At 41.7% G+C, this 41033-nt stretch carries 40 protein-coding genes, 1 tRNA gene, 2 pseudogenes and 1 riboswitch (1 of these 44 cut by a window edge); of the genes and pseudogenes, 38 read left to right on the top strand and 5 right to left on the bottom strand.

The window, feature by feature from the left end; genetic code table 11:
* From V3595_RS16095 to V3595_RS16040, 12 genes are all read left to right on the top strand, one after another.
* A partial coding sequence (locus V3595_RS16095; RefSeq protein ID WP_485908283.1) for an Alp7A family actin-like protein occupies nt 1-1003 on the top strand: 1003 nt, incomplete at its 5' end.
* An 8-nt stretch (nt 1004-1011) separates the two neighbouring features.
* The gene (locus tag V3595_RS16090; RefSeq protein WP_350300763.1) at nt 1012-1554 is read left to right on the top strand and encodes a hypothetical protein; all 543 of its coding nucleotides are present in this window, start codon (nt 1012-1014) and stop codon (nt 1552-1554) included.
* Nucleotides 1555-2027: 473 nt separating this feature from the next.
* Nucleotides 2028-3716 carry a right-handed parallel beta-helix repeat-containing protein gene (locus tag V3595_RS16085; protein WP_485908282.1) on the top strand — a complete coding sequence of 563 codons (1689 nt, stop codon included), beginning with the start codon at nt 2028-2030 and terminating at the stop codon, nt 3714-3716.
* A gap of 174 nt (nt 3717-3890) precedes the next feature.
* A complete protein-coding gene (locus tag V3595_RS16080; protein ID WP_485908280.1) occupies nt 3891-5063 on the top strand; it encodes a glycosyltransferase family 4 protein in 1173 nt (390 codons plus the stop codon).
* Nucleotides 5064-5162: 99 nt separating this feature from the next.
* On the top strand, nt 5163-6287 hold the full coding sequence (locus V3595_RS16075; protein WP_485908278.1) for a DegT/DnrJ/EryC1/StrS family aminotransferase: 1125 nt from the start codon (nt 5163-5165) through the stop codon (nt 6285-6287).
* Entirely contained in the window at nt 6277-7254 is a 978-nt protein-coding gene (locus V3595_RS16070; RefSeq protein WP_485908277.1) for a Gfo/Idh/MocA family protein, read from the top strand. The genes V3595_RS16075 and V3595_RS16070 overlap by 11 nt, the downstream gene beginning before the upstream one ends.
* On the top strand, nt 7254-7880 hold the full coding sequence (locus V3595_RS16065; protein ID WP_485908275.1) for a PIG-L deacetylase family protein: 627 nt from the start codon (nt 7254-7256) through the stop codon (nt 7878-7880). The genes V3595_RS16070 and V3595_RS16065 overlap by 1 nt, the downstream gene beginning before the upstream one ends.
* The gene (locus V3595_RS16060; RefSeq protein WP_485908273.1) at nt 7881-8600 is read left to right on the top strand and encodes a WbqC family protein; all 720 of its coding nucleotides are present in this window, start codon (nt 7881-7883) and stop codon (nt 8598-8600) included. It begins immediately after the preceding gene.
* A gap of 46 nt (nt 8601-8646) precedes the next feature.
* Nucleotides 8647-9924, top strand: a complete 1278-nt coding sequence (locus V3595_RS16055) for an oligosaccharide flippase family protein (protein WP_485908271.1) — start codon at nt 8647-8649, stop codon at nt 9922-9924.
* Nucleotides 9921-11204: a hypothetical protein gene (locus V3595_RS16050; protein WP_485908269.1), complete on the top strand. Its 1284-nt coding sequence runs from the start codon at nt 9921-9923 to the stop codon at nt 11202-11204. The genes V3595_RS16055 and V3595_RS16050 overlap by 4 nt, the downstream gene beginning before the upstream one ends.
* Complete coding sequence (locus V3595_RS16045) at nt 11201-12322, top strand: glycosyltransferase (RefSeq protein WP_485908268.1); 1122 nt, start codon at nt 11201-11203, stop codon at nt 12320-12322. The genes V3595_RS16050 and V3595_RS16045 overlap by 4 nt, the downstream gene beginning before the upstream one ends.
* Nucleotides 12323-12332: 10 nt before the next feature.
* A complete protein-coding gene (locus tag V3595_RS16040) occupies nt 12333-12869 on the top strand; it encodes a serine O-acetyltransferase (RefSeq protein WP_485908266.1) in 537 nt (178 codons plus the stop codon).
* Between the two features lie 84 nt (nt 12870-12953).
* On the opposite strand, the gene V3595_RS16035 is transcribed toward V3595_RS16040, so the two are convergent.
* Nucleotides 12954-14246 (bottom strand): NCS2 family permease, encoded by a 1293-nt coding sequence (locus V3595_RS16035; protein ID WP_101223911.1) that lies wholly within the window; start codon nt 14244-14246, stop codon nt 12954-12956.
* 296 nt (nt 14247-14542) lie between these two features.
* On the opposite strand from V3595_RS16035, the gene V3595_RS16030 reads away from it, so the two are divergent.
* The 3 genes from V3595_RS16030 to V3595_RS16020 are packed head-to-tail and all read left to right on the top strand — an operon-like array spanning nt 14543 to nt 18289.
* A complete protein-coding gene (locus V3595_RS16030; RefSeq protein WP_485908264.1) occupies nt 14543-16144 on the top strand; it encodes a DEAD/DEAH box helicase in 1602 nt (533 codons plus the stop codon).
* A gap of 15 nt (nt 16145-16159) precedes the next feature.
* Nucleotides 16160-17068, top strand: a complete 909-nt coding sequence (locus V3595_RS16025) for a phosphotransferase (RefSeq protein ID WP_485908262.1) — start codon at nt 16160-16162, stop codon at nt 17066-17068.
* A 33-nt stretch (nt 17069-17101) separates the two neighbouring features.
* On the top strand, nt 17102-18289 hold the full coding sequence (locus tag V3595_RS16020) for a class I SAM-dependent methyltransferase (protein WP_485908260.1): 1188 nt from the start codon (nt 17102-17104) through the stop codon (nt 18287-18289).
* Between the two features lie 106 nt (nt 18290-18395).
* Here the strand turns inward: V3595_RS16020 and V3595_RS16015 are convergent, their stop codons facing one another.
* The gene (locus V3595_RS16015; protein WP_034316019.1) at nt 18396-19946 is read right to left on the bottom strand and encodes an ABC-F family ATP-binding cassette domain-containing protein; all 1551 of its coding nucleotides are present in this window, start codon (nt 19944-19946) and stop codon (nt 18396-18398) included.
* 232 nt (nt 19947-20178) lie between these two features.
* On the opposite strand from V3595_RS16015, the gene V3595_RS16010 reads away from it, so the two are divergent.
* Complete coding sequence (locus V3595_RS16010; protein ID WP_485908258.1) at nt 20179-22371, top strand: DNA topoisomerase III; 2193 nt, start codon at nt 20179-20181, stop codon at nt 22369-22371.
* Nucleotides 22372-22424: 53 nt separating this feature from the next.
* Here the strand turns inward: V3595_RS16010 and V3595_RS16005 are convergent, their stop codons facing one another.
* The gene (locus V3595_RS16005; protein ID WP_485908256.1) at nt 22425-22571 is read right to left on the bottom strand and encodes a hypothetical protein; all 147 of its coding nucleotides are present in this window, start codon (nt 22569-22571) and stop codon (nt 22425-22427) included.
* Nucleotides 22572-23283: 712 nt separating this feature from the next.
* Between V3595_RS16005 and V3595_RS16000 the strand changes: the two genes are divergently transcribed.
* Complete coding sequence (locus V3595_RS16000) at nt 23284-25272, top strand: acyltransferase family protein (RefSeq protein WP_485908254.1); 1989 nt, start codon at nt 23284-23286, stop codon at nt 25270-25272.
* Nucleotides 25273-25462: 190 nt separating this feature from the next.
* On the opposite strand, the gene V3595_RS15995 is transcribed toward V3595_RS16000, so the two are convergent.
* Nucleotides 25463-25536: transfer RNA gene (locus V3595_RS15995), tRNA-Arg, on the bottom strand.
* Nucleotides 25537-25741: 205 nt separating this feature from the next.
* On the opposite strand from V3595_RS15995, the gene V3595_RS15990 reads away from it, so the two are divergent.
* The 15 genes and pseudogenes from V3595_RS15990 to V3595_RS15920 all read left to right on the top strand — a co-directional run bounded on the left by V3595_RS15990 (nt 25742) and on the right by V3595_RS15920 (nt 36848).
* Nucleotides 25742-25939: a hypothetical protein gene (locus V3595_RS15990; protein ID WP_485908252.1), complete on the top strand. Its 198-nt coding sequence runs from the start codon at nt 25742-25744 to the stop codon at nt 25937-25939.
* A pseudogene (locus tag V3595_RS15985) lies at nt 25921-26613 on the top strand (polysaccharide deacetylase family protein); the annotation flags it as partial. The gene V3595_RS15990 and the pseudogene V3595_RS15985, both read left to right, overlap by 19 nt.
* An 86-nt stretch (nt 26614-26699) precedes the next feature.
* A riboswitch (cobalamin riboswitch) is annotated at nt 26700-26874 on the top strand.
* Between the two features lie 165 nt (nt 26875-27039).
* Nucleotides 27040-28005 (top strand): ABC transporter substrate-binding protein, encoded by a 966-nt coding sequence (locus V3595_RS15980; RefSeq protein WP_485908250.1) that lies wholly within the window; start codon nt 27040-27042, stop codon nt 28003-28005.
* Entirely contained in the window at nt 27968-29023 is a 1056-nt protein-coding gene (locus tag V3595_RS15975; RefSeq protein ID WP_485908248.1) for a FecCD family ABC transporter permease, read from the top strand. The genes V3595_RS15980 and V3595_RS15975 overlap by 38 nt, the downstream gene beginning before the upstream one ends.
* Before the next feature lie 6 nt (nt 29024-29029).
* Nucleotides 29030-30502 (top strand): heme ABC transporter ATP-binding protein, encoded by a 1473-nt coding sequence (locus V3595_RS15970; protein ID WP_485908246.1) that lies wholly within the window; start codon nt 29030-29032, stop codon nt 30500-30502.
* On the top strand, nt 30499-31464 hold the full coding sequence (cbiB, locus tag V3595_RS15965) for an adenosylcobinamide-phosphate synthase CbiB (RefSeq protein ID WP_485908245.1): 966 nt from the start codon (nt 30499-30501) through the stop codon (nt 31462-31464). The genes V3595_RS15970 and cbiB overlap by 4 nt, the downstream gene beginning before the upstream one ends.
* Nucleotides 31439-32512, top strand: a complete 1074-nt coding sequence (cobD, locus tag V3595_RS15960; protein WP_485908243.1) for a threonine-phosphate decarboxylase CobD — start codon at nt 31439-31441, stop codon at nt 32510-32512. The genes cbiB and cobD overlap by 26 nt, the downstream gene beginning before the upstream one ends.
* A complete protein-coding gene (locus V3595_RS15955; protein WP_485908241.1) occupies nt 32485-33060 on the top strand; it encodes a bifunctional adenosylcobinamide kinase/adenosylcobinamide-phosphate guanylyltransferase in 576 nt (191 codons plus the stop codon). The genes cobD and V3595_RS15955 overlap by 28 nt, the downstream gene beginning before the upstream one ends.
* Complete coding sequence (gene cobS, locus V3595_RS15950; RefSeq protein ID WP_485908239.1) at nt 33057-33848, top strand: adenosylcobinamide-GDP ribazoletransferase; 792 nt, start codon at nt 33057-33059, stop codon at nt 33846-33848. The genes V3595_RS15955 and cobS overlap by 4 nt, the downstream gene beginning before the upstream one ends.
* A complete protein-coding gene (locus V3595_RS15945) occupies nt 33806-34423 on the top strand; it encodes a histidine phosphatase family protein (protein ID WP_485908237.1) in 618 nt (205 codons plus the stop codon). Before cobS ends, V3595_RS15945 begins: the two co-directional genes overlap by 43 nt.
* The gene (locus V3595_RS15940; RefSeq protein WP_485908235.1) at nt 34339-34803 is read left to right on the top strand and encodes a bifunctional adenosylcobinamide kinase/adenosylcobinamide-phosphate guanylyltransferase; all 465 of its coding nucleotides are present in this window, start codon (nt 34339-34341) and stop codon (nt 34801-34803) included. Before V3595_RS15945 ends, V3595_RS15940 begins: the two co-directional genes overlap by 85 nt.
* Before the next feature lie 14 nt (nt 34804-34817).
* Nucleotides 34818-35402: a cob(I)yrinic acid a,c-diamide adenosyltransferase gene (locus tag V3595_RS15935; protein WP_241589569.1), complete on the top strand. Its 585-nt coding sequence runs from the start codon at nt 34818-34820 to the stop codon at nt 35400-35402.
* A 2-nt stretch (nt 35403-35404) separates the two neighbouring features.
* Nucleotides 35405-35899, top strand: a complete 495-nt coding sequence (locus V3595_RS15930) for an ECF transporter S component (RefSeq protein ID WP_485908234.1) — start codon at nt 35405-35407, stop codon at nt 35897-35899.
* Nucleotides 35896-36594, top strand: coding sequence for an ATP-binding protein (locus V3595_RS15925; protein WP_485908232.1), 699 nt, complete (start codon nt 35896-35898; stop codon nt 36592-36594). Before V3595_RS15930 ends, V3595_RS15925 begins: the two co-directional genes overlap by 4 nt.
* A 29-nt stretch (nt 36595-36623) precedes the next feature.
* Entirely contained in the window at nt 36624-36848 is a 225-nt protein-coding gene (locus V3595_RS15920; RefSeq protein WP_485908231.1) for a GntT/GntP/DsdX family permease, read from the top strand.
* Here V3595_RS15920 and V3595_RS15915 read toward each other — a convergent pair.
* The gene (locus V3595_RS15915; RefSeq protein WP_485908229.1) at nt 36845-36982 is read right to left on the bottom strand and encodes a hypothetical protein; all 138 of its coding nucleotides are present in this window, start codon (nt 36980-36982) and stop codon (nt 36845-36847) included. The two genes, V3595_RS15920 and V3595_RS15915, sit on opposite strands and share 4 nt — an antisense overlap.
* A 26-nt stretch (nt 36983-37008) precedes the next feature.
* Here V3595_RS15915 and V3595_RS15910 point away from each other — a divergent pair, with 26 nt between their 5' ends.
* The 6 genes and pseudogenes from V3595_RS15910 to V3595_RS15885 all read left to right on the top strand — a co-directional run.
* Nucleotides 37009-37314, top strand: coding sequence for a GntT/GntP/DsdX family permease (locus V3595_RS15910; RefSeq protein WP_485908227.1), 306 nt, complete (start codon nt 37009-37011; stop codon nt 37312-37314).
* Between the two features lie 15 nt (nt 37315-37329).
* A pseudogene (locus tag V3595_RS15905) lies at nt 37330-37422 on the top strand (GntT/GntP/DsdX family permease); the annotation flags it as partial.
* 22 nt (nt 37423-37444) lie between these two features.
* Complete coding sequence (gene gntK / locus V3595_RS15900) at nt 37445-38989, top strand: gluconokinase (protein ID WP_485908225.1); 1545 nt, start codon at nt 37445-37447, stop codon at nt 38987-38989.
* 98 nt (nt 38990-39087) lie between these two features.
* Nucleotides 39088-39564 (top strand): Cys-tRNA(Pro) deacylase, encoded by a 477-nt coding sequence (gene ybaK / locus V3595_RS15895; protein WP_485908223.1) that lies wholly within the window; start codon nt 39088-39090, stop codon nt 39562-39564.
* 89 nt (nt 39565-39653) lie between these two features.
* Entirely contained in the window at nt 39654-40772 is a 1119-nt protein-coding gene (locus tag V3595_RS15890; RefSeq protein ID WP_485908221.1) for a PRK06851 family protein, read from the top strand.
* Between the two features lie 165 nt (nt 40773-40937).
* Nucleotides 40938-41033, top strand: the beginning of a protein-coding gene (locus V3595_RS15885) for a Cof-type HAD-IIB family hydrolase (RefSeq protein WP_485908219.1). Its footprint extends 771 nt past the window's final position; the window shows 96 of its 867 coding nt (coding positions 1-96); the start codon lies at nt 40938-40940; its stop codon lies off the right edge, out of view.

Raw genomic sequence — 41033 nt, 5'->3', positions numbered from 1 at the left:
CTTGCAAGACAATAATGCCATTTATCGTGTCGGAAATTTAGCGACAAAAAGTGATAACCCAACAGAACTAGATTTGGGGAGCAGTAAATCAGAGGAAGACCAAACATTAGTAATGCTTTTTGCGGCTATTGCATTGGATGCTGCCAAGCAAGGGAATAATGATAAGTTCAAAAAAGTAAATAACGTTGTCGAAGCGAATTATACGCTGGGTACAGGTCTACCTCTTCGGGAAGTTAAGGAAGGGAAAGATGTTGGGTACCGTTCGAAGCTACTGGGATCCGTTCACCAAGTAGAATTTTTAATTACACCTAAATACCAAGGTATTAAGGTTAATATCAAATTTGATGAAGTGAAAGTCTATCCAGAGGGCTTCGCCGCATACATTAATTTAGTCATGGACAATGATTTGAATATCATTAACCGTGAATTAATAGATAGAAGAATTCTCATTCAAGATATTGGCGGACTATCGACAGATATCGCGGTCATTAAAAACCGTAAAGTTGACGATGATAAGGCGCAAGGATTCAATCTAGGAGTAGCTGAGGCTCTTGAATCTATTCGTGAAGAAATCAGAAAAAAACACGGTGTCGAGCTGGATAGCAGACGAGATGTCGTTGAAATCATCACGAAGAAAAACGATCGTAACCATATTATGGTTCGCGGAAGCCGGACAAGCGTCCATGATATCGTCGACCGGATTTTAGGAGAACTTGCGAAAAAGCAATATCGCCATCTGCGCAACGTATGGCAGAAAAACTCGCAAACGGAAATCTGCTATTTTGTTGGCGGAGGTTCGATTGTCTTGAAAGATTACCTGAAAACGCTCAATCAGAATTTTGATGGCTACAATATAGACTTTTTTGAAGATGAACGGGAAAGCGTTTGGATGATGGCCAACGCCTATTATAAATTGATTTCGGATTTTAATCGCCGGAATTCAAAGGAACAGCAGCAATCCCACCAAAAGAAGAAAGAACAAAGATCAGGTGCTGTTAAATAGGTGAGAGAATGAAAAAAACAGCTTCTTCTGAAATCAAAAGAGGACAAGCCATCACTTTTCGTATCCCTTCAGATGTATCAGATTATACGTTAAGGCAGCTGCAGAAATTGAAGGAAACGGAAAGAAGGAATTTTTCCAGTAAAATTGCCGAGTATGTTCTCGATGGAATCGGACAATCGACCCATCAGGAACGGGAAATGATTGCCCTGCCCATGCCGAACAAGCTTAGCAAATCTCAGCGTGACTGGCTCAAACATTCCCACTCAGAAGCTATGCTTGGAACGATTATGTACCATCTTTTATCCGATCCTTTACGCGCAACGGCCTTGCTAGCCTCATTAAACAGCAATGTAATTAATGAGGAGATTTATTTGCAGGATGAGCCCGAAGAACAGGATAATGAAGTGGTGCAGGCAGAAATATCTAAGAAAGATTTGGATGACTTTGATTGGAGTTTGGAAAAAACCACACAACAAGTGGAGGAACCAGAACCTGAAGAGGAAAATCTTGATGATCTTCTTGGTGATTTTCTCGATCAAATGAACCAGTGAGTGAATATATAGGAGGATATCCGGCGACAAGTTGGATATCCTCCTTTTTCTTTGCGGGGGTTATGAGGAATGAAACATAAAAAAGAATATATCAAGCTGCAGCCTTTTCCCGGCAAACATCGGGGAAAGGCTTTTTCTGTCGAATGACGAGTCCCCCAAGTAACACCGGACACATTCCTCCTCTTTTCAATAGTGGCGCAAGGAGGTTTGTTTTCCCATCACAATCCGGTTTACCCCTGAGCTATTGAAGGTTTTTTGTATGGGGAAATTGTCGAATGAACTATACGTTTAAGCGACTGTTCCAAGATTAAAACATCTTATGTTGATTTTGAGAAACTCACATCTCAAATCCCTTGTAACATTAGATAGGCACCACTCTTTTCTAGGTCGACTAGGGTGTCGTGTCTGGTTTCTGCCCTGGAAAATGCAAAACAACTGTAGAAAAAATGAATAAAAGACATGGGAGTATTCAGATGAAACGATTATATGAAATAACAGGAATATTTACTGTGTTTATCGTGGCGCTCTTCTCCCTTCAGTCAATTGCCGCCGGGGCAAACGAGATCTGCAGTCCCACGACGGGCACCGCGATTCAGTTATTGGACAATAAAGGGGAGTTAAAACAAACGCTGTCGCTAGACGCAAACCATTCCGCGACATCGATCCGGACGACCCTTAATAATGCCATTACAAAGGTTTCTGCCTATCCGCAAGATGTATCGAATGGGAAAAGGGGAACGGTCCGTTTGTCAAAAGGCCAGTTTACGGCGAGTGCCTTTATTGCAATGAAAGAAGGGGTCATTTTAGAAGGGACGGTTGAGAACGAACGCCCCGTCACGACAATGTGTACCCAGCCCTCAAGCAATTCTGTCACGATTAAAATCATGGTGAGCCATACTGGTGTCAAAAACCTGATGCTAGAAGGAAAACGAAGGACTGAAGACCCCCAAACTGGGAAACCGAGAAATTATTTTGAAGCAAGGAACAGGGGCATTGAGGTCACTGCAATCGATCAATCCAAATCCACGGCGGATTTGGTGTCTGTCTATTCGGCTGTGAATGATTTGCACAGGCTTCAAAATATCCTGATCGAAGATGTTCAAATTTCCGGGTATGAGGGATATGGCATTTACTTAGAACATGTGAATGGAGTCATGATTAAAGGGTCTGATTCTAGAAAAAGAAACAAAATGGTCATAAAGGATATTGGATATGCAGGCATCGGCGGTTATTCCGCGAGTAACGTGACTGTAAGGCATGCGACAGTGAGAGGTCTTGGGCCAGGGGAGACGGTGGGCAATACCAAACAAAGCTATGGCATCGCCTTTAGTCACCGGAAAGACAGTGCGGGAGATGCAATGACTCAATCAAAGTTCCAGCGAAGTGACACAATCGCAGTCGATGGGAATGTGGTGGCGAATAACCCTGGATGGGAAGGGATTGACACCCATTCAGGCCAGAATGTTTCCTTCACGAATAATGTTATATTAAACACGCGTTTTCCAATCATTGTCGGCGGAATGGATTACAAGGGAGGAGCTATCTCAGCTTACGCACCCGGCAATATTATGATTGAGGGGAATAGAATCAATTCTTTTAATGATTATGCGTATTACGATATAGGTAAAAATGCAACAGTCAGCGAACGGGGCATTACAGTCAACGGAACTCAATACCATGATCTTACTGAAACAAAGATGGGATTCCTGCAAAAGGTCGTGATTAAAGGCAATTATGTGAATAATGTCCGGGCTAATGTCGAGGAATGGGGAGGCATCAGTATTCATGTGACCAAAAATGCCCTCATTGAAAGCAATATCATTGAAAATAGCTTCAACAATGGCATCGTGATTCTTAGTTCCAACAAGTTCACCAAAATCAAAGGAAACATCATAAACCAAATTCATAAATCCGACGAAAAGTTTATTTCAGCGGGCATTGGTATCAGAGGGTCGCATAATAACGGCAGCCCTACAAATGACTATGCCATCACCTCTTTGAACATGAAAAATAACGTCATTGAAGGGGATAACATATTTACCGAAGTTGGGCATGAAATCCATGTACAAGACAAAACGGTTTATAACCGCCTGGATGACTGGATTGCCATCTCGGCCTTCCTTGACTGGAACAAACCTAATGTGATGAAAAAGCAGGAGTAAGGAATGGCTGTACAAGATGCTAGTGGGTTTCAAAGTTAAAACGCCCCATTCTAAAAAAGGGACATGCCTCACCTATATTAAGTGTTACATTTGTTTTCTGGGGTGAATGCAATAGGGAAAGCATTACTCTGTAAGTCAAATTGAATCACATTGGGTAAAAGAGGAAGTGAAAAAGTGAAGATTCTTTATTTGCATCAATATTTCAATACCGATAAAGGCAGTACCCGATCTTATGAAATAGCTAAATTTTTAGTCTCTAAAAATAATAAAGTCACCATCATCACCGGAAATTCCATAGATTCGCGTGAGGGAATAAAGATCATATCAACCAAAACTAAATATAAACAAGAATATAGTTACCTGAAAAGATTATTATCGTTTATTCATTATATGTATAAAAGTTTTTTCATTGGGGTGAAAGAGAAGGAGGTAGACGTTGTTTATGCTTCCTCGACCCCTTTGACAATTGGATTGATAGGTATGCTTCTTGCTAAGGTGAAGCGCAGCGAATTTGTTTTTGAAGTAAGGGATTTATGGCCAGATATACCTATTGAGCTTGGAATCATAAGACATGAATGGTTAAAGAGAATTTTATTGAAACTAGAAAGCATGATTTATTCTTCAGCTGATAAAATCATCGTGCTTTCGCCTGGAATGAAAGAAGATTTATTGAGAAAAGGAGTTAAACGGGAAAAAATTGCTACGGTTACTAACTTTGCGGATATAAACTATTTTTCTCGAATTCGTTCCGAAGATAAAGAAGAAGCATTGGATAAATTAGGTTTAAAAGCGAAGTTTATCTGTTTATATGCAGGCACATTAGGATTTATCAATAATATCGATTATATTTTACAGCTTGCCGAAAAGACGGATGACCCCGATATTGTCTATCTAATTGTAGGGGATGGAAAGGAAAAAGAACGCTTAATTCAAGTGAAAGAGAGCAAAAAATTAAACAACGTTATTTTCTTGGATCAGGTATCTAAAAAAGAAGCTTACTTATTAATGGCCGTATCTCATATAGGTCTGTGTTTTGTACGTGATAATGAAATATTGGATAGGAATAGTCAAAATAAACTTTTTGATTTTTGGGCAGCCGGAAAACCAACATTAATAAACTATAAAGGCTGGCAGCATGAGGTCATGACAAAATATGATGCAGGTCACGGTTTTGAATATAGAGAACGATCAAAGATGATAGAGTATGTAAAATCAATGAAAAGTGACAAACGAATGTATCTGAAAATACAAGAAAATATAGAGCGTTTAACCCTGAATTATGAGAAAACCAAATTGATTTCAAAACTGGAGAGAACACTGTCGGAATTGGTTGATAATAATCATTGAACATTCATGAACAATGGGTCATTCAGAATTTGATATATTCGTCTGCATCTCACTTAAAGTCTATTGAAAGATCTAATTTTGGAAAAAGGATGGAGTTCCATGGAGACAATCGTAAATACAAAGCCAGTGATAACAGGTTGGGTAAAACAGGAATACCTTAAGAACATTGAGCGCATTTTGGATTCTGGCAGGTTAATTTTAGGTGAGAATACTCGGAAATTTGAAGAAAGCGTCAGACAATACAGTGATTCTAAGTATGCTGTCGCACTTTCCAGTGCAACGGCAGCCATTGAAATTATTTTAAAGTATCTAGATGTTGAAGGCAAAGAAGTGATCATGCCAAGCAATACGTTTATTTCTCCAGTATATGCGGTGAAAAATGCGAAAGGAAGGGTCGTTCTTTGTGACATTAATTTAGAGGATTTCAATTTGGATTTAAATAGCCTGAAGAACGCCGTGACTCCTAAAACGAAAGTTGTCCTAATTACGTATATTGCTGGAAGGATCCCTGATAACATCTTTGAGATTAAAGAGTTTTGTGATGAGAATGATCTTTATCTAATCGAAGATGCTTCACATGCTTTTGGTGCCACTATAAATGGATATAAAGCAGGCACAATTGGATTTGCTGGGGTTTTTTCAATGTACCCCACTAAAATTGTTACAAGTGCCACAGGCGGTGTCATTACATCGGATGATATAGATTTAATCAAATACTGTGAGTTGTTAAGGCACCATGGGAATGAAAATGGTGCAGTCAATCAAGTATTATCCGGTGACATGCTTCTTAGTGAATTTAATGCATTGCTTGGTTATCTGCAAGTTCAGGAAGCTTATGGGATGATCCAGGTCAGGCAGGAAATCTTCAGTTTCTATAAAGAAAATTTGAAAGAGATTTTTCATGAACACGGTCTTTACTTCCAAGCTTCATCTGACCACAATATATCTTCATTTTATAAAATTATCGTCATGTCTAAAAGCAAAGAGCAATGCGAAACATTTAAAAAGCATTTAAACGAGTGTCATATAAGCACCGGGCATTGTTATGGGGTCCCATTACATTTACAGCCCACATTGCTAGAGGAATATCCCCTTGCATCTCTCCCGAATGCCGATAGATTTCGTGAATCTCATTTCACGTTGCCATGTCACTTGGATTTGTCAGATGAGGATCTGAAATACATTGTAGCGAAATGTAAACAGGCAGTGGAACATGGCGATTAAAAATAGGATTGGAGTGGTGGGGTCAGGTCCAATAAGCTGTGCCATGATTGATGCCATTAATGAAAGTTCAAATGGAGAGGTGATGGGAATATGGGGGAGAAGATTTCATTTTGCCAAGGAGCTTGCAAAAGAAAAAGGAGTTTCTAAAGTTTATGGATCCCTGAATGAAGTGTTTGAAGATGATGAGCTGGATACTGTTTATATAGCCACTCCAAATGCTTCCCATTATGATCAAGCGATGGCAGCCATTGAGCATGGAAAGAACGTTATTGTGGAGAAAACGGCATTCATGACAGCCGATCAGGCCAATCGGGTTTTCGATGCTGCAGAAAAACAAAATGTTTTTGTGTTTGAGGCAGTAAGATCCATTTATGAACCCAACTTTCAAATTTTAAAGAATGCTATTAAAAAGTTAGGGAAAATCCATGGGGCAACCCTAAAGTACCAAAACTATTCCAAGCAGTATTCGGCCTTATTAAAAGGGGAGAAAGCGCCACTTTTCGATGAAAATCATGGTGGCGGGACATTAAGAACGATTGGAATTTATCCTATTTATGCGGCCATTCAATTATTTGGTGTTCCCGTTAAAAGTTATTATTTTAAACAACTGATCGTAAAAAACATTGATTTAGGCGGTACGTGCATTTTTGAATATGAAGATTTTAAAATAACGATGTTGATTTCAAAAATTAACTTAACGAATGATTCAATATCGGAAATTTACGGAGAGAATGGAACCTTGCGTTTTCACTCGTTATACGATATCCGCACAATAAGTTACCGCAGTATCATTAATGACATTGAAGAAACGATAAGTGAACCTATCAGTGATAATAGTTTGCTTTATGAAATCACTGAATTTTCAGAATGTATTTTAATGAAAAATGTAAAGGCCTACATGGAACAAAAGAACATTACGCTTAAAGCGATATCTATCATTGAACAAGCTTTAAATGGAGGAACATGATGAAAAAAATATTGCTAGTAACAGCACACCCAGATGATGCGGAAATTAGTATGGGCGGTACCATTCGTAAGCTGTTGAACCAAGGACATTACATTATCAACATCATATTTTCCATCCCTTCGAATATCGAGGTCAGGAAACAAGAGGCAATAGAGTCATCAAAGAATTTCGGATATGAGGTACAGTTTTCTAAGTACTGTGAGGGTAATAACGTTGAGGATATCCCTCTTCATAAATTAATAAAAGAACTCGACGATATCATCGAAAAGATGGATCCAGACGAAGTCTACACACATTGGATGAATGACAGTCATCAAGATCATCAAAAGTTATCAAAGGTGGTAAGAAGCTGTTTCAGGAAAAAACAATTTACACTATATGAATTCGAACAAATCAACCAAAATAATAACATCGCTGCCAATCAATTTCACCCGAATATTTATAGTGATATTACAGAGTTCATGGAAGATAAAAAACGTATGATTACCATGTTCCAATCACAGCTAACCGGTTATATGGGGCATTATTTAGTGAATGCGGAGCATATCGGCAGTTGGAGGGGTTCCCAAGTGAATTGCAAATACGCGGAAACATTCCTATTAATTTTTTCAAAAGAGGTTTTGTAGGTGGAAAAAAAGAAGATAGTCACAATTCACCAGCCCAATTTCCTGCCCTGGATTGGTTTGATTCATAAGGTTTTCCAATCGGACGTTTTTATATATTTGGCCGATGTGAAATACTCTTCAAGTAATTTTCAAAATAAAGCATATATTCTAGGTGCTGATGGAAAAGAGTCAAGGCTAACTGTACCGCTTCAAAAAAAGCCTGAAATGTTACATGAAAAATTAATCAGTTATCATTCCCCAAATCAAAAATGGAAAAGGAATCATTTGAAGCAAATATCGGAAGTTTATAAAAAAACTCGGCACTTTCAAGATTTTTTCCCGCTGTTGGAAGAAGCATATCAAAAAGAACACGCTTTGTTAGTCGATTTAAATATTCATTTATTTGAATTGATTTTAAAGTATTTAAACTATGAAGGAGAAACACACCTTTCCAATGATTTTAACACTTCCTTTGGAAAAACAGAGAGATTAGTCAGCTTAGTTAAGCAAACCGGAAGTACATGCTATTTAAGCGGGAAAAGCGGAAAGGATTACTTGGAAGAAGAATTGTTTCATAAAGAAGGTATTGAAGTCGTTTATCAAAAGTTCATACATCCCGTGTATTATGTGAAAAATGAAAAAGAGTGTGTAAAAAATTTATCGATTCTAGACTGGATCATGCACTATCCGGCGGATCAAATAAAAGAAACGTTAACGAAAGATAAATTAGGCAAATCATAACAATGTAAATGAGTATATAAAATAGAGATGTGGCGTGGTTGAAAATATGAAATTTAAAAATGAATTTATGAATAAAATCCTTTTATTATTAACTGGGAATTCACTTGCACAGCTTATTCTATTCGCAAGTTCTCCCATACTGACAAGAATATATACACCAGAAGATTTTGGTGTGTTTTCAACCTATACGTCACTTTTGGCCATTCTCATGTCATTTTCATCTCTTTGTTTAGAAAAGGCGATTCCTTTAGAAAAAAAACATAGTAATACGGTTCACTTGATGTACATTAGTATGTTTACGATTGCCGTCGTTTGTATCCTGAATATAGGTTTAGGATTCCTTAATCTATCATTATTTCGATTATACGGTATAGAAGCTTCGATTATGAATGACCTTTTGCTTTCAATTGGCCTGTTTTTTGCTGGAATCTATCAAGTGATGAGTTACTGGATGTTAAAAGGAGATAAGTTTAAAGGGCTAACTCATTCTAAACTGCTTCAATCGATTAGCAATGTAATAAGTCAGTTCTCACTTATCTCCATTAATCATGTGACTCCAGGAATTGGTTTAATAGCGGGAGATATGATTGGACGGGGAATAACCCTAGTGTACATTTGGCGATATTTCTTAAAGCAAATGCATTGGCCAAAAGTGAACTATAGGAGAATCGGATATTTGCTTAAAAAATATGAGAAATTCGCCAAATACTCCACATGGTCAACCCTCGTAAGTTCCTTATCTCTGCAAATCATTTTTTTGTTATTGATGCGTCTATACGGACCTGACGTGACAGGGCATTTTTCCATGGCTACAAAAACGATCGGTTTACCCATTAGTTTGTTGGGAGCGAGTATTTCGACAGTATTCTATGCCGAAGTGGCAAAAAGCATTTCAAATGAACCGGGAAGAGTTTTACATTTGTATAAGAGCATTATTACTAAAACGGCCATGTTAGGTGTGCCGTTAATGGCAATTTTGGCATGGATAGCACCCGGTCTCTTCAGCTTTGTTTTTGGAGAAGAGTGGCGTGTTTCCGGTGAATATGTGACATTGATGTCATTTATGTTTTTAAGTCAAGTGATTGTCATGCCAGTTTCCCAAATATTGTTTTTAGTCAAAAAACAACGGACTCAGCTTTTATGGGATGTTTCAAGGATGTTACTGTCATCTTCTGGAGTACTGGTCATTTTCATTTCAGGGGGTTCGGCTGAAACAGCCATTTTATACTTTAGCATTTGTATGGGGGCCAGTTACTACTTTTTTGCTCTCCTTGGCTATAGGGCGATACATTTCATGGATCGAGAGGATAATCTAAAAAAATGAAGCTGATTCAACTGGGCCTGGTAGGATTATACGTCTGGTTAATGGATATATCCTACGTTTACTTTATTTCCCCTGAATATGCTTATATGGGGTATATATATCGGCAACATCCAAGTGCAGTCATGATAGTAATTTCCATGTTTTTTATTATATTGCCAGCCATATTAATAAAAAAGGAACTGGATAAGCCGTCGGAACTCGTTTTCTGGATTTTGTATTTTATTGTCTATATACCGGTAGTATGGGTTCCGAACTATTTATTTACGCTGCAGCCTGATTTTATATATACGAATGTTCTTTTGTTTTTTTGTTTACTTACCATTGGAAATGTAAATAGATTGCCAGCCATGAAGATTACACCTCCTAATGTTAATCTCGGTCTATTAAAAATCATTTTTGTTATAACATTATTGGTTTTTTTTCTTTACATCTTCAAAGTTTCGGGGGGAATTAGTCTAAAGCCTCCTATAAATTCTGAGGATATCTATGATAAGCGAATGACTTTTCGAACAAAACTAACCCCTCTTGCAGGCTATATTATACAGTGGCTTGCAAAAGTATGTAATCCATTAATCGTTACCATTGGCTTATGCAAAAAAAAATATACCTATGTGGTTATCGGACTAGGGCTGCAATACCTTTTGTACACCGTCAATGGCTTGAAATCCACTCTTTTATCGACTGGATTACTAATCATTGTATTCATTGCTTTTCGGAAGAAGGGAAGGGATTTTTCCATACTTTTTTGTATAAGTCTTTGCTCGCTGTTAGGCATCAGCATTTTTCTGGATTTTATCCTTGATCAGGCATATTTTTCTAATTTGTTTGCCAGAAGGATGATCATCACACCGGGCTTGCTGACAAGCTATTATGTAGACTTCTTTTCAACTCACCCAAAAGCCTTGCTATCTTATAATATTTTAGAAAAATTCATAGATCCTGTTTATGACAAGAGTCCGCCATACATTATCGGTACAGAGTACTTTGGCAGACCAGAAATGGCAGCCAATGCCAATATGTTCGCCGATGCTTTTGCTAATTTCGGTTATATTGGATTCTTGGTTTATACAGTGATCTTAGCAGCGATATTATGGTTTTATGATAGCCTTACGCAAAATGAAAAGTGGCAAGGTGTCGGCATAATCTTGTTTGTTGTACCTGCATGGTGTTTAGCGGATACTGCGCTTACAACAACGTTTGTGACAGGCGGGATGTTTTTTACTTTCGTTATCATGTATTTATTGTTAGGGTCAGATTTACAAAAGGGAGATAACAGATGAAGTTATTTTATAATATTAGTTCGGTGCACCCATGGAATGATACGAGGATTTATTTCCGGCAAGCCTTTTCTTTTGGAGAAACGGGAATGTACAAGGTGAAGCATATAGCGATTGAAAATAACTTGATCCCTGAAAACATCCCTGCCAATATCGAAGTTGAACTGTTGACTAAGAGATCCAGGAAAGGGCGAATGTTGAATTGGATTGCTCTTTACCGCAAGATCAATAAAGATAAGCCTGATGTGATTCAGTTTCATGATCCGGAGCTGCTGATTTTAATGAACATCATAAGAAGGATTCCCCGTTATCACCCAGTCATTGTTTATGACATGCATGAAAATGTACCAAAGGTCCTTATGAGAAAAAAAATCCCCGGAATTGCATTGAGAATGTATCGTCTTTTGGAGAAACGATTGCTAAGGGCATGCAGCGGAGTCTTGTTTGCAGAAATGACGTATAAAAAGGATTATCAGTTCTTAACTTGTCCAACAACAGATGTGTACAATTACCCGAAAATTCCTGAAATGAAAGAAAACAAAGGAAAAGAAGATGTTTTCACCTTTATCTACCTAGGAAGCATCTCTGATATACGTGGCGGGGAAACCATGCTGATTCTTGCAAAAAGATTAGTAGAATTAAAGAAAGTGTTTCATATGAAGATCATTGGAACTGGCAGGGAAGGCTATATCGAAAAATTGAAAACATTCATCCTGGACAACGGCTTGGAAGATTATATCAGCCTAGAGGGTGTAATGGCCTTTGATAAAGCATTCGAATCCATCCAGAAAGCACATGCAGGCATGGCATTTTTAGTTCCTGATCCTAATTTCATGGGTGGTAAAACAACAAAGTGTTTTGAATATATGGCCGCGGGCATTCCATTTATGGTTTCTGATTTTCTTATTCAAGATGTACTGGATAAATGGAGCTGTGGAGTGTCGGCCGATGTAGCGAACATGGATGATATGGTTCAAAAAGCGGTTTATTTACTGGAATCCCCAGCCATGGCAGCGAACATGGGGGAACGAGGAAAAGCTGCATATAGACAAGAATATAATTGGGAGAATGAAGAGGAAAAACTACTATCTCTGTTAGATGAATTAAATTCATGCTCCTAGGAGGTTTGCTATGGGATTATTTAAATGGATAAATAAATTGGCATTTATTAGTAACTGGGGGAGGCTGGGCGGCATCCACGGAATAATCGTCATGTTTGTTTACCGGATAGGCAACATCATTTACTATAAAGTGAACGTTCCAATCTTAAAACAAGTATTATGGATTGTGTACCGCATGATTGATTTGTTAATTATAAGACTCTTCATGAACTGTGAATTTCCTGCGCAATCTCAAATAGGAAAAAAATTGCATCTCCCACATGGAGCTAAAGGCATTATAATCAATCCGTTTACTAAAATAGGGGATCACGTTACAATATTGCATCAAGTAACGTTCGGGCAAAGTAAAGAAAGCAGAAAAGCTCCTGAGGTTTGTGATTATGCATATATTGGAGTGGGCGCTAAAATATTGGGCGGCATCCGAATTGGCAATAATTCGAAAGTGGGGGCAAATGCAGTTGTTTTGACATCCGTTCCCGATAATTGCACGGCAGTTGGAGTGCCAAGTGTGATTAAAGGTAAGCAGAAAGAAAACGTTATAAAATAATTGCACGTAAACAAATAAAGGAGTGTTCAATTAGCCTAATTGAACACTCCTTTTTATTATCCCATGGTGCCCTTCATGAGATGATCAAGCCAGGAAAATCAGTTGATAAAGAAATAGAGCAGCAAACATGTACACGAACGGATGCACTTCACGGAATTTGCCTCTTGCCATTTTTAAAATGGGGTAGGCGATGAATCCGAGTGCTATCCCGTTGGCGATGCTTGATGTTAAAGGCATGGCGACAATGACCAAAAAGGCTGGGAATGATTCATCAAAGTGTGTCCAGTCAATTTCATTAATGCTCTTAATCATCATACTTCCCACGATGATCAAGCTAGGTGCCGTGATTGCCGCTACATTTGAGACAGCTCCTATCAGCGGGCTGAAGAAGGCGGTTATTAAGAATAGGATGGCCACTACCAAAGCGGTTAAACCTGTCTTGCCCCCGGCTCCAACACCAGCTGATGATTCAACCGAGGCAGCGGTCGGGCTTGTACCGAACATGGCGCCGACAGTAGTGCCGACGGAATCTGCAAAGAAGGCACTGCCGGATTTTTCAAGCTTATTCTCCTTCAGCAATCCAGCTTGACGGACAATGCCCAATAAAGCACCGGTCGTATCAAATAGCATTACAAGCAAAATGGAGAAGACGACGCCATAAAGCCCATAGTTAATGACATCGGCGATAGATGTTATTGGATTGGCGACTATTATTCCTTCAGGTAAGGAAGGGGTGGAAACCAGGCCGTTAATTTCCAATTGGCCTGTAAAAAAAGCGATTATGGCTGTCACGATCATTCCGATGAATATCGCTCCCTGTACATTACGAACGATCAGCACGATCGTTATGACCAGACCAACCAATGTAAGTGCCACACTTGGATCCCTGAAGCTTCCAAGGGTAACCAGGTTGGATTCATGCTGTGTTACGACACCTGACAAACGAAGCCCGATGAAGGTAATGAAAAGCCCGATTCCGGCACTGATTGCATGCTTCAAGTTATTTGGTATGGCTTCGATCAATTTTGAGCGGAAAGAGGTTAGAGATAAAAGGATAAAGATGATGCCCGTAACAAAGACTGCAGAGAAAGCAACTGTGTATGAGATATCATGGGTTCCCAATACTGAGTATGCAAAATAAGCATTCAATCCCATTGCCGGTGCTATGACAATTGGGTAATTGGCTAAAAGGGCCATGCATAGGGTACCGACTATTATTGCGATTATGGTTGCTGTGAATGCCTGGTCGAATGGAACACCGGCATCAGAAAGGATCATTGGGTTTACAACGATGATATAAGCCAGTGTTAAAAAGGTTGTAAGCCCCGCAAGTACTTCCGTCTTAATATTTGAATTCCGTTCTTTTAATTTAAACATGCGGTCACTCCTTTTTTCTATACAAAAAATCCTTGCAAAAAATCTACAAGGAGGAGATGCTTACCCTTTTTCAAGTAAGTAGCTCGATGATAATAAATCTTATAAATTATATTAGAAAAATAACTAAAGTACAATAGCATGAAAAATTTTAAGGTACAGGTTTTCTCGAAAATAGATAATGATATACTAACAAATAGCTTAGACTAAGGATAATGACATGAAGTGAACGAAGCTGTTACCATTAAAGTGGATTTATCAGTCAATTAAATGAAGAAATTCAGAAAGTAGGCCCATACATGACAGAATTCATCGACCTTGGCGTCAGCCCGGCGATTAATAAGATATTAAAGCAAATAGGAATATCCGCCCCTACCCCGATTCAGGAGAAATCGATACCAGATATCCTTGCTGGAAGGGATGTCATCGCGAAGGCGCAGACGGGAACGGGGAAGACTTTGGCATTTTTGCTGCCAATCCTGGAAAAAGTCGATCCCGCCGCATCCCACATACAATCATTGATCGTCACGCCAACCAGGGAATTGGCTTTGCAAATCACTGCAGAATTGAAAAAATTCGCTGATGAAATCGAAGGACTTCAAGTGCTTGCAGTTTATGGCGGACAAGATGTCGAGCAGCAAATGAAAAAGCTGACAAGAAACATCTCCGTGGTGGTCGCCACGCCAGGCAGGTTATTAGATCATTTACGAAGAGGCACCATCGATCTCTCACAAACTGGAACACTTGTGCTTGATGAGGCTGATCAAATGCTTCATATTGGGTTTTTACCAGAAGTGGAAGAGATCATGGGACAGCTTCCAGAGGAGCGCCAAACGCTGCTCTTTTCAGCGACGATGCCTGAACAGGTGCATCAATTGGCAAAACGCTACATGACTAAGCCATTAACTGCCGCTGTGAAGGCTGAGCAAGTAACGGTCGAGAAAATCAGGCAGCTTGTCATCGAGACGACCGATCGTGCCAAACAGTCTTCATTAATCAACATGATCAAAGAAGAACAGCCATACCTTGCGATCATATTTTGCCGTACAAAACGGCGTGTTTCGGTTTTGAATGATGCCCTGAAGGCAGCTGGATTCAATTCTGAAGAGCTTCATGGTGACCTTTCACAAGCAAAGCGGGAACGTGTGATGAAAAACTTCAGAGACGCAAAGCTTCAATATTTAGTGGCAACGGACGTTGCTGCACGAGGGCTCGATGTAGAAGGCGTGACCCATGTGTTTAATTATGATGTTCCCGAGGATGCAGAAAGTTACATCCACCGAATTGGCCGGACTGGCCGAGCGGGAGAGAATGGCTTGGCTGTAACCTTCATAGCAACGAAGGATCTTCAGCTTTTAAGCGATATTGAAAAAGGGATATCCATGAAAATCGAAAGAAGGACGATTGAAGGAGTGAAAATGTTCCAACCCGATGAGGTGAGGCAAAAAAGGAAGCGTCATGATGACTCTTCCGATGAGGGTACCCGCCGCCCGCGTTCGGGAGGGGGAAGGAAACATCGGGAACGGATAGATACGAGAGGACCGAATCGAGGCAGTCACCGTTCTGTAAATCAAGCGGACAATCGTGAAGTCGAGAGGGAGAAACCACGTGGAGGCCGGATGGAAAACAGCCGCGGACTCAAACGTGACGATTCACGGGGAAGCCGTTCGGAAAACGGTCGTGGACCTATACGTGACGATTCACGGGGAGGGCGTTCGGAAAACGGCCGCGGACCAAGGCGAGAGAATCCGCGGGGTGGCCGCTCGGAAGAAAGCCGTGGGCCAAAGCGTGACAATCCGCGAGGAGATCAAAGAGACAGCCGTAGATCTCCTAGTACACAAGGGGCAAGTAATCGCAGGGGTGGATCTGGAAGCTTTTCTAATAGAGGGAGAAACCGGTAAAAGGGGGAGACGGGAGTGGAAAAGCCTTGGTTGGCAGAATATCCAGTTTCGCTGGAGCTTGCAGGGAAATTGATCAAACTGCAGTTTCCGGAAATTGAGTTGAAAGAGATCAAGCAACTAGGGGAGGGTTTCGATAACACGGTGATACAAATCAATGGGCAATTTGTATTCCGTTTCCCCCGCCGCCCTATTGCAGTTACGTTGATTCAAGTGGAAAATAAGCTTTTGCCATCCATTGCAGGCACTTTTCCGCTAGCTATCCCTGAACCGATCTTTTTTGGGAAACCAAGTACCCTGTATCCATATCCTTTTACCGGTTATAAAATGGTAAAAGGACACTTGCCTGTAGAAGAATCAGAGGCAAATAAAGTCGAATCGGCAAAAAGGTTTGCCCGTTTTTTGAAGGTTCTTCACAGTTTCCCTGCGGAAAGGGCTATGCGTTTGGGTGTGCAGCCTGATGGGATGATGAGGCTTGATGTATCCTATCGAAAGAAATCACTTATGGAAAATGTCTCGAATCTATTAAAGCTAGGATACTTTGAACAGGCACAGGCGGTTAAGGATTTTATTGAATCCTTAGGCGAATTGGATGTTCAGCATCCGATTTCACTCGTTCACGGAGACATTCATATCCGGAATGTTTTACTTGATGACGAAGGCGTTCTCGCAGGTATCATTGATTGGGGAGATGTTCATATCGGGAATCCAGCCATTGATTTCTCCTTTTTATACAGTTATTTCCCAAAAGAGGCACGCAGAGCTTTTTTCGAAATCTATGGTGAAATCGAAAAGGAAACAGAGAGCTTAGCCCGGTTCAGAGCCATATATATGCTTGTTACATTACTCGTTTATGGCATAGACCGCCACGATGAAGAGCTGATTGCCGTTACGAGTACCGGTTTGAAATTTGCTATAGAAGAATAATCGTCATGCTCTTTTGATGTTTAGGAGGTACATATGAAGGCAAGTTATTATCATACAATCACCTTAATGGCGAACATGTTGAATCAAGCTAATATTCCATACCAATACACAGGTCGATCTGCTCTGTTCGTACAAGGAGTGGATATCGATGAATATAAGAAAATCGATCTGGATGTACAATGGGATGTCTTTAATGAGGCTTTGGATCTTTTTTCCGAATACTCCCCAACAAAGCCTGAAAGAAGTCCTGAGACTGCATTCTTTCTAATGGATGTCGAGGGGGTTTCTGTCACTGTTCGCTGCCGGTTTAACACGACCATTAAAACGGACCCTTATCGTTTGTCCATAAAGATGGGGAATATGGAGGTTTGGTGCAGGTCGTTATACAGTTATTTATACGAAGAAGAAATGAGAAAGTACAGTGCCGAGATTCATGCTTACTTATCAGCCGAGCAGAAGGGGTTCACAGCGGAAAATGAACAGGCGTGGAACCAGAATAATTATTTAGCGCTTGTCAATCGTTATGGAAATCCCGTGGAATTGGCTTCAAAAATCAAGCAAAACCCAAAATGGAGACTGCACCCTTTTTATAAGTATATGGGGGATATATCCGGCAAAAAAATCACTCATTTAATGGGATCGAACGGTGTCAAAGCAGTTGCCCTTGCCATGTTGGGAGCTGAAGTGAAAGTTGTTGATTTTTCCCAGGAAAATGCAATGTTTGCAAATGAGCTGGCAAGTGGTGCCAATGCCTCCATCGAGTATATCGTTTCGGATGTCCTTTCACTATCATCCGAGCATGTATCAGGGAATCAGGATTTGGTTTTAATGGAGCTCGGTGTGCTTCACTACTTAATAGACCTGCAGCCGTTATTTGAAAAAATTAAAATGATGCTGAAACCTGGAGGCCGATTCGTACTGCATGAATTTCACCCGATTTCAACAAAGCTCATTACTTCAAATGGTAAAAAACACAAAGTCACAGGCAACTATTTCGCTCCGGCAATCGAAAACAATGAGGTCGCTTTTTCGAAGCATATGCCTGATGAGGAAAAAGGGAGCCTTTCAAGAGTTGTACAGCGTAAATGGACAATCGGGGAACTTATAACGTCAATAGGTCAATCAGGGCTGGTTATTAAAGTACTCGAGGAAGAACCGAATCATAAAATCCATGATATTGGGCTTCCAAAAACATATACCTTGGTGGCGGAACGTGTTTAAGCTGCATGATGAGGAAATGAAAGCTGACTGAAGGAGCCCTTTCAGTCAGCTTTTTATTTATTCCATAATAAAGGGGATGCCGCGTTCCGCGACATCCCCGAAAAAATTAATTTTGTGCCGACCATTCCTCTACATCCCATACTTTGGTTACCCAATCTTCATAGAAATCAGGTTCATGGCATACGAGGACAATCGTTCCTTTATACTCTTTCAATGCACGTTTCAGTTCTTCTTTTGCGACTACATCCAAATGGTTCGTCGGTTCATCGAATAACAGCCAATTGCTTTCGGTAAGCATGAGTTTACAAAGGCGCACTTTAGCTTGTTCTCCACCGCTTAGATGGCTCATCGGACGTGTAATGTGCTCGTTTTTCAAACCGACACGGGCAAGAATTGCACGTACCTGCGGTTGATCCAGATGCGGAAATGCATTCCATACTTCATCGATCGGCGTCGTATCGCCTGCTTTCACTTCTTGTTCAAAATAAGAAGAAAAAAGGAAATCGCCAAGTGACCTTTTACCGCCTAGAGGATCGATTTTACCCAAAATCGTTTTTAATAGAGTGGATTTACCAACTCCGTTACAGCCGACCACGGCAATTTTTTCTCCCCGCTCGATGGTCATGGATAACTTCGGAAGCAATGGGCGGTCATATCCGATTTCCAGATCTTCACCTTCAAAGACATAACGGCTGCTCGCACGTGACTCTTTAAAGTCAAAGGTAGGTTTCATTGCAGTTTCGGGACGATCGATACGCTCCATTCGATTCAATTGCTTTTGACGGCTCTTTGCCCGGCCGGTCGTTGAATAGCGTGCTTTATTTTTCGCAATGAAATCTTCCTGCTTTTTAATGAATTCGCGCTGTTTTTCATATGCGTTAATATGTTGGTTTTTATTCAACTCAGCCAGCTCAAGGAATTTTTCATAAGTTGCCGTGTAACGGGTCAGTTTAGAAAATTCAAGATGGAAGATTACGTCGACGACGCCGTTCATGAACTCAGTGTCATGCGAAATCAATAGAAATGCATTAGGATATTCCTTTAAGTAGCTGCTCAGCCAGCGGATATGCTCTACATCCAAGTAGTTCGTCGGTTCATCAAGTAGCAGTACTTCAGGCTGTTCCAAAAGTAGCTTGGCTAGTAAAACCTTTGTCCGTTGTCCGCCGCTCAGGGCAGAGACATCACGGTCCAAACCGATTGCATCCAACCCTAAACCGCGTGCCGCTTCTTCAATTTTAATATCCAGATTGTAAAAACCGCCGGCTTCCAGCTTGTCCTGGATTTCACCCATTTGTTCCAAGAGTTCTTCAAGTTCCTCCGGAGTGGCAGTACCCATTTTCTCTGTAACTTCATTCAGTGCTTTTTCCTGCTCGAATAAAGGTAAGTATGCATCCCTTAAGACGTCGCGAATCGATTTACCTTTTGAAAGTATCGTATGTTGATCAAGATAGCCATATTCGACACCAGGTGTCCATTCGACCCGGCCATCATCATGGATAAGTTGCCCTGTAATGATATTCATCATCGTTGATTTCCCGACACCATTTGCCCCGACCAGACCAACATGTTCGCCGGCCATCAGGCGGAAGGAAACATCCTTGAATAAGGTACGGTCGCCAAAGCTGTGTGCTAATTTATCTATAGAAAGTAAGCTCATTTATATTGAACCTCCCAATTAATTTGAAAAAATCCCTAAGTTTCATCATACTAAAATCTGCACGGGATTGCTATCTAATCTATTAATTTACATATATGTGGGTACGGGGAGCCCCTCGAAGGGAAATCCTTATTGTGAACCAATGGATCCAATGCCATGCCGTACATTATCGCCCTGTCTTATATTATATGAGATAATGGAGGAACCAGTTTAAAAGCGAAAGGATGTTATTATGAGTAAAACAGTCGTACTGGCCGAGAAACCTTCGGTCGGCAGAGATATAGCAAAAGTGCTGAATTGCGGGAAAAAGGGTAATGGCTTTTTCGAAGGCGATCAGTATATCGTCACTTGGGCACTGGGGCATTTGGTCACCCATGCAGATCCTGAATCTTATGATGAAAAATATAAAACGTGGCGCCTTGAGGACCTGCCCATGCTGCCGCCTGCTTTGAAATTGGTCGTGATCAAGCAATCAGGAAAACAATTTCAATCGGTTAAAACACAATTGAATCGCAATGATGTCAAGGATGTCATCATTGCAACGGATGCAGGACGTGAAGGGGAACTTGTTGCACGCTGGATTCTCGAAAAAGCGAATGTGAAGAAGCCGGTCAAGCGGCTTTGGATTTCCTCTGTAACGGATAAAGCGATCAAAGATGGATTCAGAAATCTGAAGGATGGCAAGGAGTATGAAAACCTATTTGCCTCTGCTGTAGCAAGGGCGGAAGCGGACTGGATCGTTGGGATGAACGCGACACGTGCCCTAACAACGAAGCACAATGCCCAATTATCCTGCGGGAGGGTCCAAACGCCGACACTTGCGATGATTGCAAAAAAAGAAGAAGAAATAAAACAGTTCCAGCCCAAGAAATTTTATGGCGTTTCGGCAATTGCAGAATCCAATTTGCGCCTGATCTGGCAAGATGCCCAATCAAAAGATATCCGCACATTCGATAAAACCAAGGCAGAAAAGGTTCTTGCAGCCGTTAAGGGGAAAAGTGCAGAAGTGGTTGAAGTGAACAAGGCACATAAGAAAAATTTTGCCCCTTCTTTATATGATCTAACAGAACTTCAACGGGACGCCAATAAGAAATTCAGCTATTCGGCGAAAGAGACGTTATCGATCATGCAGCGCTTATATGAAAGCCATAAGGTCTTGACTTATCCAAGGACGGATTCACGCTTTTTATCAACGGATTTGGTTGATACGCTAAAAGAAAGATTACAGGCTGTAAGCATTAAACCATATGCCCAGTATGCATCAAGGATCCTGCGCAGCCCGATTAAAACCAATAAATCGTTCGTGGACGATAGCAAGGTTTCCGATCACCATGCAATCATCCCCACTGAGCAAACGCCACTGCCGGGAAAACTGAGCGACAAAGAATCGAAAATCTATGATTTGGTCGTTAAAAGGTTCCTTGCTGTATTGATGCCGCCTTTTGAATATGAACAAACGACCATCACCGCAAAAATGGGGCAGGAAACGTTCATGGCAAAAGGGAAGGTCGTCCTGAAATCGGGATGGAAGGAAGTCTATGATCACCAATTCGATGAGGAAGAAGCTAAGGATGGCCTTGCTGAGCAACTGCTTCCGAACGTTCAAAAAGGTGACAGTTTAACCATTTCGACTGTGAAACAAACAGAGGGTGAAACGAAACCGCCGGAACCATTCAATGAAGGGTCGCTTCTTTCGGCAATGGAGAATCCTGCTCGTTTCATGGCAGGGGAAAGCAAAGAGCTCATCAAGACTCTTGGTGAAACTGGCGGGATTGGAACTGTTGCAACACGTGCGGATGTTATTGAAAAACTGTTCAATAGCTTCCTGATCGAGAAGAGAGGAAAGGGCCTTCATGTTACCTCGAAAGGAAAACAACTTCTTCAACTGGCACCTGAAGACTTGCGATCTCCTGCTTTGACAGCCCAATGGGAGCAAAAGTTAACTGCGATAGCAAAAGGGAAGCTGCCAAAGCAGGCCTTTATCGGCGATATGCGCGCTTATGCCAAAAATATCGTCCTTGAAATCAAAAATAGTGACCAAAAATTCAAGCATGATAACGTGTCAGGAACGAAATGTCCTGATTGCGGCAAGCTGATGCTAGAAGTGAATAGTAAAAAGGGAAAAATGCTGGTCTGCCAAGATCGTGAATGCGGCCACAAAAAAAGTGTTTCACGTGTAACAAATGCCAGATGCCCGCAATGTCATAAAAAGATGGAAATGCGCGGTCAAGGAGAAGCACAGACATTCACCTGTAAATGCGGTTTCCACGAAAAACTTTCTTCTTACAATAAACGAAGAGGGCAAAATAAAAATCAAAAAGTATCCAAAAATGAAGTATCCAATTATATGAAAAAGCAAAATAAAGAAGAGCCGATCAATACTGCATTGGCAGATGCCTTGGCAAAACTGAAATTCGATAAATAAAAGAAAAGAGTCCTTCACCTTTAGCTCCATGGTGAAAGGGCTCTTTTTTAGGGTTATATGCATGGAACAGGTCTGGGCAGTTCCTTGCCGGCAGACCCGTCTTTCCTGACCATAAGGTTGCCGCTTGCTGAAGTGGCGAAATTGGTATAAAAGAAAAATACGGCAGAAAGGGATGGAGCGCTCGCTCCATCCCTTTCCATATATCGCTGCATCTGTTAAGTTTCATTCAGTACGGTGCCATGTGAATCATATTCAAGTGTTTTGTCAGTGTGTGTGTTTATCCGAATCTACTCGTATGAGCGTACTGAATGGCTTCTGATCACCCGGACTGAAAATTGCTTCATCATTCTCTGGATTCCATAGGCTGTAAATACTCATGATCGTATCCTCCTCCTTTGGATGAGAAGACTAGTAATTCCCATATTTGATTATCATCCAACTCTTCAATTGACTCTAACGCTGATCACCGGGACTAAACACCGCTGCGTCATTCTCTTTGTTCCATTGGCTTCTGATTGTACTCATCATGCACTATCATCTCCTTTGGTGAGAATGTCTTACAGTAATTCATATACCCGGATAGGACAGGTTAAAACATATATTTTTAAAAAAACATGATTATATCCTAAAAAATGATTGTGTTTCTGAAATAACAAGTTGTAACATGCCGAGTTTGCGTCAGCTTCCAAATATTCAAAATGCCCCATGACGTTTTTCCATCAAGTAACTCTCAGCTGTAGGCTTCGTACCCAGGCAACGTACATTTTCTGTAAGGGGCCTTGGTTGAAAAGTTGGAAAAAAATCCGTACTTGTGAAAATTAAAGAACCTTTTCTACTATGTTGACAAATCATTATTGTAAAGTGATATAATTTTAAATTGTATGCATGACAAAAGGTAGGAGATAGAATCAAATGAATCAAAAATTAATTAATACTGAGAGTAAGTTTAGACCCGAAATCGAAGGGTTACGCGTTGTTGCCGCACTGCTGGTGGCGGTTTATCATATATGGCTTAATCGTGTTTCAGGCGGGGTTGATGTATTCTTTGTAATTTCAGGTTTTCTTATTACTACTTCAATTGTTTCCACAATTAATCGAACAGGGGAATTTCGATTTCGGCCATATGTCACAAAATTAATGAAAAGATTACTTCCTTCTGTATTTTTTATTCTTGCAATTGTTCTGGTTTTAAGTTGGTTTTTATTACCTAAATCAATTTTAGATAAAACTATACATGAAGTATTTGCCTCCATGTTTTTCTATCAAAACTGGCAACTGGCTTTTTCGAGCACGGATTATTTAGATTCCAGTCAAATGAAAACACCTGTTGAACACTTTTGGGCTTTGTCTATACAAGGACAATTTTATATAATTTGGTTTTTATTATTCACTTTGATTTTATTTTTAATAAAAAAATATAAATTAACTAAAGTTAAAACATTAATTAATACGATTTTAGGAATATTATTTGTTTCTTCTTTTATATATTCCATATATTTAACCTCTGTCAATCAGCCATGGGCTTATTTCATAACGATGACACGTGTGTGGGAATTTGCTTTAGGCAGTTTGCTCTGTATCAATTTATCATCAATTAAGGTAAATAAATATATAGCAACAGTGATAGGGTGGCTTGGATTAATCGGTTTAATTTTAACGGGAATAGTTTTCAATGTATCTGAAATGTTTCCGGGGTATATTGCCTTATGGCCAATGACCTGCGCATTATTCATTGTTTTGTCTGGTACACGCGATACAAAATATGGTGTCAAACGCTTTTTAGGTTCACCCGTAATGGTGAAGCTAGGTGGAATCGCTTTTGGAATCTACTTGTGGCATTGGGTATTATTGGAGTTCTATCGTTATAATGTCCAAGAAACTCCAGGATTCATCGTCGGAACTCTTATTATCATTTCATCAATTGCCCTTTCTTTTTTAATGACTCGATATATAGAAGAACCAATCCGAAGCTCAAAGGACAATAAATTTTCTTTCAAGAGACTCGGGATAATGGGCAGTGTGAATGTACTCTTGATTGCCTCTCTTTTAATAGGAGTATATATAGATCAAAATAAGCTGGAAAATAATATAAACGATAAAAATTATCCAGGAGCGTTAGCTGTAAAAAACCCTGACGATATACCTGATCAAGAACCAATTCCATCATATTCTGAAGTCTTTGATGATTTACCACAAGCGCATTTGGACGGCAGTAACCAAGGGTTGAAGGAAAGTGACTTGAAAATTGGGGAATATGGCGAAACTGAAAATTACGATGCTACAATTGCCCTGATCGGCAGTTCCCATTCAGAGCATTGGTTAGGTGCCATATTAAAAGCAACAAAAGATGACAATTATCGTGTATTGAATATGACCCGTTCAGGTACACGTTTTTCAACAGGTTATGCCGAAGATGATTTGAAAGGTATCTGGGTCAATAATGTTCTCGATTATCTAAAGGATGCAGATGTAGATCTTGTCATTTCTCACGCCACAGCTTCTGATACGCCTAATAATAAAATACAACAACAGATGGTTGATCAGCTGCAGTATGTTAAAGATGAATATGGTATTGAAGTGTTAGCGGTTCGTGATGATCCAAGATATAGTTTTAATGTACTGGAATCATTAGAAACAGATGGGCTAGAAGAAACTACAAAAAAAATGAATTCAGTAGATAATCAGAAAGACGAAAGCTTTTGGAGACAATTTGAAAAAGAGAATAAATCATTGCATAAAATTGACTTAACAAATTACTTTAAAGTGAACGGTAAATTTCAGCCCATTATTGGCAATGTTATAATTTACCGGGACAATAGACATTTAACGAATACTTATTCTGAAAGTTTTGGACCTATTTTTGAAGAAAAAATCAACGAGATAGGCTTAGATAGAAAGTAAGTATAGCTAAAGGGAATTTTGTTTGGGCCTATTGGTTATCTTGATATAAAAAATCTGAGTTCTGTGTTTTACAGGGCTCGGATTTTTTTATATGAACTTGTGATTAGCTTTGTCTAACCGCCCCATAAATCACAGAAAAAACCCTGTTACTACGCGGAAGAACCGCATTGTAACAGGGTTTTTTAATTAGCGTCCCAGATAGGAATCGAACCTACGACCTACAGCTTAGGAGGCTGTCGCTCTATCCTGCTGAGCTACTGGGACATATAAAAAAATTCGACGACTTATTTATTATATTTCTTATAGGCAAACTTTTCAAGCTATTAGCACATACTTATGAAAAAAAATCCTCATAAATGCTTAACAGGTCACTAAGCACTCGTCTTTCCCTTTTTTTCATTTAATGGAATACTTTATTAATCACTGGTTTTCTGATACTATTTTACTATAAAAAATCAGGAGAATGATAGTGGGAAAATATAGAGTTTTATGGATGTTTGCATTGCTGGGGATTTTGATTTTACCTGGATGCTCAAAAGGGATTTTAGAAGGTATAGGCACAAAGACGGCTGCACCGATTGCGGAAGATGACATTGAAGTGGTCGAAGCGGCGGAGAAGGGGCAGGGCAGGAATTGGAGGGCCAGATCGAAACGGGAGACTGGATAACGGCCGAGTCCGCCGTCCAGCTTCCAATCTTGATGTATCACAGCATTTCTGAAGGTAATCGCCTTCGGGTTCCAAGGGAGGAATTCCGGTCACAGATGGCTTGGCTTCGGGAGAATGGCTACTATACATTATCTCCTGAAGAAGCATTCCTCGTTTTAACCGAGAATCGGATGCCAAGTGAGAAGTGCGTCTGGCTTACTTTTGATGATGGCTATACAGATAACTTCACGGAGGCTTTCCCGATATTAAAAGAAAATGATATGAAAGCAACTGTTTTCATGATCGGGAAGTCCATCGATAAAGGTCATCACCTGACTGAAAATCAAATGATGGAGATGAGCAGGAATGGGATTTCGATCGAAAGCCATACTATCAACCATTTGGAACTGAACCGCATGACGGCAGAGCAGCAAGAAGCTGAAATGGTCCAGTCGAAGAAGCTATTCGACCGTATTCTCGACCAGGACACGACAGTGCTTTCCTACCCGGTTGGCCGGTATAACGAAGAGACTCTCAGGCTGTCAGAAGAAGCCGGATACAAGATGGCAGTCACTACCAAACCTGGGGGAGCTTCAAGGGAACAAGGGATGCATGCCATGCATCGAGTTCGGATTTCACCCGGGTTATCAGACGATGGGTTTGCGTCACTGATTGAAAATGCTTCAAATCATTGAATGTGGAAGGGTCATTTCGAACCTGTTCAGAAAAATCATATAATATTCGATTCTTACATGGTGTATAATGAAGGCAGTGAAAATTATATACATATGAACGATTTGGTGTCGTAATGACTTAAAAGGGAAGCTGGTGAAATGCCAGCGCGGTCCCGCCACTGTATATGGGAGCTGACGGCTGTGTACCACTGTATGAGATATGGGAAGGTGCCGTTGACGATGACCATGAGCCAGGAGACCTGCCAAAATTCGTACACCTGTAACCTACGCGGATGGGAAGGTGTGTGGCAGACCATAAGAAGTCCGTAATGATATTGTTGCCATACAAGCACCTTCCGTTTAACGGGAGGTGCTTTTTGTTTTGGGGGCATCTTCCGAGATTATTAGGTGGAAAGAAATTAAATAAAAAGATTGTGGGGAATGAAAATGAAGAAAATTTTTGGTCTGATACTGTTGATGTTGCTTGTTGCAGGCATGATGGTCGGCTGCAGTGACACTACTGATGAAGGAAAAGAAAAGCAGCAAACGAACCATGCTCAACACGAAGCTTTCCCGATTACGATTAAAGATGCAACTGGGGAAAAAGTAACGATAGAACAAAAACCGAAGAAAATCGTTTCGTTAATACCAAGTAATACGGAAGTGGTCTTTGCACTTGGTTTGGGTAAAAAGGTCATTGGTGTTTCCGATAATGATAATTACCCGGAAGAAACGAAAGAAATTGAAAAAGTTGGCGGAATGGAAATGAACACGGAGCTGATTGTCTCCATGAAGCCTGACCTTGTTCTTGCCCATGCATCAAGTGCCCATAATTCAAATGAGGGTTTACAGCAGCTTAAGGATGCTGGAATAGATGTCCTCGTAGTCAATGATGCACAAAGCTTTGACCAAGTCTATGAGTCTATTGAAATGATTGGACAGGCAACGGGTGAACATGACAAGGCAGACGAAATCGTTGCGGATATGAAAACGAAGCTCAAGGATATCGAGGAAAAAGCCAAATCCGTAAAGGAAGAGGATAGGAAGACAGTTTTAGTGGAAGTTTCGCCTTCACCGGAAATATACACACCGGGAAAAAATACTTTCATGAATGAGATGCTTAATATTATTTCAGCGGACAATGCTGCTGCTGATTTGGACGGTTGGGCAAAAATTGATGAAGAGTCGATGATTGCTGCAAATCCTGATGTCATCATTACAACTTATGGTTATTATACGAAAGATTCAGTAAGTGAAGTGAAGGGCCGAAAAGGATGGCAAGACGTAAATGCTGTTAAGAATGGCCAAGTCTTTGATGTCCATTCTGACTTGGTGACCCGTTCCGGTCCACGCTTGATAGAGGGAGTAGAGGAACTTGCCAAATCAGTCTATCCGAACCAATTTAACAACTAAATGGACGTTTCCTTATTTGATTGCGTTGTTAATTTTGTTATTCGCAATGACGATAGGCATTTCCTTTGGTTCGGTGTCAGTACCGATTCCCGTACTTTTACAAATAATCGGCAAGGAGATCTTTCATTTGCCGATTTCTGCTGATCCGGATGTGATGCTGACGAATATCGTGATGAACATCCGCTTGCCGCGTGTGTTGCTTGCGGGTTTGGTCGGGGCATCGCTTGCGATTGCGGGTGCGGCATTTCAGGGGCTGCTCCGGAACCCGCTCGCTGATCCTTACACATTAGGTATTTCATCAGGAGCATCGGTCGGCGCCGTATTGACAATATTCTTGAATATATCACTGCCGTTCATCGGTTTATACACTCTTCCGGCACTGAGCATCTTATGCTCAGTGCTCACGATGCTCTGCGTATTAATTTTTGCAAAAAAAATGGATCGATCGATGAAAGTGGAAACGATCATTTTAACAGGAATCATTTTCAGCTCGTTTTTAAGTGCATTCATTTCATTGATGATTGCGCTGACGGGTGATGAATTAAGACAAATCATCGGCTGGCTGATGGGAAGCGTTTCAATGCGCGGATGGAATTATATTGCAATCATTTTGCCGTTTTTTATCATTGGTTCGTTTATCTTGATCATGAATACAAGCGAATTGAATGCGATGACTTTCGGGGAAGACCGGGCAAAACACTTAGGTGTGAATGTTAAGCGGCGGAAAATGTGGATCTTGATAGCCGGTTCGACATTGACAGGGGCAGCGGTTGCCGTTTCAGGGGCGATTGGCTTTGTAGGATTGGTCATTCCTCATTTTGTCCGAAAGATATGGGGACCTGACCATAAACATTTGCTTCCGCTGTCATTGTTGATAGGAAGCGGATTTCTAATTTTGGCTGACTTTGTAGCACGGACGGTCATTGCCCCATCGGAACTGCCGATCGGGGTGATCACCTCACTTATCGGGGCACCTGCATTTGCGCTGATTTTATTAAAGAGACGGAGAGAAGGGTAAAAACGGATGCTTGAAGTTAAAGGGTTAACAGGGGGATATGACAACAAAGCTGTTTTGGACTCTGTCTCTTTTGATGTACATAAAGGAGAATTATTCGGGATTCTTGGTCCTAATGGCAGCGGAAAAACGACGCTTTTAGGTATGCTTAGCGGGGTACTCGATTATAAGGGCGGAAGCGTACGGATAAGAGGTAGGGATTTGAAGGATTATTCGTCAAAACAACTTGCACAGGTCATTGCTGTGCTCCCTCAACATTCCTCATTAGCTTTCTCCTATACAGTAAAAGAGACGGTCTCACTTGGGCGATATGCCCATCAATCAGGTTGGTTCCATAGTTGGTCCGCAGAAGATGAAGCGATTGTCCAACGGGTTATGGAACAAACGGGCGTAGCCGATTTTCAGGATCTGCATTTTGAACGATTATCAGGAGGGGAGAGGCAGCGGGTCCTGCTGGCACAGGCACTTGCCCAAGAGCCTGAAATCCTTTTTTTGGATGAACCTACGAATCACTTGGATCTTTCCTATCAAAAAGACCTTCTTGATTTAATGAGGAAAATGGCAAAAGAGCAGAATTTGACCGTTATTTCAATTTTCCATGACCTGAATTTGGCTGGGTTATATTGTGATCGGCTGATGTTGCTTGAGAAGGGGAAAATTCAGGTTGTTGATGTGCCGAATGAAGTGCTCCAACAGGAACGGATTCAGGGTGTATATCATACGACGATCGAAAAACATCCACATCCCGCCCTTCCGAAACCGCAGATGTTCATCGTTCCGGAAAAGCATGGCCATGATACTATTTCATTGGAAATTGATGAATCTTATCTGACAGTCGGACCTGAGATGATTCAATTGGATTCTCCGATCCCGCTTAGAACGATGTCTTCCGGAGTGACTGGTTCGGGGACGGGCTGGCATAAATATTTTGTGAATAGGCACGTACATCATGGCTATGACTGCGAGGATCATCATGTTGAAATGGCCGAGTATTTAAAAACTCATGGTTTTGAACCTCAGGAGACGGTAGGGATGATGACAGCTGTCTTTCTCGATACGGTTGCTTTCAAGCTTTTAAGAGCTGAAGATTTCTCTGTTTTCATTATCGTGACGGCTGGTGTAGGAAATGCCATCGACGCTTCTTTAGCTGACCGGCATTCTTGGAGTTCCGCTCCGGGAACGATAAATACATGGATATTCGTAAATGGACATTTGGCAGAAGAGGCTTTCATCCACAGCATAGTTACTGCTACCGAGGCAAAAGTAAAAGCGCTTCATGATTTGCATGTACTGGATAAGGTGACAAATACATGTGCAACAGGAACATCGACTGACAGCATTTTGATTGCGGCTGCTCAAAGAGGGGCAAAGCTTCAATATGCAGGCACCATCACTCCGTTAGGGAAGCTGATCAGTCGCGGTGTATATGATTGTACAGTGGAAGCATTAAAGAAAAATCGGAAACGGATTGAGGATTTATGATCTATCATCATCTTTTTGCGGTTACGCTGGCATTTTTCCTTGATCTATTAATCGGTGATCCGCCAAATTGGCCGCATCCAGTCAAATGGATAGGAACGATGATAAGCAAGCTGGATCTGGCATTCAATAGAGGGGCATATAAGAAACGGAATGGACTCTTCATGTTGATCATCGTCTTATCGGCGGTGTTATTGATTACGGGTCTTACCGTCTATTTGGCTTATCTAATCCATCCGCTTGCAGGTATCCTTTGGGAAGCTGCTGTCATTTCTACTACGATAGCTCAGAAGGGCTTGAAGCAAGCTGGGATGGATGTTTGCCTTCCGCTTAATGAACGCGATTTTCCTGAAGCGAGGCTAAAGCTTTCCTATATCGTGGGCCGTGATACGGCGGATCTTGATGAATCCGAAATCGTCAGGGGCACCGTGGAAACTGTAGCGGAAAATACCAGTGATGGGATTACAGCCCCAATGTTTTGGGCAGCTATTGGCGGTGCGCCGCTCGCTATGGTGTACAGGGCAATTAATACATGCGATTCCATGGTAGGGTACAAAAATGATAAATATGGGCAATTCGGCTGGGCTTCAGCCAAGCTCGATGATATCGTGAACTGGATTCCCAGCCGCCTCACCGGTTACCTGATGTTACTGAGCTCAAAGTCCCGCTATCATGGATTTGGTGCTAGATGGAAGATATTATTTAATGACGCAAAAAAACATCCAAGCCCGAATAGCGGGTGGTGTGAAGCAGGCGTTGCTGCGATTTTGGGAATACAGCTTGGAGGCCGTAATATGTACAAAGGAATTGTTTCCGACCGTGCGAGGATGGGAGTTCCGCTTGTTCGATTGGAAGCTAAACATATACCAAAAACGATTACCATCATGCATCGGTCATCTTTTCTATTTCTGCTGATGCTATGGCTAGGGGGGCTTATTCTTGACATTACCTTCTCATGGCTCTAATCCTCATTATCTTTATGAAGCGCTGAAAATCGAGATGCCTGAAGCGGTTCTCGACTTCAGTGCTAACATCAACCCATTGGGTCCGCCTTTACGCATAAAGGAACAGTGGGCTGGGTTTTTCGAAGGAATCCTTCAGTATCCAGATCCGCATGCCATTGAACTGACAAAATCCATTGTAAAAAAAGAAGCTCTTCCTGAGCAATCCGTTTTGGTGGGGAACGGTGGTGCTGAAATAATCATGCTGGTAGCGAACGGATTAGCCAATCAAAGGGTGCTGATCATTCAGCCGGCATTTGCGGAATATGCTGAAGCTTGTTTGGCAGCAGGATGTAAGGTCGATTTTCACCAGCTTGATGCTCCTGAGTGGCAATTGGACTTGGAGCGATTGATTCCCCAATTACCCGAATATGATGCAATTTTCTTATGTACGCCTAATAATCCGACGGGTGTTTCATTTAATCGGGATGCAGTCAGGGAATTGATCATGGAATGCCAAAAAGCGGATTGCCTGGTGGTCTTGGATGAGGCTTTTTATGATTTTACGGAAGATGCCTTTAGTTATGCTTCTTTAATCAATGCATTTCCACATTTACTTATTCTAAGATCAATGACTAAAATCTTTGCAATCCCGGGTTTGAGACTAGGCTACTTGCTTGCGGCACCTGACATCATAAAACGGGTAAGAAACTATAAGCCGCATTGGAGCGTCAACCACGTGGCGCTTGAAGTGGGGAAAATCTGTCTTGCGGAAGAAGCCTATATGAGAAAAACAAGAGACTATATTGCATTGCAAAAGCAAAAACTATTCCGGTTTTATGAGGAGCAAGGGTTGAATGTCTCCGCTAGCACAGTTAATTTTTATTTGGTGAAGGATGAATCTCTATCCCTTTTCCCCTTTTTGCTGAAAAAAGGAATCGTACCGCGCCATACCTATAATTTTCCGGGTTTGGACGGAGAGTGGCTTCGGTTTGCAGTGAAGAGTGAACATGATAACGAAGCACTGATGGAGGGGGTAAGACAGTGGAGAAAGCAAGGCTCTGTTTTATAACCGGGGGTGTCCGTTCAGGAAAAAGCAGCTTCGCAGAAAGAAAAGCACTGGAGTTTGCGCTCCAAACGAATGGGAACTTGCATTACCTCGCCTGCGGCCGTGTCAGTGATGCTGAAATGGGTGAACGCATCCTTAGGCATCGGAAAGATAGAGAAAGCAGCCCGATTGCTTGGAAGACCTCTGAATACGCAACGGATATTACAAGAATAGGTGCGGACATTGATCATGATTCCATAATTCTGCTCGATTGTCTGACAACTTTGCTTGATAACGAGCTATTTGGCCCTGGCATTCCGCTTGAAGAAGAATTCTTAAATAGCGTTTTTTCAAAAATAATAACCGGGATCAATGAGATAAGAAAACAATCCAGCTGTTTAATAGTCGTGAGCAATGAATTGGTGCAGGAACCGATTTTCCAGGATGATTTCCTCCATATATACGGAAAAACACTGGGCCTGCTTCATCAAACGATCGTCGGGCTGGCCGATGAAGCCTATCTTGTCGAAGCGGGAATTCCATTGCGGAAGAAAGGGTGCATGCAGGAATGAGCGGAGTGATCGGATTTTTAATTAACCTGCAGTTCTTTACGGTCTTTCCAATAAAGAAGCAGCTTCCGATGGAGAAGAAATATATTCACCGTGCCATTCAAACCTTTCCATTAGTAGGTCTTTTGCTAGGCTTGATATTGGGCGGCGTTTTGTATGCACTAGTGGAATGGACCCCATTGTCATCGCTTGCGATTGCCTTTTTCCTTTGGTTTTTGACGATGGCATTAACGGGTGGTTTGCATCTTGATGGCTGGATCGATGCAAGTGATGCTTTTTTTTCCTATCAGGATAAGAATAGGCGTTTGGAAATCATGAAGGATTCCAGGACAGGTGCATTCGGTGTCATCTCCGTCATAGTCCTATTGGCCGCCCGGTTTCTATTTATCTATGAAATTGTCGAAAGGGTAAATGAATGGACATACTTCTTGATCATAGCCCTTCCGCTCTTAAGCAAATGTGTGATGGGTTATTTACTCATCCGGATGCCGCTGGCTAAAAAAGAGGGGCTCGGTGCTTTTTTTCAAAGTGCAGGAACGAAAAGCAGTTTGCCCATTTATTGGCTGTATCTCCTTGTAAGTCTGACGATTGCCTGGATCATCGATTTTAAGCTTGTCACCTTATTTTTCATCATGTGCCTGGCTGCAATGATTTTCCTGATTTATATAAAACGTAAAGTCGTCAGTTGGTTCGGTGGGATAACGGGGGATGTGCTGGGGGCATCCGTGGAAGGGGTTGAGCTTTGGTTATGGCTGATATTGTGGCTATTACACTACTTCGCCATGGGCTGACAGTAGCAAATGAGCGAAAGGCCTATTTAGGCTGGACGGATTCTCCATTAAGTACCGAAGGAAAAAAGGAAATACTGGACTTAAGGGGTTCTTACCCACAGTATGAAAAAATTCACAGCAGTGATTTGCCCCGATGTGTGGAAACTGCACGACTTCTGTTTCCAAATGCAGTTCCGGTCAAAAACCCTTCGTTCCGTGAGATGAACTTCGGCAATTGGGAAGGACGGACGTATCATGAGTTGAAGACAGATGGAGAATATCTTAATTGGCTGGAACGTCCCATGGAGGCACTGGTGCCTGGGGGTGAAAGCTATCCGGCATTTTCCGAGCGTGTTAATAAGGGCTGGAACGAATTGATTGCCTGTAAGGAGAACCGATTTGCCCTAATGACGCATGGAGGGGTAATTCGTGATTTATTGTTCCGCTATGCCCCGCAGGAAAAGTCTTTTTTTGATTGGAGGATTTCCCATGGCAGGGGATATGAGCTGATATGGGAAGACCGGAACAGCTTAAGGAGGGGAGAACGCTGCACTTTGTTACAGGAGGCGCCTATAATGGCAAAACAAAATGGGTAAAGCAATTGTATGGTTTGGAAAATGATGTCCTTTGGCTATCCGGTTATCGAAAAGAACAGCCGGAAATGATTGATTTTCAAGGCAAGACTGTTGTATTGCAAGGGTTGGATGCATGGATTCAACAAGATGCAGAAAAGATGGATTCAGATTCGATTCGAAAAAAATGGAAGGAAATCATGGCTGATTGGCGAATATGGGAGAAAGAAAGAGATGACCGCAACTGCATTGTGATCGGTTCAGATATCACCAAAGGCATAGTGCCGATGGAAGCAAGAGATCGCAGATGGCGAGATGCCTGCGGATGGGTCTTTCAAGATGTAGCATCCATATCAAGGCGCGTTGATATCATCTGGTATGGCATTGACCAGCGAATAAAGTAGAGGAGGTAATTGGGATGAAAATCTATACACGTACAGGGGATAAGGGACAAACAAGCGTAATCGGAGGTCGCCTTGACAAGGATGACATCCGTGTCGAATCTTATGGAACGGTTGATGAAGTGAATAGCTATATCGGTCTTGCGGTGACAGAATTGGATCCAGCGATATTTACGGATATACTGGCCGACCTAGAGAAAATCCAGCATGAGTTGTTTGACTGCGGCGGTGATTTGGCAACCGTTTCCGAGAAGGCCCCACAAAAGCTGACGGATGAGGCCATTACCTATTTGGAAGAACGGATAGATGCCTTCATACTTGAAGCGCCGGAATTGGAAAAGTTTATCCTGCCTGGCGGCTCAAAAGCGGCAGCAACCATTCATATTGCCAGAACCGTTACAAGAAGGGCAGAACGATTGGTCGTTTCATTGATCAAGTCGGGGGCGGCTGTTTCACCATTATCACTTCAATATTTAAATCGTTTGTCGGATTACTTCTTTGCTGTTGCACGTGTGATCAATTTCCGTCTTGGTGTGAAAGATGTGGAATATATCCGCAGCGCAAATGTGTTCCGTGGAGGGAAAAGAAAGGAAAAAGAATAAACATGGACGTAAGAAAAATTAGTGCAATCGCTATATTCATTGCCTTATCGGCGGTAGGGGCAATGATTAAAATCCCTTCCCCAATCGGGAGCATCGCTTTGGATAGTTTTCCGGCCCTTTTGGCGGCTGTCATACTTGGCCCGGTATCGGGGGCTATAGTAGCTGGGCTTGGTCATATCATTTCAGCGTTCATCGGCGGCATGCCGCTTGGGCCATTCCACTTTTTGATCATGGTCGAAATGGCAGTCCTGGCATGGATGTTTGGCATTTTATATATACACGGAAAAAAAGCAGGCGCATTTTTCCTCTTCTTTATCGGTAATGCCTTCGTTTTAGCCCTGCCTTTCGCATTTCTGATCAGCCCTGGTTTTTACACGTTATTGGTTCCGGGGTTAACGGCAGCGACGGCGGTAAATGTAGTATTGGCGGCCCTTTTACTGCCACGCTTGGAGCCTGTTTTGAAAAAAATGATTTTTAAAGATGGACTCGTAGAATGAGTGATTCGTTGATTTTGCCATTTTCCGAATCAGATTCATTGATTGTTTCTAGTGATAATAGCGGCGGTATCGGGCTGAAGGAAAAGGACATTGTCCATGTCCCTTATGAGGTCGTCGGCTATTATTCCTTTCGGGTTGCCGTCATGGAGTGTTTGGGCGTTGGCGGAAGACCCGTATCCGTCGTTCTAAATAATTTCTGCGGTGATGAAGCCTGGGAGGACTTGACCAGGGGTGTCAAAAAGGGGCTGGGTGAATTGGGAATGGAGGACCTTCCCATTACTGGCAGCACAGAAAGTAACATGCCGCTTCTTCAATCAGCACTTGGTCTTATGGTGATTGGTAAGCGAGTGAATGAACGTGTTAAAAAGCAGCATCCTTCATGGAAAATCGCTCTGATCGGCAGACCGCTCGTTGGAGAAGAAGTAATGGAACAGCAAGATTGGGTCGCGCCATTATCTTTATATAAAAGCCTATGTGAAATGGAAGACGTTCAGGCACTTCCAGTCGGCTCAAAAGGGATAGCATATGAATGGAAGCACCTGGATCAAAGTGGTGAAGGTGTTTCTGTGCATATAAGTGATAATGTCGATATTGAAAAATCATCGGGACCATCCACCTGCTTCCTCATTGCCTATCCTGAACATCTGGAGAAAGAAATCAAGCACATATCCGGTCCTCTTTTCATTGGAGAATGATGTTCTCATGACTGAATCAGGTATCGAGTTTGTTCATAAAGAACTGGTTCGATGCTTTTTTCATTGAAATCTTACTTTTATTGATTGTTAGCCATAACAATGGTTTGCTCTTGATCGTTATCATAGCCAAAGCAAAATGGTCCCCATTTATTGCGTTACTTCTTGCTTCCGTCATTTTAGGGATTATCGCAGGTATGGATATTACGGATGTTGCAGATGCTGTTCAGATAGGGGTAGGTAATCCTCTTGGTTAGATGGCACTCATTTTCGGTTTAGGTAACATGCTTGGAAAGATGATGGTCGATTCGGAGGCGCAGTAAGGGTAGCTAATCCATTTTGGCATTTTATATGCTTTGATCATCGAAATTTTTAATGGATGTACAAGCATCGAGGGGCTAGCGGAACACGATTTTAATGCCGGTCTTTTTATTGTTGATCGAGGCTTTCGGTGCTTTGTTTGCTGAAGATACAATAAGAAATGATTGGAATGCCTTCATTGGAAAACCAATCATCGCCCTCATGATTTCTGTGGTCGTTTCATTCTTTACATTAGGATGCGCTAGAGGTTTTAATAAAGAAGAACTAAACCAATTCATGTCCGCCTGCCTCGTCCCAACTGCGTCCATCATCTTGATTATCGGGGCGTGCGGTGCATTTAAAATTGTATTGATCACGAGCGGGGTGGATGAAGCCGTTGCAGCTTATGATCCATGTCGCTAAAGATTTAATTTAACAGTCGCACAAACGTTAAAGTCTTGGACGGTTATGGAAACGATTATATCATTCGTTTCACTTATCCTAATCTTACTATTGAATTCAATTGTTTAAGAGAAAGGAGCATGTTGTAAATATGGGACATTCAGGTTATATGATGGGAATAGACATTGGTACGACGAGTACGAAGGTTGTTCTTTTTTCAAAAGGGGGGGAGGTAGTCCAATCTTGTTCGAGGGGATATCCTCTGCACAGTCCAACTCCTTCCGTGGCGGAACAAGATCCCGAAGAAATTTATAAAGCGGTCATCATTGCAATAGGCGAGGTTATGATTGCAAGCGGAATAGAAAAGCAAGAACTGGGCTTGATATCGTTCAGTTCGGCGATGCATAGCTTGATCGCAATGGGTAAAGACAGCAGACCGCTGACAAATAGCATTACATGGGCTGATAATCGAAGTGTTGCCTATGCGAGGAAATTGAAGGCTTCGGAACAAGGGATGCAATTGTATCACAGGACCGGAACACCCATTCACCCGATGTCCCCAATCACGAAAGTAATGTGGTTAAAAAATGAGCATCCCGGGATTTTTAACGAAACGGACAAATTTATAGGAATTAAAGAATACATCATCTATAAATTTTTCAATGAGTATGTGATGGATTATTCACTCGCTTCTGCAACGGGCATGTTCAACATGAATGACCTGAAGTGGGATGAAGAGGCACTCACCATTGCTGGAATTGGGACTGATAAGCTGCCGATGCTTGTCCCTACAACGCATATCCTCTCAGGATTAAGTGAGGAATTAGCTGCAAAAATGAACATTCAGGCTGGTACCCCGTTTGTGATTGGCGCGAGTGATGGTGTGCTTGCCAACTTAGGGCAAAACGCAATCAAGCCAGGCGTTCTGGCAGTGACAATCGGAACGAGCGGTGCGGTAAGAACCGTCAGTGACCGGCCGCTTACCGATCCGAAAGGCAGGACATTCTGCTATGCCCTTACTGAGAATCACTGGGTAATCGGCGGACCGGTCAACAATGGGGGAATCACCTTCCGATGGGCACGCGATCAGTTGGGCCGTGTGGAAATCGAAAAAGCGAAGGCTTCGGGAAAGGACTCCTATGAGATCCTGACGGATATGGCTTCCAATATTGCACCTGGTTCTGATGGTTTGATATTCCACCCGTATATGGCAGGGGAACGGGCACCATTATGGAGTGCCGATGCAAGGGGCTCCTTCTTCGGACTGGCGCTTCATCACACTCGTGACCATATGGTCCGGGCAGTGCTGGAGGGTGTGATGTATAACTTGTACAGTGTACTTCTTGCTGTTAAGGAATTGACGGGTGCTCCCGAGAAGATCCATGCAAGCGGCGGATTTGTCCGCTCAAAGCTCTGGCGCCAAATCATGGCTGATATATTCAATCAAAACGTGACAATTCCTGAAAGCTTCGAGAGTTCAAGCTTAGGTGCAGCCGTTCTTGGATTATACGCTTTAGGCGAAATCCAAAGCCTTGATGAGGTTGAAGGTATGGTTGGTGAAACGAATGAACTTATCCCGATCGAAGAGAACGTTAAAGTATATGAAGAATTAATGTCGATTTATTTATCCGTGAGCAGGCAATTGGAAGGCGACTACAAGAGAATCGCTGATTTCCAAAGACGTCATTTAGAATGATTTTTAGGGAAAGCACAGATGCATTTGGCACTGTGCTTTTCTTTTTGCCTGGTAATTAAAATGGTAAGATGGTAGAAAACGATAAGGGGAATATTCTTATGGGAGCCAGTAAAACGAATGCAATGCGAATTCTTGATAACAAACGTATAGAGTATGGCATGATGAGTTATGATGCCCGCGATGGAAAAATCGATGGGATCACTGTTGCGGACAAAATTGGAAAAGCCCCAGAAACCGTTTTTAAAACGCTTGTTACCCATAACGGACCGCAGCAGCTTTACGTATTTGTCATTCCTGTAGCCACCGAACTGGACTTGAAAAAAGCAGCGAAGGCTGCAGGTGCAAAAAAAATTGAAATGCTTGCAGTTAAAGATCTGCAAAAATTCACAGGGTACATTCGGGGAGGCTGTTCCCCGATCGGAATGAAAAAGCAATACCCGACCTTTATTGATGAAAGTGCAGCAAACCTGCCTGAAATCATCGTAAGCGGAGGAAAGATCGGTTCACAGATCGTATTAAAACCGTCAGAATTCCTGGAGGTCACACAAGCGGAATCTGCAGCCCTAATAAAATAGACTGTTAACCTGTAGGCATTCACCTATTAGTTCTGTTCTGCATACGCTGTCTTGAAGATCACATCTGTATTGTGAGGGAGAGTGTGAAAGTGACAGGAAAAGTGATGCATTATTTCGCAGGAGGCAATACGGCTAAAGGTTTTTATAGTTTATATGATTCCAATTTGGCAGGTTTGGAAAGATTATTCATTTTAAAAGGCGGACCTGGTTCCGGTAAATCGACCATTATGAAAAAAATCGGCCAAGAATGGCTGGATAAAGACTATGACATCGAGTATTTACATTGTTCGTCCGATAATGATTCCATTGATGGAGTGATCATTCCTGCTTTGAAAATCGGACTCGTGGATGGGACCGCGCCGCATGTGATTGAGCCGAAGGCACCTGGGGCCATTGAGGAATATGTCAATCTAGGGGCTGCCTGGAATTCCCAGCAGCTGGCTTCTGAAAGAGCGGCCATCATAAGATTGACGAATGCAAGAAGCAAGAGTTTCGAGAAGGCATATGCCCTATTCGCTGAAGCATTGAAGATACATGATGAATGGGAAGACATTTATAAAGCAAATATTGATTTCGCTAAATTGAATGGGTTGACCAATAAATTGATAGAAGGCTTTTATAGAGATATAACCCTTAATAAGAAGTCGGATGTTCGTCACCGATTCTTAGGGGCAGCTACACCAAAAGGTGCAGTTGATTTCATCCCAAATATTACTGAGGGAATACAAAAACGGTACTTTTTAAAGGGACGTCCAGGTTCAGGGAAATCAACGATGCTGAAGAAGATTGCAAAGGCTGCGGAGCAAAGGGGCTTTGATGTGGAAGTATATCATTGCGGATTCGATCCGCATAGCTTGGACATGGTAATCGTCCGGGAGGTAGGGATCGCCATTTTTGACAGCACATCACCGCATGAATATTTCCCGAGTTGTGAAGGTGATGAAATCATAGATATATATAAAACAGCTATCCTGCCTGGAACAGATGAAATTTATGCCGATCAGATAAAGGATGTTTCCACCAGGTACCGGACAAAAATGAATGAAGCGACAGCAAATCTGGCTAAGGCGAAAGAGCTGCATGACGAACTTGAAAAGATTTATGTAAAAGCAATGGACTTTACAGCCATCGATGACATTCAAAGAGACATCCAAGAACAGATCATTGAACGGGCACAAGATGTCGATAGCCAAACGATTCTGCATTAAGAAAACAAACTGCGCCTATTTTAATAGGTGCAGTTTATTTATATACAAAAGACGATTTTTTAATGACGGAAGTCACACAAGAATAGATACGGGTTTGTTAAACGTGTTTATCCATGTCCTTTCGGTTAAAATAGGGATTATATTGAAAAAAAGGAGCCGGTTGAATTGATAAAGACGATTGCGATTGATATGGACGGAACATTGTTAAACAAAATGCAAAAGGTCAGTGAGGATAATAAGCAAGCTATCCAGAGGGCGCAA

The organism is Bacillus sp. CFBP9009 (assembly GCF_036541465.1).
Taxonomy (GTDB): Bacteria; Bacillota; Bacilli; order Bacillales; family DSM-1321; genus Peribacillus.
Note: the sequence above shows the minus strand (reverse complement) of the source record. Positions and strands in the feature narration are given on the sequence as shown.

Bases quoted from the DNA above. Each gene is read 5' to 3' on its own strand.
- V3595_RS16090 (WP_350300763.1), top strand. From the start codon at position 1,012: ATGAAAAAAACAGCTTCTTCTGAAATCAAAAGAGGACAAGCCATCACT.
- V3595_RS16085 (WP_485908282.1), top strand. From the start codon at position 2,028: ATGAAACGATTATATGAAATAACAGGAATATTTACTGTGTTTATCGTG.
- V3595_RS16075 (WP_485908278.1), top strand. From the start codon at position 5,163: ATGGAGACAATCGTAAATACAAAGCCAGTGATAACAGGTTGGGTAAAA.
- V3595_RS16070 (WP_485908277.1), top strand. From the start codon at position 6,277: ATGGCGATTAAAAATAGGATTGGAGTGGTGGGGTCAGGTCCAATAAGC.
- V3595_RS16065 (WP_485908275.1), top strand. From the start codon at position 7,254: ATGAAAAAAATATTGCTAGTAACAGCACACCCAGATGATGCGGAAATT.
- V3595_RS16055 (WP_485908271.1), top strand. From the start codon at position 8,647: ATGAAATTTAAAAATGAATTTATGAATAAAATCCTTTTATTATTAACT.
- V3595_RS16050 (WP_485908269.1), top strand. From the start codon at position 9,921: ATGAAGCTGATTCAACTGGGCCTGGTAGGATTATACGTCTGGTTAATG.
- V3595_RS16045 (WP_485908268.1), top strand. From the start codon at position 11,201: ATGAAGTTATTTTATAATATTAGTTCGGTGCACCCATGGAATGATACG.
- V3595_RS16040 (WP_485908266.1), top strand. From the start codon at position 12,333: ATGGGATTATTTAAATGGATAAATAAATTGGCATTTATTAGTAACTGG.
- V3595_RS16035 (WP_101223911.1), bottom strand. From the start codon at position 14,246: ATGTTTAAATTAAAAGAACGGAATTCAAATATTAAGACGGAAGTACTT.
- V3595_RS16030 (WP_485908264.1), top strand. From the start codon at position 14,543: ATGACAGAATTCATCGACCTTGGCGTCAGCCCGGCGATTAATAAGATA.
- V3595_RS16020 (WP_485908260.1), top strand. From the start codon at position 17,102: ATGAAGGCAAGTTATTATCATACAATCACCTTAATGGCGAACATGTTG.
- V3595_RS16015 (WP_034316019.1), bottom strand. From the start codon at position 19,946: ATGAGCTTACTTTCTATAGATAAATTAGCACACAGCTTTGGCGACCGT.
- V3595_RS16010 (WP_485908258.1), top strand. From the start codon at position 20,179: ATGAGTAAAACAGTCGTACTGGCCGAGAAACCTTCGGTCGGCAGAGAT.
- V3595_RS16005 (WP_485908256.1), bottom strand. From the start codon at position 22,571: ATGGAAAGGGATGGAGCGAGCGCTCCATCCCTTTCTGCCGTATTTTTC.
- V3595_RS16000 (WP_485908254.1), top strand. From the start codon at position 23,284: ATGAATCAAAAATTAATTAATACTGAGAGTAAGTTTAGACCCGAAATC.
- V3595_RS15980 (WP_485908250.1), top strand. From the start codon at position 27,040: ATGAAGAAAATTTTTGGTCTGATACTGTTGATGTTGCTTGTTGCAGGC.
- V3595_RS15970 (WP_485908246.1), top strand. From the start codon at position 29,030: ATGCTTGAAGTTAAAGGGTTAACAGGGGGATATGACAACAAAGCTGTT.
- cbiB (WP_485908245.1), top strand. From the start codon at position 30,499: ATGATCTATCATCATCTTTTTGCGGTTACGCTGGCATTTTTCCTTGAT.
- cobS (WP_485908239.1), top strand. From the start codon at position 33,057: ATGAGCGGAGTGATCGGATTTTTAATTAACCTGCAGTTCTTTACGGTC.
- V3595_RS15945 (WP_485908237.1), top strand. From the start codon at position 33,806: ATGGCTGATATTGTGGCTATTACACTACTTCGCCATGGGCTGACAGTA.
- V3595_RS15940 (WP_485908235.1), top strand. From the start codon at position 34,339: ATGGGAAGACCGGAACAGCTTAAGGAGGGGAGAACGCTGCACTTTGTT.
- V3595_RS15935 (WP_241589569.1), top strand. From the start codon at position 34,818: ATGAAAATCTATACACGTACAGGGGATAAGGGACAAACAAGCGTAATC.
- V3595_RS15930 (WP_485908234.1), top strand. From the start codon at position 35,405: ATGGACGTAAGAAAAATTAGTGCAATCGCTATATTCATTGCCTTATCG.
- V3595_RS15925 (WP_485908232.1), top strand. From the start codon at position 35,896: ATGAGTGATTCGTTGATTTTGCCATTTTCCGAATCAGATTCATTGATT.
- V3595_RS15915 (WP_485908229.1), bottom strand. From the start codon at position 36,982: ATGCTTGTACATCCATTAAAAATTTCGATGATCAAAGCATATAAAATG.
- V3595_RS15910 (WP_485908227.1), top strand. From the start codon at position 37,009: ATGCCGGTCTTTTTATTGTTGATCGAGGCTTTCGGTGCTTTGTTTGCT.
- gntK (WP_485908225.1), top strand. From the start codon at position 37,445: ATGGGACATTCAGGTTATATGATGGGAATAGACATTGGTACGACGAGT.
- ybaK (WP_485908223.1), top strand. From the start codon at position 39,088: ATGGGAGCCAGTAAAACGAATGCAATGCGAATTCTTGATAACAAACGT.